This is a genomic window from Enterococcus lemanii (assembly GCF_016909125.1).
Lineage (GTDB): Bacteria > Bacillota > Bacilli > Lactobacillales > Enterococcaceae > Enterococcus_I > Enterococcus_I lemanii.
Map to the genome: position 1 here is coordinate 1 of NZ_JAFBFD010000001.1, position 57,671 is coordinate 57,671.

At 40.5% G+C, this 57,671-nt stretch carries 58 protein-coding genes and 1 pseudogene (1 of these 59 running past the window's edge); all 59 read right to left on the reverse strand.

The features are described from left to right. A partial coding sequence (locus tag JOD14_RS00005) for a UPF0236 family transposase-like protein (RefSeq protein ID WP_204652642.1) occupies window positions 1–551 on the reverse strand: 551 nt, incomplete at its 3' end. Window positions 552–817: 266 nt separating this feature from the next. Then, window positions 818–1,177 (reverse strand): annotated as a pseudogene (locus tag JOD14_RS13030) (reverse transcriptase domain-containing protein); the annotation flags it as partial. Between the two features lie 301 nt (window positions 1,178–1,478). Next, the gene (locus JOD14_RS13035) at window positions 1,479–1,901 is read right to left on the reverse strand and encodes a GNAT family N-acetyltransferase (RefSeq protein WP_204652644.1); all 423 of its coding nucleotides are present in this window, start codon (window positions 1,899–1,901) and stop codon (window positions 1,479–1,481) included. 242 nt (window positions 1,902–2,143) lie between these two features. Next, the gene (gene lnu(B), locus JOD14_RS00020) at window positions 2,144–2,947 is read right to left on the reverse strand and encodes a lincosamide nucleotidyltransferase Lnu(B) (RefSeq protein WP_204652645.1); all 804 of its coding nucleotides are present in this window, start codon (window positions 2,945–2,947) and stop codon (window positions 2,144–2,146) included. Between the two features lie 53 nt (window positions 2,948–3,000). Next, window positions 3,001–4,485, reverse strand: coding sequence for an ABC-F type ribosomal protection protein Lsa(E) (gene lsa(E), locus JOD14_RS00025; RefSeq protein ID WP_204652646.1), 1,485 nt, complete (start codon window positions 4,483–4,485; stop codon window positions 3,001–3,003). Window positions 4,486–5,010: 525 nt separating this feature from the next. Further along, the gene (locus JOD14_RS00030; RefSeq protein WP_417323474.1) at window positions 5,011–6,573 is read right to left on the reverse strand and encodes a recombinase family protein; all 1,563 of its coding nucleotides are present in this window, start codon (window positions 6,571–6,573) and stop codon (window positions 5,011–5,013) included. A 1-nt stretch (window position 6,574) separates the two neighbouring features. Next, complete coding sequence (locus JOD14_RS00035) at window positions 6,575–6,991, reverse strand: recombinase (RefSeq protein WP_204652647.1); 417 nt, start codon at window positions 6,989–6,991, stop codon at window positions 6,575–6,577. Continuing rightward, on the reverse strand, window positions 6,992–8,554 hold the full coding sequence (locus tag JOD14_RS00040) for a recombinase family protein (RefSeq protein ID WP_204652648.1): 1,563 nt from the start codon (window positions 8,552–8,554) through the stop codon (window positions 6,992–6,994). Window positions 8,555–8,615: 61 nt separating this feature from the next. Beyond that, window positions 8,616–8,831 (reverse strand): SHOCT domain-containing protein, encoded by a 216-nt coding sequence (locus JOD14_RS00045; protein ID WP_204652649.1) that lies wholly within the window; start codon window positions 8,829–8,831, stop codon window positions 8,616–8,618. 55 nt (window positions 8,832–8,886) lie between these two features. Beyond that, complete coding sequence (locus tag JOD14_RS00050; protein WP_204652650.1) at window positions 8,887–10,827, reverse strand: DNA polymerase; 1,941 nt, start codon at window positions 10,825–10,827, stop codon at window positions 8,887–8,889. 72 nt (window positions 10,828–10,899) lie between these two features. After that, a complete protein-coding gene (locus JOD14_RS00055; RefSeq protein ID WP_455317194.1) occupies window positions 10,900–11,442 on the reverse strand; it encodes a DUF2815 family protein in 543 nt (180 codons plus the stop codon). A 14-nt stretch (window positions 11,443–11,456) separates the two neighbouring features. Continuing rightward, on the reverse strand, window positions 11,457–12,593 hold the full coding sequence (locus tag JOD14_RS00060) for a DUF2800 domain-containing protein (RefSeq protein WP_104410839.1): 1,137 nt from the start codon (window positions 12,591–12,593) through the stop codon (window positions 11,457–11,459). Next, complete coding sequence (locus JOD14_RS00065; RefSeq protein WP_204652651.1) at window positions 12,586–12,903, reverse strand: rRNA biogenesis protein rrp5; 318 nt, start codon at window positions 12,901–12,903, stop codon at window positions 12,586–12,588. The genes JOD14_RS00060 and JOD14_RS00065 overlap by 8 nt, the downstream gene beginning before the upstream one ends. Window positions 12,904–13,235: 332 nt before the next feature. After that, window positions 13,236–14,174 (reverse strand): GH25 family lysozyme, encoded by a 939-nt coding sequence (locus JOD14_RS00070; RefSeq protein ID WP_204652652.1) that lies wholly within the window; start codon window positions 14,172–14,174, stop codon window positions 13,236–13,238. Between the two features lie 2 nt (window positions 14,175–14,176). After that, window positions 14,177–14,587 (reverse strand): phage holin family protein, encoded by a 411-nt coding sequence (locus JOD14_RS00075; RefSeq protein ID WP_204652653.1) that lies wholly within the window; start codon window positions 14,585–14,587, stop codon window positions 14,177–14,179. Window positions 14,588–14,647: 60 nt separating this feature from the next. Continuing rightward, window positions 14,648–17,116, reverse strand: coding sequence for a glycosyl hydrolase family 18 protein (locus tag JOD14_RS00080; RefSeq protein WP_204652654.1), 2,469 nt, complete (start codon window positions 17,114–17,116; stop codon window positions 14,648–14,650). After that, the gene (locus JOD14_RS00085) at window positions 17,116–17,700 is read right to left on the reverse strand and encodes a hypothetical protein (protein WP_204652655.1); all 585 of its coding nucleotides are present in this window, start codon (window positions 17,698–17,700) and stop codon (window positions 17,116–17,118) included. The genes JOD14_RS00080 and JOD14_RS00085 overlap by 1 nt, the downstream gene beginning before the upstream one ends. Next, on the reverse strand, window positions 17,693–17,890 hold the full coding sequence (locus JOD14_RS00090; protein ID WP_018659533.1) for a hypothetical protein: 198 nt from the start codon (window positions 17,888–17,890) through the stop codon (window positions 17,693–17,695). The genes JOD14_RS00085 and JOD14_RS00090 overlap by 8 nt, the downstream gene beginning before the upstream one ends. 12 nt (window positions 17,891–17,902) lie before the next feature. Then, window positions 17,903–20,428 carry a phage tail spike protein gene (locus tag JOD14_RS00095; protein WP_204652656.1) on the reverse strand — a complete coding sequence of 842 codons (2,526 nt, stop codon included), beginning with the start codon at window positions 20,426–20,428 and terminating at the stop codon, window positions 17,903–17,905. Window positions 20,429–20,432: 4 nt separating this feature from the next. Next, window positions 20,433–21,209 carry a distal tail protein Dit gene (locus JOD14_RS00100; protein ID WP_204652657.1) on the reverse strand — a complete coding sequence of 259 codons (777 nt, stop codon included), beginning with the start codon at window positions 21,207–21,209 and terminating at the stop codon, window positions 20,433–20,435. A gap of 12 nt (window positions 21,210–21,221) precedes the next feature. Continuing rightward, window positions 21,222–23,828, reverse strand: a complete 2,607-nt coding sequence (locus JOD14_RS00105; RefSeq protein WP_204652658.1) for a phage tail protein — start codon at window positions 23,826–23,828, stop codon at window positions 21,222–21,224. A 205-nt stretch (window positions 23,829–24,033) separates the two neighbouring features. After that, complete coding sequence (locus tag JOD14_RS00110; protein ID WP_067424221.1) at window positions 24,034–24,417, reverse strand: hypothetical protein; 384 nt, start codon at window positions 24,415–24,417, stop codon at window positions 24,034–24,036. 13 nt (window positions 24,418–24,430) lie between these two features. Then, entirely contained in the window at window positions 24,431–25,015 is a 585-nt protein-coding gene (locus JOD14_RS00115; protein WP_204652659.1) for a major tail protein, read from the reverse strand. Between the two features lie 2 nt (window positions 25,016–25,017). Further along, entirely contained in the window at window positions 25,018–25,362 is a 345-nt protein-coding gene (locus tag JOD14_RS00120) for a hypothetical protein (protein ID WP_204652660.1), read from the reverse strand. Continuing rightward, complete coding sequence (locus JOD14_RS00125) at window positions 25,359–25,790, reverse strand: HK97-gp10 family putative phage morphogenesis protein (protein WP_204652661.1); 432 nt, start codon at window positions 25,788–25,790, stop codon at window positions 25,359–25,361. Before JOD14_RS00125 ends, JOD14_RS00120 begins: the two co-directional genes overlap by 4 nt. Then, complete coding sequence (locus tag JOD14_RS00130) at window positions 25,777–26,118, reverse strand: head-tail adaptor protein (RefSeq protein ID WP_204652662.1); 342 nt, start codon at window positions 26,116–26,118, stop codon at window positions 25,777–25,779. The genes JOD14_RS00125 and JOD14_RS00130 overlap by 14 nt, the downstream gene beginning before the upstream one ends. Window positions 26,119–26,121: 3 nt before the next feature. Further along, window positions 26,122–26,430: a head-tail connector protein gene (locus tag JOD14_RS00135; RefSeq protein ID WP_122864850.1), complete on the reverse strand. Its 309-nt coding sequence runs from the start codon at window positions 26,428–26,430 to the stop codon at window positions 26,122–26,124. 22 nt (window positions 26,431–26,452) lie between these two features. Beyond that, entirely contained in the window at window positions 26,453–26,677 is a 225-nt protein-coding gene (locus JOD14_RS00140; protein WP_122864849.1) for a Head fiber protein, read from the reverse strand. Between the two features lie 12 nt (window positions 26,678–26,689). Next, window positions 26,690–27,886 carry a phage major capsid protein gene (locus tag JOD14_RS00145; protein ID WP_070210507.1) on the reverse strand — a complete coding sequence of 399 codons (1,197 nt, stop codon included), beginning with the start codon at window positions 27,884–27,886 and terminating at the stop codon, window positions 26,690–26,692. Between the two features lie 16 nt (window positions 27,887–27,902). Beyond that, window positions 27,903–28,634 (reverse strand): head maturation protease, ClpP-related, encoded by a 732-nt coding sequence (locus JOD14_RS00150; RefSeq protein WP_204652663.1) that lies wholly within the window; start codon window positions 28,632–28,634, stop codon window positions 27,903–27,905. Further along, a complete protein-coding gene (locus JOD14_RS00155; RefSeq protein WP_204652664.1) occupies window positions 28,570–29,892 on the reverse strand; it encodes a phage portal protein in 1,323 nt (440 codons plus the stop codon). The genes JOD14_RS00150 and JOD14_RS00155 overlap by 65 nt, the downstream gene beginning before the upstream one ends. Before the next feature lie 15 nt (window positions 29,893–29,907). Beyond that, window positions 29,908–31,509: a terminase TerL endonuclease subunit gene (locus JOD14_RS00160; protein ID WP_204652769.1), complete on the reverse strand. Its 1,602-nt coding sequence runs from the start codon at window positions 31,507–31,509 to the stop codon at window positions 29,908–29,910. Window positions 31,510–31,621: 112 nt separating this feature from the next. Further along, the gene (locus tag JOD14_RS00165) at window positions 31,622–31,846 is read right to left on the reverse strand and encodes a DUF7678 domain-containing protein (RefSeq protein ID WP_204652665.1); all 225 of its coding nucleotides are present in this window, start codon (window positions 31,844–31,846) and stop codon (window positions 31,622–31,624) included. Window positions 31,847–31,850: 4 nt separating this feature from the next. Next, window positions 31,851–32,030: a DUF5049 domain-containing protein gene (locus JOD14_RS00170; protein WP_077316369.1), complete on the reverse strand. Its 180-nt coding sequence runs from the start codon at window positions 32,028–32,030 to the stop codon at window positions 31,851–31,853. Next, window positions 32,020–32,250, reverse strand: coding sequence for a DUF4314 domain-containing protein (locus tag JOD14_RS00175; RefSeq protein ID WP_046391904.1), 231 nt, complete (start codon window positions 32,248–32,250; stop codon window positions 32,020–32,022). Before JOD14_RS00175 ends, JOD14_RS00170 begins: the two co-directional genes overlap by 11 nt. Beyond that, window positions 32,237–32,926 carry a virulence protein gene (locus JOD14_RS00180; RefSeq protein WP_204652666.1) on the reverse strand — a complete coding sequence of 230 codons (690 nt, stop codon included), beginning with the start codon at window positions 32,924–32,926 and terminating at the stop codon, window positions 32,237–32,239. Before JOD14_RS00180 ends, JOD14_RS00175 begins: the two co-directional genes overlap by 14 nt. A gap of 136 nt (window positions 32,927–33,062) precedes the next feature. Continuing rightward, a complete protein-coding gene (locus tag JOD14_RS00185) occupies window positions 33,063–34,301 on the reverse strand; it encodes a site-specific DNA-methyltransferase (protein WP_204652667.1) in 1,239 nt (412 codons plus the stop codon). Beyond that, window positions 34,291–35,454 (reverse strand): methionine adenosyltransferase, encoded by a 1,164-nt coding sequence (gene metK / locus JOD14_RS00190; RefSeq protein WP_204652668.1) that lies wholly within the window; start codon window positions 35,452–35,454, stop codon window positions 34,291–34,293. The genes JOD14_RS00185 and metK overlap by 11 nt, the downstream gene beginning before the upstream one ends. Before the next feature lies 1 nt (window position 35,455). Beyond that, on the reverse strand, window positions 35,456–35,995 hold the full coding sequence (locus tag JOD14_RS00195; protein WP_204652669.1) for a P27 family phage terminase small subunit: 540 nt from the start codon (window positions 35,993–35,995) through the stop codon (window positions 35,456–35,458). Between the two features lie 118 nt (window positions 35,996–36,113). Next, a complete protein-coding gene (locus tag JOD14_RS00200; protein ID WP_330583662.1) occupies window positions 36,114–36,497 on the reverse strand; it encodes an HNH endonuclease in 384 nt (127 codons plus the stop codon). A gap of 94 nt (window positions 36,498–36,591) precedes the next feature. Beyond that, on the reverse strand, window positions 36,592–37,044 hold the full coding sequence (locus tag JOD14_RS00205; protein WP_127722890.1) for a DUF1492 domain-containing protein: 453 nt from the start codon (window positions 37,042–37,044) through the stop codon (window positions 36,592–36,594). Next, window positions 37,044–37,265 carry a hypothetical protein gene (locus tag JOD14_RS00210; RefSeq protein ID WP_204652670.1) on the reverse strand — a complete coding sequence of 74 codons (222 nt, stop codon included), beginning with the start codon at window positions 37,263–37,265 and terminating at the stop codon, window positions 37,044–37,046. Before JOD14_RS00210 ends, JOD14_RS00205 begins: the two co-directional genes overlap by 1 nt. Next, the gene (locus tag JOD14_RS00215) at window positions 37,262–38,614 is read right to left on the reverse strand and encodes an SNF2-related protein (RefSeq protein WP_204652671.1); all 1,353 of its coding nucleotides are present in this window, start codon (window positions 38,612–38,614) and stop codon (window positions 37,262–37,264) included. The genes JOD14_RS00210 and JOD14_RS00215 overlap by 4 nt, the downstream gene beginning before the upstream one ends. Next, window positions 38,595–38,876: a VRR-NUC domain-containing protein gene (locus tag JOD14_RS00220; RefSeq protein ID WP_204652672.1), complete on the reverse strand. Its 282-nt coding sequence runs from the start codon at window positions 38,874–38,876 to the stop codon at window positions 38,595–38,597. The genes JOD14_RS00215 and JOD14_RS00220 overlap by 20 nt, the downstream gene beginning before the upstream one ends. Before the next feature lie 224 nt (window positions 38,877–39,100). Then, complete coding sequence (locus JOD14_RS00225) at window positions 39,101–41,458, reverse strand: virulence-associated E family protein (protein WP_204652673.1); 2,358 nt, start codon at window positions 41,456–41,458, stop codon at window positions 39,101–39,103. Continuing rightward, window positions 41,455–41,889, reverse strand: coding sequence for a DUF7768 domain-containing protein (locus JOD14_RS00230; protein WP_204652674.1), 435 nt, complete (start codon window positions 41,887–41,889; stop codon window positions 41,455–41,457). Before JOD14_RS00230 ends, JOD14_RS00225 begins: the two co-directional genes overlap by 4 nt. A gap of 1 nt (window position 41,890) precedes the next feature. Beyond that, window positions 41,891–42,670: a phage antirepressor KilAC domain-containing protein gene (locus tag JOD14_RS00235; protein ID WP_204652675.1), complete on the reverse strand. Its 780-nt coding sequence runs from the start codon at window positions 42,668–42,670 to the stop codon at window positions 41,891–41,893. A gap of 64 nt (window positions 42,671–42,734) precedes the next feature. Continuing rightward, window positions 42,735–43,277, reverse strand: coding sequence for an RNA polymerase sigma factor (locus JOD14_RS00240; protein ID WP_204652676.1), 543 nt, complete (start codon window positions 43,275–43,277; stop codon window positions 42,735–42,737). A gap of 493 nt (window positions 43,278–43,770) precedes the next feature. Continuing rightward, window positions 43,771–45,657, reverse strand: a complete 1,887-nt coding sequence (locus tag JOD14_RS00245) for an ImmA/IrrE family metallo-endopeptidase (protein ID WP_204652677.1) — start codon at window positions 45,655–45,657, stop codon at window positions 43,771–43,773. 73 nt (window positions 45,658–45,730) lie between these two features. Further along, complete coding sequence (locus JOD14_RS00250) at window positions 45,731–46,720, reverse strand: hypothetical protein (protein ID WP_204652678.1); 990 nt, start codon at window positions 46,718–46,720, stop codon at window positions 45,731–45,733. A gap of 21 nt (window positions 46,721–46,741) precedes the next feature. Beyond that, entirely contained in the window at window positions 46,742–47,776 is a 1,035-nt protein-coding gene (locus tag JOD14_RS00255) for an Eco57I restriction-modification methylase domain-containing protein (protein WP_204652679.1), read from the reverse strand. After that, complete coding sequence (locus JOD14_RS00260; protein WP_204652680.1) at window positions 47,776–51,030, reverse strand: DEAD/DEAH box helicase family protein; 3,255 nt, start codon at window positions 51,028–51,030, stop codon at window positions 47,776–47,778. The genes JOD14_RS00255 and JOD14_RS00260 overlap by 1 nt, the downstream gene beginning before the upstream one ends. 2 nt (window positions 51,031–51,032) lie before the next feature. Continuing rightward, window positions 51,033–51,980, reverse strand: coding sequence for a restriction endonuclease (locus JOD14_RS00265; RefSeq protein WP_239576008.1), 948 nt, complete (start codon window positions 51,978–51,980; stop codon window positions 51,033–51,035). A gap of 49 nt (window positions 51,981–52,029) precedes the next feature. Continuing rightward, a complete protein-coding gene (locus JOD14_RS13585; RefSeq protein ID WP_159443861.1) occupies window positions 52,030–52,176 on the reverse strand; it encodes a hypothetical protein in 147 nt (48 codons plus the stop codon). Window positions 52,177–52,193: 17 nt separating this feature from the next. Beyond that, window positions 52,194–52,787, reverse strand: coding sequence for a helix-turn-helix domain-containing protein (locus tag JOD14_RS00275; RefSeq protein WP_204652681.1), 594 nt, complete (start codon window positions 52,785–52,787; stop codon window positions 52,194–52,196). A 300-nt stretch (window positions 52,788–53,087) separates the two neighbouring features. Continuing rightward, entirely contained in the window at window positions 53,088–54,461 is a 1,374-nt protein-coding gene (rlmD, locus tag JOD14_RS00280; RefSeq protein WP_204652682.1) for a 23S rRNA (uracil(1939)-C(5))-methyltransferase RlmD, read from the reverse strand. A gap of 105 nt (window positions 54,462–54,566) precedes the next feature. After that, the gene (locus JOD14_RS00285; RefSeq protein ID WP_204652683.1) at window positions 54,567–55,577 is read right to left on the reverse strand and encodes a diacylglycerol kinase; all 1,011 of its coding nucleotides are present in this window, start codon (window positions 55,575–55,577) and stop codon (window positions 54,567–54,569) included. Window positions 55,578–55,586: 9 nt separating this feature from the next. Continuing rightward, the gene (gene gatB / locus JOD14_RS00290) at window positions 55,587–57,017 is read right to left on the reverse strand and encodes an Asp-tRNA(Asn)/Glu-tRNA(Gln) amidotransferase subunit GatB (RefSeq protein WP_204652684.1); all 1,431 of its coding nucleotides are present in this window, start codon (window positions 57,015–57,017) and stop codon (window positions 55,587–55,589) included. Next, window positions 57,017–57,671 carry the 3' portion of an Asp-tRNA(Asn)/Glu-tRNA(Gln) amidotransferase subunit GatA gene (gene gatA / locus JOD14_RS00295; RefSeq protein WP_204652685.1) on the reverse strand. The gene runs 815 nt beyond the window's last position, so the window shows 655 of its 1,470 coding nt (coding positions 816–1,470); the start codon falls outside the window, past its right edge; the stop codon is at window positions 57,017–57,019. Before gatA ends, gatB begins: the two co-directional genes overlap by 1 nt.

A 57,671-nucleotide genomic window follows, 5' to 3' on the forward strand; every position in this document is an offset into this window, starting at 1 on the left:
AAAACAAAGCCATCTCCTTCGATGTACAACACGTTAGGCTTACGTTTGGCTTGTTTCAATTCGATGTAGCGTTCATCAGACGTTTGTTGTTTTTTGAATTCTTGGCCGGCTTGTGTCACGAGCTGGTTCAACTTTTGATGACTAATCGTAAAAGGGGCAAAGAGTCGAATCGCTAATTCACCCGTTCGGTAGGAAACTTTCGTCGCAAACTCACTTAAATTGCGTACAAGAAGCAAACTGTACCGCCCATACTTTTGCCAGCCCATTGCTTCATCAAGAGGGTAAACGGGTGTGGCATCGGGCTTGATATAACGGCGTCGATTGGTCGAAACTTCCCCAAATGTGGTTACAATGGTGCGGGGAACTTTCTTTTCAATTTGGTAGCCTTTTTCTTTCATCGAATCAATCAAGGTATCGTCATAGGATTCAAAAACTTTTCCAACAACATTTTTGACGAATTCTCGAATAGAAGTGCCCAAACGTTTCTCTTTTGAAATATTGTCTGTATCACTCTTTAAAATCTCTACCAAATCATTTATAATTGTTTCCATGAAGACCATCCTCTTTTTGTTATTGGCCGCTAAACCTAACATTAAGAATAATGGTCTTCTTTCTTTTTTTCTAGTCCTACCGCAATATATTTTACACTTAGCGCTTCGATATTCATAAATGTGTAAAGGTAAACCAGAAACAGTTTCTACCAATACCCGAACACAAGCATAGATATCTGTCATCTGCATGGCTGATTGTTCTGTTACATTTTTATTTGATGTCGTTGCTCCTAATGAAAAACGATGGGGATTTCCCACCGTCTGATTTGTTGGTTTATCTCTTGACCGAAATACTTACGTATCAGTGAAATGATATCTCCATCCTTGATTGTTCTTGCGATTAAGTTCATTAATCTGTCGTGATTGACCGTATCAAAAAAGCGTTCCAAATCAATATCGACTATCCATTGGTAATCATTATTTATGTGGTTTAACGTTTCAAGAATGGCCATTTCTGCATAGCGACGAGGGCGAAAACCATAGCTATTTGGATGGAACTGCTTTTCATAGATTGGGCTAAGAATCTGTGCAATTGCTTGCTGGATAACTCGGTCGACAACCGTTGGGATTCCCAACAGCCGTTTTCCTCCATCCGGTTTTGGAATCGCTACTCGCAAAACAGGTTTCCATGTCACCACGGACACCCTTGCATTTGGCTGAGTGCTTTCCACTCCTTGGACGCACTCGGTACTTGAACCCGTTAGAGTTTGCCCATGCTGGGCAAACAAAAAAAGAGACTCCAGACCAAAATCTGAAATCTCTAAATTATGCAAACCACTTAATTATAATAATTTTTTTTGCTTCTTTTGTGTCAGCAATTTGACTATCTCCACACATGACGAGACAAATCCCTAGCTGTCAAAAATAAATCGCCTGAATATTTTTATGTAATCTGTTCTTTTAGAATAGATATCAATTGCTCAAAACTTATAGATACTTAAGGAATCTAATTTGTTCTTTTTCATTACTATAACCAAGCATTCTGTAAAAAATGTGAGCATCGTTTCTGCTTATTCCAGAATTAAGGCGAACTACGTTGACACCCATTTCTTTCGCCCATTGTTCAGCCGTCCTCATTAACGCTCGTCCATATCCTTTTTTCTGATATTCTTTTGCAATCGCTAATCCAAGAATATTGGCCATATCGCTAAAATAAAGTGTCCTGTATTTTTCTATATGAACAAAGCCTACAGCTTTATCATCAACAGTCGCTACAAACACTCGTTCTCGGTTTTTATCAATATTTTCAAGTCTAGATTTTATTAACTCCGGTTCGCAACTATAGCCTAAATCTTCTGCACAAATTTCGCATAATTCTAAAAAATCAGATATGTCGGCTTCTCTAACCACTGAATCCCCCTCTTTTTATACGCTTATTTATCTATTCGTTCTATCAACGCCACACACTCCACATGTTTCGAGAGGAGGGGATAGCTGTCAAAAATTAGGGACATGAACTTTATTGTCTTTGAGGGAACATATCCACTGAGGGCTTGCGTATGTGGGAACATATCCATAGACTTCGCTGTTTTTTGAAAACCGAGGTATACTGTTAATTCTTAGTAACCAATGCTCTAAATAACGTTACTCTTCTATTCACTAATGTAATTCAACAATCTTTCTAAAATATCATGTGTAACTTTTAAGTTGTATTGTTCAAGAAGGTGACTTCGCAAATCTATAACTAACAGTAAAGAATTTTTATAGGCTTCAAATAATTCTACCTTATCTAATCGAGCAGTGGTCTTTGCAAACTTTTTATAATTTTCAAGGCTAATTTCTTTTTCAAGGTTCTTACTCATATTTAGCCAATTATCCGCATTTTTTTCTACCATACGTATAAGTTGTAGTATATTTTTTTGAAGCTGTGATAAAAGTTCTAAAGAACGAGCATATTCTCCTCTTTTTAGAACATTGATTCCCATCAACCATAGATTAGAGAAATCACACAACAAGAAATTAGCATTTTCTTCAGTAAGTCTATTTGGTCTTGCACCACTTATCTCTAATAAATAATTTTCTAATTGCCCTGTTTCATCGTAAATAAGCATATCCTTCATATCAGGAATATAACCTGAATCTTTAAACGTGGGGATTATGTTCATATCTTTTTCAGAAAGGAAATGAAATTCCCCACGTATAAGATTATCAAAAATAACTACCTCTGTTCCATACTCATTTTTATAAAGCATCAAGTACGGAGCTACGTCAAACAACCAGTTGGATGAATCAAAGTTCGAGGTTATGCTATCTTTCAAAAATATATAGAACTCTATATCCGAGTATTGGTCACCTTCTCCTTTGGTAAAAGATCCATACATCATACAAGCTGTAATTCGTTCATCTGACTCAGTAAGATTCTTAACATTTGCAATTAATTCTTTTTGTTTTAACATTTCTTCACCCTTTCATCTAAATATCTTTTAGTTATTGTGGCAACTCAAAATCTCTATAGACATAAATTAATATTTTTCGTACAAATATTATTGCAAAAAGCATCATCATGCTCCACAAACAATAGTGTAGGACAATATTCTAAAATCATTTTTTCAATTTGGATACGTGAAAAAATATCAATATAGTTCAATGGCTCATCCCATATATACAAATGTGCGCTTTCACAAAGGCTTTTAGCAATTAGTACTTTCTTTTTCTGACCAGCACTAAAATCCTCCACGTTCTTATCAAACTGTTCTCTATTAAAATCCAGTTTACGAAGAATCGTTTTAAATAAAGTTTCGTCAATCTTATTATTATAGGCAAACTCAGATAGATTACCTTTTAAATATGAAGTATCTTGCGAAATATAAGAAATTTTTAGTCCACTTGCTAAAATAAAATTTCCGGTAAATTTAATATCATCTCCATTAATCAATTTTAGGATACTAGACTTACCACTCCCATTTTTTCCGATAATGGCAACTCTATCACCAATATTGATTCTGAAATTAAGATTACTGCATACTTCTTTATCTCCATAAGACAATGATAAATCATTCGCTTCTATTAGGCACTCTTTGTGAAATTCAAGTGGCGAAATTTTTAAGTCGTCATATTGTTCGATGTTGTGGAGCAGCTCTGATTTTTGTGAAACAGCTTCCTGATGTCTTGACTCAATATTTTTGGCACGTTTCATCGCTTTTGCAGCTTTATGTCCAACATAGCCCTTATCCAGTTTTGAGCCAGAATTTGTTGTTCCATATTTACTTTTTTCTACTTTATTTGACCAATTTGAACTACGTTTTGCTGCATAAGACAACCTTCCTATTTCTTTAAGGAGTTTCTTGTTTTCCGCCAGTTCAAAATTATCTTGTAACGCTTTGTTTTCCCACCAAGAAGTAAAGTTTCCTTTTTGGATTTCGATATTCGTTTTATTGATAGATAGTATATGGTCAACACATTGATCAAGTAGACTCCTATCATGAGATACCAAAATAAACCCCTTCTTGCGTTTCAAATAGTTTTGCACTACATTACGTGCATCGAGGTCAAGATGGTTTGTAGGTTCATCAATAAGCAGGAAACAACTCGTTGTAAGGAATAAAGATGCAAGAAGGACCTTTGTCTGCTCACCATTTGACAGTGTATTAAACGGACGATATAAAACATCTTCTTGAACATCAAGCAATGATATTTCACGAAAAATCTCCCAATCCATACATTCCGTACAAATACTCTTCATTACTTCAATTGTATATAGACTCTTATCTTCCACATCGTAAGGAAAGTACTCAAACTTAACTGTAGAACTTATATTGCCGGAATACGCATATTTGCCAAGCAATAAATTTAAGAAAGTAGTTTTTCCGCGTCCGTTTCTTCCAATAAAACCGAGTTTCCAATCTGTATCTATCTGAAAACTTACATTTTCAAAAATATTGTCATAACTTCCTTCATATGAAAAAGTTAGATTTGAAACATTTATTAAAGACATGTATTTCTTCCTCCTTTACATTATAAAAATTTTATAAGCAAAGTTGGTTTTCGGCATTAATTACTCTACAATGTTATCCAACTCTGCATGGATTTTGTCATGGATGGCATAGTGTTATTGTCTATCACATTTATCTTCCTTTCTTTTACAAATATTAAAAGCCGCAAGAAAGTAAATTCTTACGGCTCAAAAACAAATACTATTATTACCTTTTGTAATATATAAGGTTACTGTAATGTATTATTGAGTGTCGAATACTTAACTTTCTTGCAATTTGCACAACAAAACAAACGGTTCTATATCCGTTTCTTTAAATATCTTATTATGCATCATATAATTAGCAAGAAAAGTTATACATTCTTCCACCTCCAAGTCATTTCATTATATCATATTATCTTCAAAAATCCAATATAATTTTTCTGCTTTTGTGATTTTTCTGTTTTTTTCTAAAGATTACAACTCTATATCAATTCTGACTTTTGACTTGAATTTATCGTGAGTTTATCTTCATATATCACAACTTTTTCATATTTCCATTTCGATGCCTGATTTGAAGGCTATGATGAAGTTATCTTCGTAGACTGTAACGCTCTGGATTATCTTCCTTACAAGCTTATCATCGTACTCTAAGGTACGGAATTTGTTCTTGCGGATAAATTCAATCAGCTCATTGATTCTCTCGTTCTCGCCACTGAGGGAGGCATCTTCTACTAAAAGGAGCTGTCGCTTGTCTCTCAGCTCATCAATCTCATCTGCTAGATGTTCATAATCTTGACCCTTATTAGCCAGCTTGATGAGTTCTTTTTGTTTTTCCTCTAGTGAGTTGTTAATCTCTGATATTTGATATTCTGTTGTTTCTCCAATCACGGCATGAATGTTCTCTTCCAGGGTCTTTATCATGTTGTTGCCACCTGCAAGCAGTTTATTAATTGCGGTCATTACAGCACCATAGAGTTCATCTTCTTTTACGGTTCGGTTCTTACAGACCCCAGGACCCTGCTCGATTCTAGTCACACATCGCCAGACAAATTCTTTTCTGCCATGAATATTCCAATAGGTTCTCCTATAAATATCGCCACAATCTCCACAGAAGGTAATGGCACTTAAAGCGTACTTACTACTATAAATTCGTTTGTTCTTGCCTTCTCCTGTGTAGATATTGCTTCTTCGATGAATCTCTTCCTGCACCTGCAAAAATAACTCTTTAGGAATAATCGCCTCATGGCTATTTTCAACATAATATTGGGGAACATGCCCTTCATTTTTCACTCGTTTCTTGGTTAGAAAATCTAAAGTAACAGTCTTTTGTAAGAGGGCATCTCCAATGTATTTTTCGTTTTGAAGGATCTTCTTAACGGTTTCTGGTCGCCATCTTGGTTTTCCTGCTGCTGTTAAAATACCATCCTTTTCAAGACCTCGACCAATACCCACTAGACTCTGACCTTCAAGGTATTCTCGGTAGATGCGTTTGATAATCTCAGCTTCTTCGGGAACAATGATTAAATTTCCATCTTCATCTTTGGTGTAGCCCATAAATCGCTTATGGTTGACCTGCACCTTTCCTTGTTGATATCGGTACTGTAGCCCAAGCTTAACGTTTTGTGAAAGGCTCTGGCTTTCCTGTTGTGCCAAAGATGCCATAATAGTCAGCAAAACCTCACCCTTGGCATCCATGGTGTTGATATTCTCTTTTTCAAAGTAGACGGATATGTTCTTATCCTTGAGCTGTCTAATATATTGAAGGCAGTCTAGGGTGTTACGTGCAAATCGGCTGATGGATTTAGTAATAACCATGTCGATGTTACCATCCATACACTCTGCAATCATACGATTAAATTCGTCACGCTTTTTAGTGTTTGTACCGGAGATACCATCATCTGCAAAGATGCCAGCAAACTCCCATTCAGTATTCTTCTTTATAAACTCTGTATAGTGTGCGACCTGAACCTCATAGCTAGAATTTTGTTCTTCTGTTTCTGTAGAAACACGGCAATAGGCAGCAACACGAAGTTTCTTTATCTTTTCTTTTGCGGCTGTACTTCCTACTCTTTTACGAGCAGGAATAACCATTATATTTTTCTCTGTCACTTTATTCCTCGCTTTCTATCAGACTGTATAAGTATTCTGCTCGTTCAAAAGGATCCACTGGCATCTTATTATCTGCCTTTTTCATTTTGAATCGTTCTTTGGGAGGGGGAGAGGTGAAAGCGGCAAGCTCTACCACTCGACCTAAATCCTTTGCACGTTTCTCTCTAACTTCTTCAGCTTTATCAAATATCTCTTTATCAATAATTGCTGGATACGTATCATTTCCAAGGTAGTTGACGTTTTTCAAAATACGTCCCATCACAGAGTGTGTCTTATCAATACCTGCCTGTTCGCCAGCCACTGTAAGGGATAGTCCTGATATGTATTTCTCAAAGAATACCTTTACTTGAACTGCTGCCTTTTCATCGACAGTAACCACTCCGTCTTGAATTTTGTATCCATATGGAATATATGCCATCTATCTCACCACCTTTTCTTTCAGGGAGAGACCACATTTCAAATTGAATGTCAGCTCATCCCTGGAATTTACAATGATGTTCTCTACAAATTCTTCAAATAGTTCTTCCGTGTAGTCACCATTAAAATTATCTGCTGACACGTAATCAATGAGGTCCTTTATATCGTTTGCTCGTAAAACCCCACTCGTAAAGTTCGTTACCAGGTTTGTTTTTTCAGTTGTAAGATTTTTTATCTCACTATCCAAGACATTACGTTCCTGATTAAAAAGAGCTGGCTCAAGGAAACCTTTGGCCATCAGTGTAATAAGGGTGTTGCGTTCTTCCATGAGTTGCTCCATTCGCTTATCAATAGCATCCATTCTTTCACGGTCGCTTTCTTCATCGATTTGGCTAATTGATTTGAAAAGTGGCTCTAGGATTAGTTTGTTACTGAAAGCAAGCTTATTCATCATGGTTGTAAATGTGGCTTTGATTTCCCCATCTCGCAAGAACAACATGGAGCAACTCTCTTTGTCTTCGATATGACCGATGCAACTCCAAGCAATGTAACTCCTACCAACTGAGTAGTTTGTCTTTCTCCTAAAATTGCGACCACACTCTCCACAGACCATCTTGCCACTTAGAGCATATCGATTAAGATAAACGTTCTTTTTCACGCCCTTACACTTCATCTTGGCTCTTTCATCAATGAGATCTTGTGCCTTAGCAAAGTCTTCTCTACTAATAATTGCTTCATGATTGTCCTTGTAATAGTACTGGTCTTTTTCGCCTGTATTTGGATGGCGATTGTAGTTACTATCGGTGTAAGTCTTTTGCAGCAAAACATCACCCATATATTTTTCATTTCTAAGCATGTCAATCACCGTGCCTGCACTCCAGTGATTACCTCTACTTGCAGGGATTTTGTCTTTGTTCAAACCTCTTGCTATGGTACTGCTACCTTTTCCAGATAGGAATTCAGAAAAAATACGTTTGATGATTTCAGCTTCATCTGAAACTATAAACATCTTGCCATCCGCCTTGGAATATCCATACGGTGTAGTACCAACATAACTGCCATTTTGAAATCTCTTTTGAATGGACCATGTTGAGTTTTGTGAAATAGATGCAGACTCTTCTGCAGCAAATCCAGAAAGGATAGAAAGCATGAGTTCACTTTCCATATCACCCGTATTTAGATTCTCTTTTTCAAAATAAATATAAACACCGATATCAATCAGTTTTCTTACTAACTCTAGACAATCTACTGTATTACGAGCAAAGCGGCTGATTGATTTGGTGATAATAAAATCAATCCGACCTTGCTTACAATCTCGTATCATGCGGAGCAGTTCAGTCCGTTTCTCCATCTTGGTGCCGGAGATCCCTTCGTCATAATAAAGACCAGCAAACACCCATTCTGGATTAGACTTAATATATCGCTCATAGTGTTCACGCTGTGCTTTAAGGCTTTCAAGCTGTTCATCACTATCGGTTGATACCCTGGCATAAGCTGCAACTCTAAGTTTAGTGTTGGATGGTTGCATTTGGGGCAGTTCATCTATTTTTGTTATCTTTTTCATCATCTCACCTCGCTTTCGCCCATTACATACATCACTCTAAAAGCTATTAATAGCAAGCTTTTTAGGACATAATCTCGCCTAAACGGGGAGAGAATTTCTGCCTGTTCAAGGCTGATATTTTGTGTAATTCATCCGCTGTGATTTTGCCTTCTTTATATAGGTTTGCGACAATGCTCTCCGCTATGTGAAAGTCATATTCCTTTTGTAATTCTTCCTCTGTCATCTGATCGGTCTTACCCTTTAACGGACAACCATCTTTTACTTCATAAATGTTCATAGAAAAACACCTCCTACCTAGTAGCCATGGCAGGAGGTGAAATCTGATGATTTCTTTAATCTTTTTGATAAAAGTCACATTCATAGCCATCGGCGTCAAGAAGCAGCCCTTTTGCCCAAGGTGGCACTTGACTCATCTGTTTACATACTTCAGTAACCGCTATTTGAGGATTCGCTTCAATAATTACTTCATCATGGACATGAGCCACAATTCTGTAATGACGGAGAGACTTCATTGCGTGCATCAAAATATCACGGGAGATGGCTTGAACAATATTCTCTACAAACTTAGGACCGTAACTTTCAAGACGCTCCCATTTCTTTGTTCCACCTACTCCTTCATAGGTAACAGACTCACCACCAAACTGATTCTCACCAATTCGAGGTTTTACATAGGCAAGCCTTCTGCCAGAGGGAAGAACGATAAAAAGCATGCCACTAAAACAATGAAACTCGATGCCATGGGTTTCTTGTGATTTGTTTTCCTTCACGCATTGTTTAGCCGCCCGATCTACATCCCACCAGAACTGTGTGATGTTGGGATTAGACATTCTCCAGGCATTCACAAGCGGTTTTAATTCTTCCTCTTCAAGCCCCATCTCTAATGCACCCATGGCTTTTAGCGCACCAACAGAACCACCATATCCAAGTGCCAATTCAGCAATTTTACCCTTCTGTCTCAAGTGACCGTTCACGCCATGCTTTTCAACGGGAACACTGAACATCTGGGAGGCAGATGCACAGTAGATATCACCACCACTAGCAAATACCTTTGTTCGCCATGCTTCGCCTGCAAGCCATGAAAGCACACGAGCCTCAATGGCTGAGAAGTCAGCCACAATAAACTTATGACCCACTCTAGGTACAAAGGCTGTACGAATCAGTTGTGAGAGGGTATCGGGTATATCTTCATAGAGCAGTTCTAGTGTTTCAACATCACCATTTCTGACAATAGTTCGCGCCTCTTTTAAGTCTGGCATATGGTTTTGAGGGAGGTTTTGTAATTGCACAAGCCTTCCGGCAAAACGTCCGGTTCTGTTTGCTCCATAAAACTGAAACATACCTCTAGCTCTTGAATCACTACAAACTGCATTTTCCATTGCTGTATATTTCTTTACCGAGGATTTTGCCAGTTGCTGACGAAGTGAAAGAACTTCATTTAGTTCACCATCGGTTTCCTTAAGTTTCTCAGCGACAGCTTTTTTTCCGAGAGTCTCCATCTCTAGACCGTTTTCAGAAAGCCAGCTTTTCATCTGTTGTACAGAGTTTGGGTTATCGAGATTTGTTATCTGCTGCATGGCAGTTAGTAGTTTTTCATGAGATATGTCATCCATGGTAATGGCCTGCTTAACAAAATCCATATCCACCTTTATGCCTCGATCGTTGATTTCTTGATCGAGATGATACTCCTCCCAGATGTCCTCTGGTACTGGAAACTTAATCAAGCTTTGTTGTATCTGTATTTCTGCCTCCACATCACGTTTGTTATATACTTTAAACTGCTGCCATTTATCGATTTCATCAGTGGGTAGGTTACGGGTTCTACCACCATTTATTTTTGTTGGAGTACATGGAAGACAAAAATATCGTATCAGGTCTTTACCCTCCGTCAGCTTTTGCTTTTCAAGTCCTAGCACTGCACCTACACCTTCTAAAGAAAGAGGTAAACCCATATAGGCAGACCAAACCATGGAACATTTCCATGAGGAAGGATTTAGATAAGTCCCAGTGGGATAGCCCAAATAACGTGAAAGGCATACTCGCTCAAACTGAGCATTAAATGCCCACTTCGTAATGGTTTCATCGGTTAAGGCATCTAGGATTTCTTTTGGAATCTTTTCTCCATTCATCAAATCGATGACCTTAACTTCATCACCGTCAACCGCATAACCAAACAGCATCACCTCAAAATCATCTGCTTCTACGTAACGATAAACACCACTTTTTTGTAGATTGGTAGAAGAATAGGTTTCTATATCAATTTCTAAGTTTTTCATAGCTACCACCTTTCCTAAATGAAAAAGGTGGCAGAGGGAAGTCCTCCACCACCGTCAAGTTTATTGTTTCTATTAGGCAAGGAAGTCATCATCTACAAGAGTCGTAAAATCATCTACTGCAGAAGTCTTACCACCTAGAGGTTCTCCGTCTCTAATTTTTTGAATGTTACCAAGGCCACAAGCTACACCTTTATTACCATTTGAGTTGAAGGCATAGAAGTTAAGTGAAACCCTGCCATAACAACCGCTGTACACCTCACTGCGATCCATAATCGGCTTAACACTTTTATCTACAATCTGTGGCGCTGTCTTGCTATTCGCATTGATGAAGTAATGGCCTTTATAAGCCTCATCATCACGCTCTACATCACCATCACGCAGCGGTAGTTTAATGGCTGCCTTATTTGGTTTCTTACCACCAAACTTTGCGATACCTTCCTCAATGGCAGCATCAACTGCTGCATGGATAGCATTAATGGTTTCCTTGTCATCCTTTGGAATAAGGACGGATACGCTGTACTTTTCCGCACCACCATTAATGGATACAGGCTCCCAACCGTGGAAGTAAGAAAATCTTGAGTTTACACCTGTGATAACTTTTGTCTTGTTTTGCATATTTGCCATAATATTTAATCCTCCATAATTTCGTTAAATTCGTTTTTAGCATCTGCTACGTTCATTGCCGGTCTTTTATCTGAGTTTGGAACAAGAGTCGGCTTACCCGGTGGTTTGTAAATGAGGTCACCGAGGAGTTCCTCAAATTTGGATTTACCCATCAGTTTTTGCATCTCTGTCAGCGGAATAAGGCTCTTTCTGTAAATGTCCTTATATCCACCTGCCACGGCTTTTTCTGCAATGGCTCCTTCATCTTTGTACTTGCGAACCGAGCGACCTTCCACAACTTTAAAACCGTTCCACTCTTTACCGTGATTGACTGCTGCATCAGTGGCATAGGCTGTTATTTCATTCGCCCACTTGGTAAGGTCGGGAAGAATAAGTAAGATTTCTTCTATCTCAGCATCCGTCAGCAGAGGTGGCATCTTGAATTCTTTCTCTGCAAGTTTTAGCTTTTCTTCGGCTCTGGCCCGACATCTGTTTGCCGCTTTACAGAAGGTACACCATGGACCGGGGATGTATTCACCCTCACCGTTGAAGGCTTTGTCAGCTCTGGGCTTTAGTTCCTCTTCCGCCCAGCCTTTTAGTTCTTCCACCGGTATTGTCCAGGTGCTGACATTTTCTCTTCTAGGCTGAAAGATCGTCATGGACACTTCTTTAATGTCGTACAGGTGATCATAGATTCCAAGTGCTCCTAGGGCATAGAGCTTCATCTGTGGATTGTCCACTGCATCAACTAGCACACCCAGTCCATATTTAAAGTCTACGATGTGAAGTCTGTCATCTGAAATGATTACACAGTCTCCTGTCCCAAAACCATCTGGAACATAACAAGAGAAGTCAAGATGTTGTTCAATAAGAACGATAGGATCTGTGCAAGACTTTCTTGCAAGTTCCACCTGCTCCATAACGAAGTCCACGTAAGCATCTGTACATTCCTCCATCTCATCAGAGTTATACTCAGAGATAGGTCGCTGACTTCTCATATGAAGTGCCTTTTTTAGTTTGTGTTCACACAGGTCATGAGCCGCTGTGCCTTCTTTTGCTGCCTCACCACTTTGGTCTTCAAACTCCAGTTCAAGTCTTGCAGAGGGTAGGCAGTTGAGCCACCTGTGGGATGAGGATGCAGATAATATTGCATGATTACCCATTTCCAAGCTCCTCCGCATCTTTCAAGATGTCAGAATAATAAGCCTTATCAACAGCACTTAACTTGTCTGCACCATACTTCTGAATGAGTCCTCGCACTTCGGCGGTAAATCCAAGTTGGCTCTTTTCAGCAAGTACCATACGCACTTTTTCAAGCGGGATATCCGGCTCTTTTACTGGTTCTTGTTCCGTTGCAGCTTTTGCAAATGGAGCAGGATCTCCTTCTGTCATCGCATCGCAAACTGCCTGTATGCTGTCAGCAAGACTTCGCATATCATTGACCACTTCAAGCAGTAATTTTATTTTGCTCAAGGTCAGTTCCTCCTTTCGTCATTTCACAGATAGAGAGTTCCTCGATGCTATCTCCAGGGATCACAATCGTTACACGCTGTTTACTCCCTAAAAGAAAGCGAAGAATTCGTTCCCTTACGGACACATTACGGTAGGTAACAAGTCCGCCTGTCTGTGGTTTCTTAGAAACACTAATTTTGAGATTGTGTTTCATATCCATCACCTCTTTCCAAAGGGCGATTTATTTGTTGCCCTCTACCTAGTAGCCACGGGAGGTGATAGAATCTGACGGTTTAGAAAAAAAGAATGCCTACCAAAGAGAAATACTCCTTGATAGGCAATCTTACTAGTTCTTATTTCAAGAGTTCATTGACCCTTTTTTGTACCGAAATGTAGTCATAACCGGCATTTGTAAGTTTGTTTTTTCGATCTTGTCCGTTACCCCAATCGCCACGAATGACTTCCTTTGCGATGGCATCAATAGACTTTTTACTAGATAACATTTCATTGACCTTTGATTGCACTGCCACATAATCATAGCCTGCATCCGTTAAGCGTTTCTTTCGTTCTTCACCATTACCCCACAAGCCTTGAATGACTTCCTTGGCCAGCGTCTCGATCGATTTCTTTTCTGTAGGAGCAGGTATATTTTCTTCTTTACCAAGATGATTAAGCCCTGCACTTTGGATAATCGCTTTGTAATCTTTATAGGCATAGTTCATGTCTAAGTTTCCTGAGTAACCACTTAGTTTACCTTTGCTTGTGTACTGCCAGATACCATGACGAAGAGTCGGTTCTTTACTGGACCACTGAGCGACCCAGAAATCATAAGGTTCTAGACGATCCAGTTCTGTTAAATCTTGAAACCAAGAACTAGACGCATAGATGCCGGAATAGTAGCCAGCACTTTCTACGGTTGCACAAAAGCCTACTAAAGCATCGGTAATGGCTTTCTTGCCACTTGGCCGCTGGTGATAATTATCCTCTGTATCAATAAATACGGGATAAGAGATGGTCTTGCCTTTGATAATTTCTAGGCATTTCTTCGCTTCTGCTACGCCTTTGGCATTAGTATTCGCACAGCTGTACCAGTAAACACCGATAGGAATACCTCTCTCGTGAAAGGCTTTGTAGTGTTGTTCAAAGGCATCATCCTTGTGCAAACTTACTCCTGTACCGTGGCCCGTATATCCTGCTCGAAGGATGACAAAATCAACTTCTTTTGCAAGTTGGTCATAGTTTATCTGACTTGGTTTTTGCCACGTACTGATATCAATTCCTTTAGTTTTCATGATTATTCCTCCTTGTCGCTCTTGTTATGAAGCTGTTCTAATACATCTTTTAGTTTTTCTGGGATAGGTAGTCCAAGGTGAGCTGAATTTTCTAACAGCGAAATTCCCTCATTTGATAGATAGAAGAAAACAATCGCTGTTCTTAGTACGCTCCCATCACCAATCACATAAACGTCTAAAATATTGGCTACACCCACTAAAACAAAAATCAGCACTTTACGGCTGATTCCGATAAATCCCACTTCACTTGATAGGGTCTTATCAGCGATTGCACATAAGACACCTGTTAGATAGTCGATGACTACAAAGACTAGTAGCGCATATAAAAATCCGTCTGCTCCTCCTAAAAACCATCCGAAGAATCCACCGATTGCTGTTATCACAACTTGGATCCAGTTCCATATTTCTTTCATTTTAAATTCCTCCTTTTGATGAAATAAAAAGAACACCTACTTTTGCAGATGTTCCTTTGATTACTCTATTTGTTTTGGTAGCCACTCCCAGAGTCTTAAATCCTCCTGCCCTAGTGACCACATACACATGCCTCGAAGTTTCCACCGATAAGCTGCTTCATTTGCCCAGTACACAAGGCTATCCACATCCTGATAATAAAGAATGGAAAATCCGTCACCATCACCTAAGAAAATACGAGATATCCAGATGTTAATATCCCTTAGAATGATGGTGACACTGTAGTCATTTCCACACTGAATGGATGGCATCATATCTGAATGAAAAAAATCATAATCTAGGGAGATGCTTTCACTTCTTGTGGCTGATTCTTCAAGGTCTGCTGTTAAAGTAAACACTTGAAACTCATCATCCCAAGAACAGTTACTTCTTGATAGCCGACCATATGTTTTAAATGCCCCATCTGGCATAAGCACGTCAAAGCGTTCATAAGGCTCATAGGTCCAAGCATCGCCTAAGCGAAGCAACTGGCAATGGACTTTATTATCCGAACGAATACCTACATACCCTGTCACATCCGAGCAAGTGGCTGTAAAGCGCAGTGTATTGGATGCAGAGGAATAGACCCGCACTTGATTGCCACGCTTTCGAATTTCTAGAGTGTAAAAGCTTGGATTCGATCGAATGTTTGCGGCCGATGTTTTTGAAAAGCTGGTGGCATAACTACCTTTTAAAGTAGAACCTTCATACAGTTCAATACGCTGGTTATCATAATTAAAGCAACAATAAATCGTTCCAATAAAAACACCTGCCTTGCCACTAAAGGTCTCAGGAAAAATAATCTGCGCCCTTAAATGTATATCTGAAAAATTGTTGTAGTTCCATGCTAACTGACCCTTACCCTCCAGTTGGGAATAGGGTCTATTCATCGAACTGCTTGTATCTTGCCACACACTCCATTCCCCCGATAATGTTGTCCAGTAGCTTTGGGGGAGAGGGTTATCATCTCTAAAATCCTCATACCACACAAGGGCAGAATCTGCTTTTCTTCTAAGCATCTCAAGCGTCAACTTAAAACCAGTTGCAGGCCCTACCATATCACCATTTACATCTTTGAAATGTCTAGGAGCAAGGGTATATTCTGCTTCACCAACTGTTGGCTCCTCAGAAAATGAAGAACAGACTCTAAATCCATAAAACTGTGCACCCTTTGCCCCAAGCGAAATGGTGATGGTATGTGTTCCTTGAGAAAGGCTCACTCCTTTTTTCAGTACCGTCCAGAAAGTCGTTCTCCAATAAGGCCACCACAGTCTGTTTTCAGAAAAATCTACTTCATTTCCATCAAGGGAGATGTGAATACTATTCTTATCCCAAAAGGGAAAGCCTAGCTTTACTGCTACATCATAAGTTCCTGCCTGAGCAAGCGTGAAATGATAGGTTGCCGCACCTTCATCCCCCAGTGTTGTGACGCTATTAGAAACAGAAACAACACCAGAATAACTATCCGGCATGGCATCATGATCCACATAAACAGTTCCAAAGGCTAACTTTTGTTGTTTGCCATAGGCCGTCAGATACTGTCTGCCATTGTAGCTTGCAGATAAGAGTGGGTAGCTATAGCGAGTGGCATCTCTTCCTTCCATATAATCGTAGACATGCGGCAATGCCCAAGGCACTTTATTCTCATCATCCCAGTAAGCCACGATGGGAATAAACGGTTGAGGAGGCGCATCGTCTGTGAAATTATAGGCTCCTGTCATCCAGTATTTTGCCGCATAGTAGGTATGAGACGTTCCCCTATAGGCTTTACCTAGGTTTTCTGGTGTGTCATAGATTTGCCAGTTCCAGCCATAAGCAGGCATTCCAAAGAAAATCTTGTCGGGATTCATCACTGTAACGGCATAATCATAAATGCCTTCAAGCCAGCTTCTTGGAGATACAGGTCCCGGTGCAGAACCTGACCAAGCCATACCATAACTCATAATTGATGCGGTATCGCAATAAGGGTCTAAGTCTCCGTAAACGCACCAATTCTCACCACCTACTGAACCATTGACACTGGTCATACCGGGAAGGCAAATGTTCATCAGTTTACTTGAATCATAGGCTTTGATGGTGTTGTAAATATTTTTAAACATGGTCGTTGACTCAGCATGAGTGGAATAGTCATCGCCTCTTTCTAGGTCAATATCAATACCATCGCACCAAGGATACTTTTCCATAAGACGAATAAGCTCGGATAGAAACAGTTCCTGAGCGCCATTCGTGTTGTCTCTCAATGCTCTAAAAATACTATTTGCACCATCATTGGCAATGGTCAGTAGCCATTTGATGTGACGATAACGGTTAATGTAGGGGAGCATACTGCTGATGGTGACACCACTCTCAACAATCTCACCGGTAGTTCGTACCTTAAAAGAAAAAAGACCGATGGTATCAATCCGGTCTCCGTATTTCTCTAAAGCTTCATACATTCGTGCATTTCCCATAAAAGTCCACACCATGATTTTCTTGCCTTTTAGTCGTTCCATTAGAATGGCTCACCTCCGTCTTGCATTTCCTGCATGGTAAACAGCACCCTTGCAGATTTCCCTTTTTCAAGGGTCACTTTGTGCTTTGAGTCCCAAGCAGCACTGTATTGATAGAACCCCTCTTTGGGTTCGCTTACTCCGTTTTTGGTACACTCTCGTGTAGATGCTAGGAGCGCCAACTCAACATCTTTTCCAATGGTTCCAGGGAAGGAGACCTGTTGCCCTCCTATACCTTGGCTTAGTTTCACTGTTACCGCAGACATAGAAAGCTTTGGATAGATATGAATATCAAGTCCTGCAGAGGTTTCACCAACATTAAATAAAATAATGGTTTCCTCTGAACGGACCACACCGTTAAACCAAACAGGATTCTTGATACTGCCATCTTCCTTTAGTTTTTCTAACCTACTTTCTGTATGAGGCGCATAACCATTTAGAACAGGTCCTTCTTGTAACTGGATGTCCGTAAACCAAATCATGCCAGTGCAATCATAGAGGGTAGGTTTTATGCTTACACTCATGACACGCTTATCTTGTTTTTTATTTATCACTTCCGCTAACCTGATAAATTTAACCTTAACCATCTAACGTCCACCTTATTTCACAGGGATGACCTACCCATCCCGTGACCACTGAGCCTGCTTGTAAAAAGAGATCCGTAATATAAAAAGTGCCTGTGCAATTTGTGACACAGACACGGATGGTAATGGATTTTACTTTAGAAGAGTAGCTTTCTGGGAGTATCTTTTCTGATGTTCTTGAAAAATAAGCCACCAATCCACCTCCTTAATACAAATCAATAAATCTTGTTTCTGTCGTACCATCTTCATATTCAATAACCACTTCAATGCCAACCTGTGAGTCGCTACTCAGCTTGCCTAGGTTTTCAGATGCGATTTGTGCCGAGAGCGTGTAGCTAGAACGATTCGCTGGATAGATGGTCTGAGCCATACTCTTTGTCATATTGGCTACACCAATCGCCTTAAAGGATGTCGACCCACTTACACCGTTATCACCATCTACTTCAAAGCCTGAATTAACCCAGTAAGCCATGCCATCATCAGCACGAGAATTTCGCAGCAGATTAAAAGGCACCATTTCCCGGATATCATTGTTCGTCACCATACTGGTGCCTTCGAGAGAATCTGCAACGTTATCCCACTGGCTTGCAGAACTACCCAGATTTTTAAGGGCAGTAGATAGTTCTAATACTGTATTCCATGGTTCTTGTAAGTTATATTCTCTTCGTATAACACGAGTTGTCACCGACAGTCCTAAATCTTTATCTTCTACATGAACATAATCGCCAAGCGACCATGCTTCATGCTCATAACCTGTTAACACCGATAAATCCATTGCGTTTAAAACATAAGAGATGTTTGGTTTTGAATACTGAGCAAGCCGCATCTGTGTATATTCTTTCATTTGATAGGGATTGGTAAAGGAAGAACAATCAAGCGTTGATATCCGAATATCAGACGAATACGTATAATCCTCCACATATGCCTTTCCACCATTGATGTCTGCAAAGGTAAGACCATCGCTACCAATGGCATAGAGCCTTGTTACAAGACTTCTGGTATCAACGACTCTTTTAATGCTCTTCATATTTTTCTTATAGGCGAACAATGCACCACTATCCGTACCATAGACCGTTAAGAGATGGACCAGCCGATTGGGGCAATCAAAGACGAGATCACCTCCATGTAAGTCTGCCACGCTTCGGAGTATGGATAAAGCATTCTTTTCTGTACTGGTCCAGGTTCTCTTTGTTCTCACATTGACAGTGCCTACACTCCACTCCGTACCTTCTAGAGCGTAAGCCATAGCAGCCTCAGCAGTTTCCGCATCAAATTTATGTTCTTCTTTTCTCACTGAAAAGGTTAGGTCATAAAACTCTGCTTCGGCATACACTTCTGTCGCTAAATTCCCTTCGCTGTCTTTTGTATCTGTCAAAGTCCTTACTTTGTAGACGTCATCAACAATCTGGATTTTCTTTTCACTATCAATAAATCCCCGCTTGGTATCACGGTAGGGGATCATAAAGGAGAGCGTATCCTCGCCATTGATTTCACTGGTTACTACAATGTTATAAGCATTTTCTAACACAGCCTCCCAAGCCCCATTTGAATCCAGTACGACCGGTCTTGAAAAACCAATCCTCTCATAAGGTGACTTTGGAATGTCATAAAGCCTGATATCAATAATTCGCGGGGTCTTACTCGTATCTGTGGTAGTAAGCGTGACTCTAAAGCGAATGTATGCCTTATTCGGAGATATCAATTTTCCATCAAGTGCAATGGCTGTCCAATCACTCCAATGAACTAGGTCATCGCTTGTTGAGGTTTCTATTGGCCCAACTGCAGTTACCCCAGAAATATATTCACTGGTAACGGAAATCCGACCTGTGCCAGACAGATTACACGTTGCCGGAGCCGTATATAGTGTTCCTTCCGTAGGGTAAACACCTTCTGTTTCCCTTAAACTCACGACTCCCGGTACGCTAAGGGCATCAACAGCACCACCCATATCACCACCGTTAGTCAAAAGAGACCCATTGAAATAATCAATCAAATCATCCGTTGTAAGACAGGAATCCATATCGAAAAACCAGTCATCAAATCTTCCAGCATACCAATAGGCATCTGCCTGCATGCCCATAATGATGTCGGCCGTGCAAGAAGGATTTAGTGTGCCTGTAAAGGAATAGGTCGGGGATACCCAGCTCGTTCCACTCGTCTTATCTCCCAGTACAATCCATGCATTTTTATTGTTTGGTTCTATGACCGTGCAAATAAAATACACACCACCATTGATTAAAGAAAAAGGCGGTGTCGTTGTTTGGTCGAGTATAAGAGAACCACTAGCGTTATAAAGCATGATTCTAGGTCTGCCGGCAAAGAGCGACAGGTAAAAGATAGGCTGACCAGGACCATAGCGCGTATTTAATATAGGGCAATAGGTATTTCCAACCGAATAAGTAGTCGGTATCATCCATCCGCCAACAAGGATTCGTTCTCCCATCTCCGAAAAGAAAGTACCATCATTGGCCACTTTAAGGTAGGTTTTTTCTGTAGCGGGATTGTTGATGTTGATTCGGATGTGTCTCCCTTTTTGGCCGCTTTGAAGGCTTGCAGTTGTTCCTAGATAATTGACAAGTTCTATTTTTCTGTCTAACCCAGAAGAGTCTGCAAGATATCCATTTTCATCTACCGATACATCATTAAATCGCCACAGTCCAGATTTTGCATATTCGACTGGGAACTCTCCCGTAAAATCTGTCTGTTTATTTAAAATTGTTTTTAGTGCCACTGGATCACCTCCATCTACTGCGAGCCTTTATTTCAAGCGCTGTAAATACAGCATTATTTGTTGTAATTGCTAGGATATTCGTGCCTACATGAAGACTTGGAAACTGTATCTCCTTTAGGTATGGCAAAGCGTTTCTTAAAATTATCCCGTTTTCGTCTTCCACATAAGCCGTCATCTTATCTGTATCAATGACAAGGATTTCTTCCTTCAAAAGTACAGCATTCACTATTTTCATTTCCAAGCCATTGGTTGTAACAGAAATAGAATTGTTCACACCCGATGTGATAATTCCCTTCAAGCGATACATAGGATTGGATGCTACATTACCGGTCTGTCTTGTTATCGTGTGACTTCCTTCGCTTTCTATTAAATAATTTTCATCCGTAATGGCATAAGCAAAAGGGTCAGGACAGAAAAACTTCAAGTTAAAACTGCCTGAAAAACGAATGAGTCGTTCACAATCCACTTTCTCATTCAGCCTCGCCATGAAATACCTGTCTGGCACATCATCAAAAACGAGTTCTTTTAATCCTTGCATGGGATCAAGCCATGTTGACAGTTCGTCAAGGGTACTCACCAGAGCAGAAAAGCTGTGCTTGGGATAGATATTACAAGCTACATTGATTTCTCTGTAATCAAAATCAGCCCCAAAGTCTGTCACACCATACTTTCCAGGTACGGTGGTGGTAAAATTTCGCATCCCTCCACAGACCTGCCAGGAAGTGAGCCTGGCTTTTAGTCCCATGCTTTTTGAAGAAATATCGTCATATAAAAAACCCATTGGCACACCTCCTTATGTTGTAGAAAACCGACCCTGAGCACGAGAGCCTGTCTGAATTAAGTTATAAAGTTCTTGAGATACCCTTCTGATATCATCTTCACTTCGTACAATCATTTGCTGTACAGTAACCAGCGATCCACTGACACCACCTAGGGAAGAGGTCGCTGCATTTGAAATCACGCCACCTACAGAAGTATCCACTGAAAAGTCTGTAGGCAAGGATGTACTCATATCGCTGGCCAGACTAGTCATCACATCGTTGATATCCTCGCTCATCATTTCAGCCGCTTTTACAGCCTCATCACCATTATCTTGGATAGAACCTGCAAGACCTTTCACAAGCATTTCACCAACCCACCCCATCTGTTTCGATGGTGATTTGATACCGAAGAAATCCTTGATGCCCGTCCAAATGCCACTAATCCAACCACTCACTTTATTCCATAACCAAGAAGCAAGGGATTGAATACCCTGCCATAGTCCTTTTACAATGTTGCCACCCACCGTCACGATGGAACCCATGGAGTTTGTAAATGCTCTGACGATGCCGCCAATAATCTGAGGCACTGCTTTTACGATTTCTACCACAATGGTTGGTAAATTCTGAATGAGTGCTACAAATAGCTGAACCCCTGCCATAATGATCTTGTCGATGTTTCCAATCAAGGCATTTACGATACTTGAAATGATTTGAGGGATTGCCGCCACAATAGTGGTAATAATGGTCGGTAGATTTTGAATCAGTGCAACAAGTAAGTCGACACCCGCTTGTATGAGTTGTGGAATCGAACTTAAAATCCCATTTAGTATTCCATCAATAATCTGTGGAATCGCCTCAACAATTGCCGTAATAATTTCAGGCAAGGCTGTAACCAGCGATGTTAATAGCCGAATACCTGCATCTATAATCTGAGGAATTGCGCTTATAATAAAATCAACGATTGCCAAAATAATCGTAGGGAGAGCCTCAATTAGTTGCGGGATCGCTTCGAGTAGCCCCTGAGCCAAACCAAGTATTAACTGCAGTGCTGCATCGAGCAGCATGGGTAGATTATCCACCAAACCTTGCACAATCGTAGTAATTGCATTAACTGCCGCAGGAATCAGTTCTGGCATTGCTTGCCCAAGGCCATCTACTAAAGCCGCTATTAACTGAACGGCTGTATCCACTAGCAGTGGTAAGTTTTCAATCAACGCATTCACAATCGTGAGAATGGAATCAACTGCTACCGGTATTAGGGTAGGTAGTAGGTTCATCAGTGCGTTCAGTACCTGAGTAAATAAATCTGTCACGGTGGCAAGGAGTGTCGGTAACAAATCTGAGATGGCATCTAGCAATGCTTCAATGGCTATAGGTAGTGCTTTTACGATATTTTCAATCACTGGAGTAATGTTTTTCACCACCGACTGAAAGGCATCCACCATGTTTTTACTGAGTTGTTCCATATCTGCATCTGCATTCCCAAAACCAACTAAAAGATTTTGTAAAGCCGATTGGAAGGCATTCAAGGACCCTGAAATAGTCTCCTCTGCCTCAAGAGCAGTCGTACCAGCAATGCCCATGCTTTCTTGAATGACATGGATGGCAGAAACTACATCGGCATAAGAAGAAACATCGTACTCAATGCCAGAGATAGCCTCGGCATCAGCAAGGAGTCGCTCCATTTCACTTTTTGTACCGCCATAACCAAGTTTAAGGTTATCCAGCATGGTGTAATTTTGCTTGGCAAAACCCTGATAGGCATTTTGAATGGATTCCATGTCTGTACCCATTTTATTGGCATTGTCAGACATATCGGTAATCGCCATATCCGCATATTTAACGGCTTTTTCTGTATCTCCTCCAAGAGAAGAAATAAGGCTTGCAGAAAACGAAGTGACCGTTTCCATGTAGTCATTGGCAGAAAGACCTGCCGTCTTATAGGCATTCGATGCATAGTCTTGTAACTGCTGAGAGTTTTCTCTAAAAAGCGTATCCACACCACCGACTAATTGTTCGTAATCTGCATAAGCGGAAATGACTTCTTTACCCAGTTTGACAGCCACCGCACCTGCTGCAACAGCAACTGCTCCCATGGCAATGCCGATAGATTTTAGAGTTGTACCTAAGCCTTTAAACTTAGATTCAGACTTTTCAGCATAGTCAGCTGCCTCATCAATCTCTTTTCCCATATCATCTGCACTGTCGGTGACATCGTTCATTTCACGGTTCATGTCATCGAGAGCATCTTCAGCATCATCATAATTGGAGTTAGCTTCTTCAAGAGCAGCATTATTGCTACTTAACTCTCGCTCCATATTGTTGAGTGCTGCCTCAGCATTGTTTAGCTGAATCTGCCAGTTCTGTGTTCTTCTATCAGTTTCTCCAAAGGAGGTAGCTGCATTTTCTAGAGCCGACCTCAAGGTATCAATTTTGCTTTTTTGGGTTTCAATCTCTTTGTTAAGGACTGAATTTCTGGCGGAAAGAGCCTGGACAGACTTATCGTTTTTATCAAATTCTGAGGCTACCAGTTTCATTTCAGAGCCAAGGACCTTAAAGGAACGATTGATATCGGTTAATGCCTTTTTAAATTCTTTCTCGCCTTCAAGACCGATTTTTAAGCCAAAATTATCTGCCATGCTTTCCACCTCCTTTGTCAGATTCCATCAGGGATAATGTCATCGATAAATATCTCTCTTTTTGGTTTTGCCAGCCCCTGATACTGTTTGTGGCACTCCCACAAGTCTAGTAGCAAACCAAACGGCATCAGCCAAAATTCATCCATGGTCAGATGTAATAGACTGATGCCGTAATATAAAAGCCTCGTAAATAACTCTTCGTCACTTACGGGGCTACTGCGTTTTTTGGGCTTTCCTCACTGAGTACATTTCTTTTTGCACCCTTGTAAAGGGCATTCATTATTGCCTCTTTGTACTCTGCCAAATCAATCGGGCTTGTGAGAATTTCCACCTCATCTTCTGTTAGTAATTCCTTCGGTGCATCCTTGTGCTTGATGTTATAGACAAGGGTACTTTGATTGGCCAGTAAGGTAATCAGCCACACAATCTCTGAAAGTGCCATCTCGACATTCTCAGACTTCATTAGCTTATCGCCTAGGTTTTCAAGACCGCCATAGCGTCCTGCGATTTCCTTTGTTGCCTTTGTAGTAAGTAGTAGCACATATTCATCGCCACCAATACGAATGCTTGCTGTTCGTTCGTTATCCATGAATTATCCCTCCTTATACTGTGTAATCCGGTTCATAGACTTCTGTATACCAACTGCTGATAACCGATGCCGGTACATCCTTATCGCCTTCGGTCACTTCCGCTTTCCACGGATGTTTACCGCTTGTATCCGGCTTGTTTCTTCGGAGAACCGTACCTTCAATTGTTGGTGTTGAGAATGTAATACTGTCACCTTTTGTTGCTAGGTTTGTCGCAGGAATACCGAATTTCACTCGATAGAGCCAATAGTATTTATACTTGCCATTGGATTTCTTTGCTCTAAAACCAACAGCCACAGGATCCCCGCCATCTTCACTGTTAGAAACCACAACGTTGTTTTTATCAACCGTGACACCGGTTAAGGCGGCTGCAGTAGTCGAGCCAATATCATCTACTCCAAGAGAGATAGTGCCATTCTTAAATTCTTTGACGATTTCTGCCGCACCATCATCTGCATAGAGGGTTGCCTCTGCCAGTTCAACAGATAGCTCTGCTGAGATTGCTTTTGCCAGCTGAGTGGGTGTGCCATAGATTTCTTCGCCATTTTCATCATCTGTGATGGTCACATAATAAAGTTTATCCAGACCAATTGTTGCCATTTTTAATTACCTCCTATTTCATAATGTTTGGCTACATCCACGTTGTAGTGGTAATAGCCCGTATCATCTTCAAAGCCGATGTAGCTCCGTGCGGTTATGGTGAAACTGGAAGCCAACAATAACTGCACCACTTGATTTTTTAACGCTGTATAACTGCCTTTGCTATAAATTGAAATCCGTGCCTCTTGAACATCGATGCATGGTAGATTATCCGAATGAAGGTCAAAGCTATCGCTCATCGGAACAATCACCATGTACTTACCAGGGGCAGTATCCGAAAACACACCTGTTTCTATTGGTACATCTAGTGATTCTAAAGCGACTTGTAAGTCTGCTAGAATGCTCATATCTTTTTGACCTCCTCTTCAAAAGTGCTTTTCATTGTCGAGATACACTCAGACTTTGATGCACTTTTAGCTGGTTTCAAAAAAGGTTTTGCAGGCTGACCGTGTTTGCCGTATTCAAGGATATTTGCTAGTTTTGCATTACTCTCTCCATCAGACCTTGGTTCAGAAAAACCTATTTTAATATTGTGGTTTCCGTTCCTATCTAGCCTGACTGAAGTGACACCGAGTGCCTTTTCTAATTCACCCGTTGATCGTGATTCATGCTTTGTACCTTTACCGATTACAGCAGAAAGATTGCTCTTCGTTCGTTTGAAAACGACTTCGCCACCTGCTTTTAGCACCTTTTCGGCAACAGGGTCAAAGTCAGAGCCAAGATTTGAAATCTTGAGCAAAAAATCATCGGGCATCTTAATATCAACTTTTGCCAATACTGCTCACCACCTTCTTTGCCAAAACTTCTGTATACATACCTCGACCTTTTACGTTTTCTACCGAGGTAATATCAAAAAATTCTCCCTCACACTCAATAAAGTGTTCTGTAGTTACCACCACTCCAGGAATGGCACGAAATCTAAAGAGATCCGTAGCTTCAGAAAAAGCAGAGAGATTTGCCCATTTCTCACTGCCATGACGCCCTTCTCGATAAACTCGAACTGAGGCAAGCATGGTCTGTGATGTAGTGGCAAATCCCTCACTATCTTTCGTTGTTGTAATTGCTTTAATATCAGCAAATTTATTCATTTTTCCAAAACTCATCTCTTACACCTTCCAATCCCGATCGAGTCTTAATAGTAGGTTGACCGTTTTCCAAACCTGCTGACCCGCCTGCACATTATCTGCAAAGAAGCCACCTGTACTGCCATCTCTGCTTTCATAAAAATGAGAGGAAAGCATAATAATGGCTTGCTCAGTAGTCGGTGGCATGGGGTGATCGGTGTAGTACTTTTCTGGTACATGCTGATAACTCTCGGCATAACTGACAGCAGCGGCGATGAACATCTCTAAGAGTTCGTCATCAGCTTCATGCTCTAAAATCAAATTTGCCTTTACCTTTTGAATCAGTGTCATACCGCTACTATCCTTTCTCTTTTTAATCAGCTTCTATGAGTCCGGCTGTTTTTAGCTTTGAAAGCAATGCATTAAAATCAGCAACTAAACTCGTAATATCTTCTGCCACACTAGGTGCTTGGTTTTCTGCAGGAGTAAAAGAAGAAGGGAGACCTGTTACTGTTGCTCCCTCCTTAATCTCTAGCGTTCCACCGATAACGGTTTTGTCACCGCCTTGTTCGGTATAGTTTTTAGCTGAATAACTCATCGTGCCACCTCACTAGGCTTTCTGCTGAAGAACCTTGATTGCTTCAGGTAGTACTAACTTGCCATCCACACGTTCTTTAGCTACAAAACCGACCATGCCATTACCTGCAAACAGCTCACGAAGTTCTGCAAAGGAACGAGAACCACGATCTCCAATGTTGTAGTAAGACAAATCGCCAAAGATAATGGTCTTAGCACCTGCCTCAATGGTAGGCATATAAGCAGATGTATAAACAGGATAGCCAAGTAGTTTATCTGGTTCACCTGCAACAAGAGCTGCTTGCCACATATAGGCTCCGTTCCCGTCCTTTAGTTTTCTAAGTGCCGCTATGGTCTGGTCATTTAAAATGAACACGGCATTTTTACGATAAGGACGCTTCAAGGAATACACAAGGTTAATCACTTCGTCAGCAGTAATCGCCGTTGCAGATGCTGCTGTTACACCGACTTCAGCACCACCACTTGCAGCCAGAATACCCAGTGGTTTCCCTGTACCATTACCATTAATAAAGGCATCTTCCTCGGCATTAGCCAGAGCCTTATAAAACTCCTCAATGATGTAGTTCTCCAGTTGGAAGGCATTGTCATAGAGCAGTTCCTCGGTAACCTTTACAGCTACATGAAGTTTGTGAGCATCCAGATTAATTTGAGAGAAGGTTGCATCACTAAAGGTCAGTGCCTCTCCCTCATCAATCCATGCAGCCGCAGGTTTTGTGGCCGCTATATTGATTTTTCGCTCACCAGATGTCGTAATGGTATGGCCTAACTTACGGATGATATTTTCGTCTTTCAGCCCATCAATCAGTCTCGTGTCATACTCTTCTGGAACCAGATATCCACCATCAGCATCAACACCTTCTTGCAGGACATTGGATACATTACGGAAGTTTGAACGAAGAGCTGAAAGCATTGCTGTCTTATAAGAATCAGCTGCTCGGCCAGTTTTAATTTCACTGTTATCCAGTCGACCATTCATCGGATTTTCAATGATTGGCTTGCTGACAGGTTTTTCAAGTTCAGCCTCGATTGCTTCACGTCTTTCCATGCGATGGATTTCATTCGTGAGTTCAGTGATCTCATCTTCCATGGTTTTGTAGGTTTTATCATCTTCTGCGGATAATGTGCCATTCTTGGTTTTATGAGTGTCCAAGAACCCATCCATCGTTTCAATAAGCTTTTTGCGTTTATTACGCATTTCTGTAATCGTCATAGTAAAATTCCTCCATTTACATATATTTTTTGATAATTAAAAGACGCTCCTTGAGTTCATCAATTGAGCGCCCTTGGGGTTTGGCAGATTCCTCCGCCTGAATTGGTTTATTCTTTTCTGCCATTTTGTTAAGTAGGTTAGTTGCCACTGCTTTTCTAGAAAACGCATAGGCAGAAAAAGTGGGTTCGGATTGTTTCTCATCCTTTAGCACATCGTCTGCAAAGCCAAGTTCTATGGCTTTGTTGGCATTCATCCAGGTTTCAGCATCCATCAGATGAGATAGTTTGATGCGAGATACTCCAGTCTTAATCTCATAGGCATTAATAATGCTTTCTTTCACCTCATCTAACATCTCAATCGCTCGTTTCATGTCTTCATGATCGCCCATCGTGATGGTTGCCGGGTTATGAATCATCATGAGTGCTGTCGGAGCCATCAATACCTTTGTTCCTGCCATGGCAATGACAGAAGCGGCTGATGCTGCAATCCCATCAATCTTGACGGTTACCTCATCTGGATAATCCATCAACATGGTATAAATCTGACTTGCGGCAATGCAATCTCCACCCGGTGAGTTAATCCATAAGGTGATGGGTCCTTTTCCGCTAAAGAGTTCATTTCTAAACATCTGCGGGGTCACATCATCATCAAACCAGCTTTCTTCAGCGATTGTTCCATAAAGCTCAAGAACTCGTTCTTCTTGTTCGCTTGCTTGGTTCTTCCATCGCCAAAATATCTTGTTCTTCATCCAAGTCTTCCTCCTTTCCATCCTCGTTTGTATTTGCGAATGCACCTGCCTTTGTAAGAGGGAGCATATTCCCGTTGACAAGGTACATGTCACCGCCGTCCTCTGCAGGAATACGGTCTAGGTTTTCAAGTTCCCTAATATCATTTGCACTCATCCAACCGTTCTGCCTTGCTGTGGCATACCCGCTCATGCGACTAACATAATCCCCTCTAAGCAGACCTTCTACATTGAATCTAAAGAAGTATTTTTTCTTTTCTTCCGGTGTAAAAAGGGTGCGTGCTAGGGTTTGCTCCCAACGCACTACCCACGGGTCTAAGGTGTATTTCACAAACTCAAGGGATTGTTGCTCAATATTTGAAAAGCTCGATTTTTCAAGGTCGCCTACCATGTGGGGAGGGACTCTAAAAATCCGAGCAATTTCATTTATTTGAAATTTCCTTGTTTCAAGGAATTGTGCTTGTTCTGGTGAGATAGAAATCGGTGTATATTTCATCCCTTCTTCAAGCACAGCTATTTTATTGGAATTGGCACTGCCACCAAATTGTGACTGCCAAGCCTCTCTGACTTTCCCAGGTTCTTTAATCGTTCCCGGATGCTCCAACACACCACTTGGAGCCGCACCGTTAGCAAAGAACTTGGCTCCATATTCCTCTGTTGCAATGGCTAGACCAATCGCATTTTTAGCCATCGCAATCGGGGAGTAGCCAACCAGTCCATCAAACCCGAGTCCGGGAATATGAAGTATATCGGAGGTACTAAGTTTTACTGTCATTCCCTTCGTACTGTTCACATCATCTGCACCTCTGGTATATAAGTAATAGAGCTGCCCACTCTCATCTCGGTGGACGGACATCCGATTTGGCATCAAGGGGTAGAGTCCTACAACTTCACCTTTGCCATTGCGAATAATCTGCGCATAACAATTCCCCCATAATAAAAGATGAGTCATCATTGTTTCTCGAAACACAAAAGAACTCATCTCAGGATTTGGTTCATCATGCAAAAGTTTATACAAGGAATGGTCAATTGCTTTTTCCTTGCCACCATCATCTGTATAACGATAAAGGTGCAGTGGAAGCCCTGCTACTGCTTCAGCTAATATCCGAACACAAGAGTATACGGCCGTCATTTGAAGTGCCGACCGCTCGGTCACTGTTTTACCTGCTGTGCTTGAACCCATTAAAAAGGTATAGTTGGAACTCACAGCTCTGTCAGTAGGCTTATCTCTTGCCTTGAAAATGGATGATAAAAATCCCAAAACCAATCACCTCCCTCATATAAAGAGAATGCCTCGGTTGTCATAAACCGAAGCACTCGTATCATTGCCACAACGAATCGCTCGATCAAGAGCCATAATCGTTGCCACTGCACCATCAATCTTTTCTGATGATTTTTCCTTGTCCGGCTTGATGTTGCCTGCCGGGTCTGTTCGAACAAAAATGTTATCCATCATCCAACGAAGCACAGGATGCCCGCCATGAGCAACCTTTTCTTCTAGCGTTAGTTTCATCAGTTCTTTAGTCGGTGGACTCATATCCTTAAATCCTTGACCAAAGGGGACTACAGTAAAACCCATGCCTTCGAGGTTTTGCACCATCTGCACGGCTCCCCAACGGTCAAAGGCAATTTCACGAATGTTGTACTTCTCGCCTAGTTCTTCGATGAACTTCTCAATAAAACCGTAATGGACTACATTGCCTTCGGTTGTTTTAAGGTGATCCTGCTTTTCCCAGACATCATAGGGAACATGGTCACGGTTGACCCTGGCACTTAGAGTTTCTTCTGGCAGCCAAAAGTAGGGAAGAATGATGTATTTATCATCCTCATCTAGGGGAGGAAACACCAATACAAAGGCAGTAATATCAATGGAGCTAGAAAGGTCTAGTCCGCCATAGCATACCCTTCCAAGTAAATCCTCTTCATTTACAGCAAAGGCGCATTTATCCCATTTATCCATTGGCATCCAGAGAACCGCTTGTTTGACCCACTGATTAAGCCTTAGCTGTCTAAAGGCATTCTCTTCTGCAGGGTTTTGCTTGGCTGATTCACAAGCGGCTTTTACCTTATCAATCCCTACCGTTATGCCAAGGCTTGGATTCGCTTTTTTCCACACCTTCGGATCTGTCCAATCATCTGACTCATCTGCTCCATAAATAACCGGATAAAAAGTAGGGTCAATCTTTCTTTTCTCCATGAGGTCTTTGGCTTTCTGATGGGTTTCATAGCAGATTGATTTTGTATCAGATCCTGCCGTGGTGATCAGAAAATAAAGAGGCTGCGTTCTGGCATCACCAGAACCTTTGGTCATGACATCAAAGAGTTTTCTGTTGGGCTGCGTATGCAACTCATCAAAAACAACACCATGAATATTAAAACCATGCTTTGAATAAGCCTCTGCTGAAAGCACTTGATAAAAACTATTAGTCGGTTGGAAAATAATCCGCTTTGTTGCCGATAAGATTTTAACTCGTTTACTTAGAGCCGGGCTCATACGTACCATATCAGCAGCCACTTCAAATACGATGGACGCCTGTTGCCTGTCTGCAGCGCATCCATAAACCTCGGCTCGCTCTTCACCATCACCACATGTAAGTAACAAGGCTACGGCAGCAGCTAATTCTGATTTTCCCATTTTCTTTGGAATCTCAATATAAGCCGTATTAAATTGCCTGTAGCCATCTGGTTTCAGTGTTCCAAACAAATCCCTGATAATCTGCTCTTGCCAATCAATCAGTTCAAAGGGCTTTCCTGACCATTTCCCCTTGGTATGACTTAAGCATTCGATAAAGTTGACCGCATAATCTGCAGCATCTTTATCGTAAATAGAGTCCTTTGCCATAAAAGGAGTCGGTTTATATTTCTTAAATTTTCTGATTGCGGTCACCCCTCTTCAAAATGAGCATAAAAATAGACCCGCATCAAGCAAGCCTTATTACTCTTTCTATACGAGAAACAGAGCCAATGTTGGCACTGTCCTCTGTTGCTATTTAGTTGTGTTCTAATAATAAGATTGCAAGCGCAATTTCTGTATCCTCATCCACAGGTTCAATGTCCCAGCCTCGGTCATAATTTGCAATAAACTCTTCTTTGCGCTTAAGCATCAGCTTTGAGATGCGCCCCTTGTCAATGCCAAATTCCGAACTTTTCTCATAGCACTTTACCCAATAATGGATGATGCTGTCATGAACTTTAATGCTACCTTCTTTCCACACGGTTTTATTCCTCCTTGCCTGTCAGAATGAATCTGGAATAGGCCCCCACGTTATCTGCAAGGTAAACAAGTAGCTCGTCATATCCTTCCCTCAGAGCGATTTCCTGTACTTTTCGCACATCAAACATATTGGTTTCACCGGTATCTCGAATGGCAAGAATCTGCTCTTTTATCTTACTTGTCATCTTCAACCCTCCTGCAAAGGTCTTCTCCAAAGACTACGGATAAATTGGAGCCTGTATCCCAAGACACCATTATGGAGCCGATGTCATCAACACCTATGACTGTTCCTTTTGTGCCAATCATTGGAGCTTGAATATCATCCATTCTTAGTAATTCTACTCGGCAGCCTACAGGGTACTTCTCACGAAGATTTTGTAACCGTTCTTTACTAATTATCCTCATTTTTTGCTCCTCCTTTAAATGCCGATGAACCTGTCAGGTTTCTAAGCAGTATTTTTCGCTCATCTTTATAGTCTTTTCCAATAAAGCCAAGGCGGAGTAAAAAGCATCTGAAGGCGTATTTTTCATTTTCTACTTCTTTCTCTTTCACCGTGATGCGTTTCTGATTTATCGCCATCTCTGATAAGGCTGAAATGAAGTGGGTATATGCTTTAATCTCTTCTGGTGTTGGTAACTCTTCAAACCAAGGAAATGAAACTTCATCTTCAGAAATTTCAATCGGCAATTCTTCTACATCAAGTGCATGACGAATTAGTTCTCCTTTTGCCTCAACAAGTGCTTGTAAGTTTTCAAGTGCGCCTTCAGAAAAGTTGCTCCTTGGCATGGAAACTGTAAGGCCAAACTCCTCGCTGTCTGCCGTTTGTCTGCCCTCTGTGGCGCTTATCTCTTCCTCAGCAATAAAACCCTCGCTGGCTAAATGTCCTGCCACACGTTCGATTTCTTCGCTGTTTACCTTGTCACTGAGTTCAAGGTTTCCATTCTTGTCGATGGTAAAGTCACCTACCTCATATGCCATACTAGGCATTCCTAGGTACTTTGCTTTAACTCCTATGAGATTACTAAGGGCTGCGACTAGCCTTTTTCTTTCTGCTCCTGTTACGTTATAGTTAATGACCATGTACAAAACCTCCTTTTGTTTTGGTATGTACATATATCACTCTAAAGCACTGATATAGCAAGCTTTTTCTCGATTATTTGGTGTAGAAAGAAGCCCTAAGTATTTCCCTCTAATTGTGTAAACCAAACAGCGCCGACTACTCATCTGCAGCTAAATCCAATTCATCAAAACCATAGCTAAGCCCGTCTCTTTGAACACTGACTTCTTTGGAAGTCCCAACCTGTTCAATGTAGCGTTTAATAATGACATCGCAAAACTTCTCATCTAGTTCTGCCGTGTAGCAAATGCGTTCTGATTGCTCACAGGCAATTAGAGTACTACCACTTCCGCCAAATGGGTCAAGCACAATGGTGTTACTCATAGAGGAGTTCAAAATTGGATAGGCGAGAAGAGGAATAGGCTTCATCGTAGGATGGTCACCGTTTCTCTTTGGCTTATCAAATTCCCAGATGGTGGTTTCTTTCCTACCTGTATACCACTGATGCTTGCCTTTCTTCTTCCAGCCAAACAGCACAGGTTCGTGCTGCCATTGATAAGGAGAACGCCCCAGTACAAGCGAGTCCTTTTTCCAGATACAACAGCCAGACAAATAAAAACCGGCATCCGAGAAAGCTTTTCTAAAATTAAACCCTTCGGTGTCGGCATGAAATACATAGATGGAGGCATCGTCTGCCAGCACTTCTTCGATATTGATAAAGGCGTCTAAAAGGAATTGATAAAAGGCATCATTTCCCATATGGTCATTTTTAATCTTTCCTGCAGTGCCTTCATAATTCACATTGTAGGGAGGATCTGTTACACACAAGTTTGCCTTCTTTTTATTCATCAGCACATCATAGGTTTCTTCCTTGGTGGAGTCACCACAGATAAGCCTGTGTCTGCCAAGCGTCCAGATGTCACCAAGCTTGCTGATTGCTGGCTTTTTTAATTCTTCCTCCACATCAAAGTCATCATCGTGGATCCCCTCTTTCAGCGTGTCTTTAAATAAGTCATCCAGTTCTTTAGGGTCAAATCCAGTTAGGGAAACATCAAAATCTACACCTTGTAAATCTGAAATTAAAAGGGCCAATTTATCCTTATCCCAATCACCGCTGATTTTATTGAGTGCGATGTTGAGTGCTTTTTCTTTTTCTTCGTCCATTTCAATGATGACACACTCAACTTCTGTGATGCCCATATCCATGAGAACCTTCAGTCTTTGATGCCCACCAACAACATGGCCGGTCACCTTATTCCAGATAACCGGCTCTACATAACCAAATTGTTCAATGGATCGTTTTAATTTATCGTATTCTGCATCTCCTGGTTTCAAATCTTTACGAGGATTGTATGTTGCAGGGATGAGGTCTTTTGTGTTCTTCTTTTCAATCAACATATTTGTTTACCGCCTCCCTTAGTTCTGTATAGCAATCTAGAAATTCCCACGAGCTTAATCCATATCTGAAATGGCCGTAAGTAGCTGTATCTGCATAAATAACATCCGTCAGCTTTAGCTTTTCGATAATGGCTGCAGGTCTTAAATTGAATACATCTAACACAGCACGGCAAAGGATACTTTCTTCCACCGTGCCTGTTCCAAAGGTATCAATCTCAAGAGCAACAGGATCTGCTTTTCCAATTGCATAGGAAATCGCTACCTGGCATCGCTTAGCAAAGCCACATCGAACAATATTCTTTGCAATCGCCCTTGCCATATAGGCACCACTACGGTCAACTTTTGTCGGGTCTTTGCCTGAAAACGCACCGCCACCATGAGCAGCTAATCCGCCATAGGTATCAACCATGATTTTTCTTCCCGTAAGACCGGTATCAGCTGCTGGTCCTCCTTCAACAAATCGTCCACTAGGATTAATGAGGATCTCAGTCTCATCGTCAAAGGGGTATTTTTCAAAGACAGGCCAAAGCACCTGTGAGATGACTTCATTTCTTAAAACATCTAGATCTTTATCTGCACCGTGTTGAACGGAGACAACGATGGTCTTAATTCGTTTTGGTTTGTCACCTTCATATTCCACCGTCACTTGAGCCTTACCATCTGGGCCAATGTCTTTGATTACACCATTCTTCATCACCTTATCCAGCTTTTCGCAAATGGCATGGGATAAGACTAAGGGGAGAGGTAGTTTCTCACTAGTTTCATTGGTGGCATAGCCATAAACGGTGCCTTGGTCACCCGCTCCTAACATGGAATACCATGACGTATCACCCTCACGAGATTCCAAGGCTTGATCCACACCACCTGCGATATCTTTACTTTGTTGATGGACGTAGACAAAGACTAAAAACTTTCTAGGATTGTAGCCCACATCCGTCAGAACACTGCGAACAACACCCCTGATATCAATTCTCTTTGAGCAGGTGATCTCACCAGCAACAATGATGTGACCTTTGGTAGCTATCACCTCGCAAGCAACACGAGAAGATTTATCTTTTCTTAAACACGCATCTAAAATGCTATCTGAAATAAGGTCACATAGTTTATCGGGATGACCTTTACATACACTTTCACACGTTCTATATTTTTTCATTTTATTTTCCTTTCCGAGCAGATAATAAGCGCTCCATCAAATCATCTTGTGGACTTCTTCCACCGAACTCCACAGAGCAGTTTTCTTTTACAATTTGGTAAATCTGATACCAACACTGGTTGACCTGTTTCATGTATTCACGGCTCATCGCAACATAAGGTGATGCGATGGCAGCTGAAGTGGTTGGATGCTTGGCAAGAAATCCATATTCTGAAATACACTCTTCGCACTGAATCCAACGAGAAACACTCATGGCATACTGCTCGATTAGCTGGTTGTTTACTAACATTTCGCAGCTACGATCTTTCAGCCACTTGTAAGTTTCGATATAAATATCTTCTGCACAGAGGTCTTTACCGTTTTTCTGAGCCGCCTTTAAATAATCTTTTACTGGAGGAACATCCGTGCCTTCCATTTCTGCTGGCTCCGGCAGTACTTGAACCCCGTTTAATCTGCCATCAGCAATTTTGTCGGTTAGAGCCTTTGATTTTCTTCCTGCACCAACACGCTGACCGCCTCTTGATGTACCGTCTTTCGCCATGTTTTCACCCCACTTTCCTAAAAATCTTTAATACCCCCTTTGATTTCTGATTTTTACACACGAAGCCCCAGGCCGTTGTCCGCCATAAGAGGTCTAGAGATTTGACCTCCCCCTTGGCTCAGCTACGAATCTGTCGATCACCGAGTTCTAAATGAATCTTGTTGTGACAGGATTTACATAAGGACATCAAATTACTTCTATCGTGTGTACCACCTTGAGAGACAGGGAGGATGTGATGCACTTCATCAGTGGGAGTTAGTCTTCCATCCTCTTTACACATCTCACACAGGGGATGTTCTCGTGCATATCTGTCACGGATTCTTTTCCAGGCTCTGCCATACTTTTTATTAACATCACTTGACCGTTGGTACTTGTCATAGCGCCTACGCTCTTCTACTCGATGGTCTTCACAGTACTGGCCATCGGTTAAGTTGGGACAGCCTGGTGTACTGCATGGTCGTTTTGGTTTTCTTGGCATCATATCACCTCGCTTTCTGGGCATAGAAAAAGCCCTGCAGGGCGCATCCCACAAGGCTTGGTAAGTATTCTATCTTGCTGATTATAATGTAACACGAAGATGAGGTGCTTATCTCTGCTCAAAAGTGCTCATTGCTGTTCAACATTTGAATAACAATTGGATTCTCAGGTACGACAACATGATTTAAGGCATTGCCATGCCATCTGCGAATGGTACTCTTATCAGCATTCAGCTCATCACCGATTTGCTCCCAGGTAAAGTTATGAACATAGCGGTAACGTAACACCATGCGTTCATCGATATCCGTTACTTTATTAATCACATCTCGAATCTCTGCTTTAAGTGCTACAAGATGATCCACCTCATCATTAATCTTGATTTGAAGTTCTTCAATTCGCTCCAGGTATCTGACAAACAAAGCATCGGTATGCCGCCCCTTCTGTATTCTCTCACCCCAACTGGGGGAGGAAACACTGGTCGATAACTCTCTTAGCCTTTCCATTTCCTCAATGTTGGATTGAATTCTTTTATCTAGCCTGTAGGCTTGATGTAAATATTCTTTTGCTTTCATTACTCGCTCACCTCCGCTTGTAGCTTTTTGATTAGGATTTCTCCATCAACAGAGGTAAGTTCTCTATACCAATCAGAGCGGAAGAACCTCTCCACCTCGTTTTTCAAATCTTGTGCCGGTCCATAACGTGGACGTTTCTTTAGTTTCTTTAAGGCATCTCTATAATCCTTAACAGCCATCAAAATAATGGCATTGGCTAAATCTTGATAAGGTTCTGTCATCGCATCACCTCTAAATTCGCCTTTACCGCATCAATCAAGGCATCTTGAGTTTTCTCCTTTTTTGTGAGTGCAAGCAGTACGTCTTCATCGATGGTGTCTTTGGTGATGATGTGGTGAACAATAACTGTATTCTTTTGACCCTGCCTATAAAGTCTTGCATTGGTTTGCTGATACAGCTCTAGTGACCAGGTCAGACCAAACCAGATAAGCGTTGAACCGCCGCTTTGAAGATTAAGACCATGACCTGCACTGGCTGGATGAATAACCGCAATGGGTATCTTGCCATCATTCCAACCCTCAATATCCTTTGATGACTGAATTTGCCTTACCGGAAATCGCTCTTTAATCCGTTCTAAATCATGCTTATACCAATAAGCAACAAGGATCGGTTTCCCATTTGCTCCTTCGATTAAATCTTCCAAGGCATCTAGCTTTTTGTCATGAATCACATGAGCTTTATTTTCGCTATCGTATACTGCACCATTTGCCATCTGTAGCAGTTTTCCAGAAAGGACTGCCGCATTAACAGCATCAATTTCTTCATCACCTAAGTTAGCCACCATGTCTTCCTTAAAATCTGAATAGACTTTCCATTCTTTTTCACTTAAAGTGACAAACACTTCATTACTGACATATTCAGGCATCTTGAGATAATCAGTAGATTTCATAGAAATGGTGATGTCCGATATTTGTTTGTAGATTTCCTCTTCCGCACCTGGCAGTGGTTTATAAGAAAATACAATCTGTGCGTTTCGCTTATCTGGCTTAAAATAGGTATTTCGGTAATGGCTAATGTAGCGTCCGAGCCTTTGACCCAAATCAAGAATTCGAAATTCAGCCCATAAATCCATTAATCCATTACTGGAAGGAGTACCGGTAAGACCGACTATTCTTTTTACAGAGGGTCTTACTTTGAGGAGACTCTTAAACCGCTTTGCGCCATAAGACTTAAAGGATGACAATTCATCAATGACCACCATATCAAATTGAAAAGGAATACCACTTTTGTGAACCAACCAATCCACGTTCTCACGGTTGATAATGTATAGCGTGGATTGTTTCTTGAGAGCATCGATTCTTTCTTTTTCCGTTCCCACTGCCACCGAGTAAGAGAGCCCTTTTAAATGATCCCACTTATTGATTTCTGCTGGCCATGTGTCCCTTGCTACTCTTAAAGGCGCAATCACTAACACCTTACATACTAGAAAGCTATCTAAACACAAATCAAAGATGGCAGATAAGGTAATCACACTTTTACCTAAACCCATTTCAAGAAATACAGCCGATATGGGATGGGATAGAATGAATTCAGTGGCATAGCTTTGGTATTCATGTGGCTTGTATTTCACTAAGTATCCCTCCAATCTGTTCTACATCATCAAGGCAATAGACTAGAAAACCTAATGCCTCTAATTGCTTCTTTCTTTTTTTCTGTAAAGGTCGCATCTTTTTTCCTGTCGCCTTACATTCGACAAAGGCGATTCTTCCCATGGGAAGTAACACAATACGGTCGGGCATGCCATCTATTCCAGGACTCACAAATTTCGGGGCAATACCTCCCATGCTTTTTACTGTCGCTACCAGTTTTTGTTCTATATATTTTTCTTGCATAAATGACCTCCATAAATTCATCAGGAACAACAAGCACAACTTTTAACGTTTTTTCCTATACGCGCGCATACATACGCTCACGATGCTTTACTACTACTATTTATTAATTTATTACTAAGTAGTAAAACTCTTGTTCTACTCATTCCAGTAAAGCCAGAACATCGGTAATGACTGGGTTTTTAAGAGAACAAGCATAAGGAACAACTAAAGAACAAGGAACGACCTTACTCATTCTTCTCGTAACAACGTTGCCTACCATAAATGGGGAAATTACTTGTTCCATTCTTGTTCCCTTGGTACTTGTTCCACCCATTAATCTTTTTCATAATGCCTGCAATGGCATAGGAGTCCGCAGGCTTCATGGCGGAGGCATCCCTTCCAAAGCATTCACACCAAATTTCCATATTGCAAACAATCGTACGTTCTACCGTGCCAACACGGGATTCCCCACCAAACTCACTACCGTTTAGGTAATTTCTTCGCTCGTATAAGGACATGTCATTCCAATCATCGGGTAACAGCGTATCGAGATAGCTGCGAACAAGGCCTTCTCGCTCATCACTTTCCATGGCATCTGCCTGCTCATTCGTTGCCAACTCTACATCACTGCCCTCTAAATAGAGCTTTTCACCTTTGGCATAAAGTACCAAAGTTTCTGCCCAAATCTGCTCTACATCGTATACGGACATCTGCCATGCTTTTCTTTTACCATCACCACTAATACGCACTGGCCAGAATCTTCGGTTACCCGTGATGTCTCGCAAAAATCCACTTTCTGCATTGGTAGAGCCGACAATGATACATTGACGTGGGTGGCTTTCAACATTCACCCCATAACTGGCACGGTATTTATCATCGGATCTTGAAATAAAGGATTTCACAACCTCCACATCGGTTTTTCGCATGCCAGCTAGTTCGCCCAGTTCTAAGATCCAGTACCCTTGAAGTTTTTCAGGGCCTGCTTTGTCTTTCATATCGGTGAGGGTTAAACTATCGGAAAACCAATCACCTGCAAGTTTTGCAAAGAAGGTAGACTTACCGATGCCTTGTGGTCCATTCAGAATTAAAACGCTGTCAAATTTCGTACCAGGATGAAGAATTCTAGCTACTGCTGCCACCATCATTTTTCTAGTAACGGCTCTGGTATAGGAATTATCTGTTGCATTAAAATAATCAATCAGTAAGGTCTCAACGCGATCGGTTCCATCCCAATCTGGTAGATGATCCAGGTATTCTTTTATAGGATGATAGGATCGCTCTGCTGCGACTGCTAGTATGGCGTCCTTTGTTTTGGTTGGGGAGTAGATGCCGTATTTATTAGATAGATAAACTTTAAGAGCCGCATTATCCGAATCATTCCAGCCGCCCTTCATCTGTTCCCAAGGCAGTCCGTCTCTAGCATCGATTCCATCACGGTGCTTATTAAAAGCAATGGATTCCAGTTCTGAATCGTTACGGATGATGAGAACAATATTATCCAAGGTATCCTTAATTTTTCCTTGCTTATCCAGTTCAAGGGCTGTCTGCCAATTATCCTCCGTAAAATCGATTGATGCCTGTTCCATCCGCTCTTTCGTAAACTGTGCTTTTACTTCATCGTCTTGGATGGCAAATTCGCACATGTTGATAAAGGATGGGAGTTTGCTTGGAGGTGTGCTTTCTGTTGCCCTATCATCTAAATGACCAAATCGATGGATGCGAACAAGGTCAAAAGCATTAAGAAGCCGCCCACTTGCAGGATCTGTTGCGTGGTGGGAATAAGCAAATTTATCATCATAGAGTATGACACCGGCACTGGAATCAGCCGGGATATAATCATAGCGACCAATCATTGCTGAAGGCTCGTATATATCCTTTAAGAACGTATCGATCGCTCGGCTAACTGAGTAGGTGCGGCAAAAAGTACCGATAACACCTTCCTTGGAAAGCGGATCGGCTTGTTCTTTTAATGAGCGGTCAAGGACTTCTGATTGCCTGGAGGATACGGGCCAAGTACTGGTGTCTCGCCAATCATCGTATTTACTTAGAAATACATCAGGATCAAGGAGAGAACCATCTTTTTCCTCATACACAAAAATGCCATTTCTAGAAGTAGACGGCCAATACATTAATCGTTCTGGTTCATAGGTTGTGTCATCAAAAAGGTCTATGCCGATTTCTTTTGCGACCATGCGACTAACGGCTGCATACTCCTCTTCTCCCACATCACGAAAGAGTGGAATGATCAGCCTTAATCTTGGATGTTCTGGAGTATGCTTATGAGTAGAATAAATACAACACTGATAAGGGAAGAAGGTAGAGATTTCTTCCCAGATAGTACTTGTGCCATAATCCATATCAAGGGTGAGCATGGAGCGTGATAGAACATTCCCTTTTTTACGTCTACCATCTTTTAAGTGACCGCCGACAAACCCCCCGACATCTTTAATGGAATCCTGACCACCTTTTCTCATTTTTCGATATTCTTCTACGGTTTCAGTGGTACGCTGTGTGTTCTTAACCCGGGAGCAGAAGTCCTCCCAGCTGATGTCTGTGTTTTTCCACTTTTTATCCATTCGGCTGTTGCCGTATGCTATCTTCATAGAGACTCTACCTCCTCAAAATCTTTATTAAAGTATCTAACCGGCTGTCTGCGTTTCTTTGCTTTTTCAATTTCAATACTCATGCCCCTTGAAATCACATCACCTAGAACCCAGACCTCTTGGCATTTGCCCATCAGGATAATATCCATGAAAATAGCAAGGTCACGTTCCTGTTCATTGCTGTCATCCATGAACTGAGGAAATAGAAGGTGAGGAGCAAGCGGGATATTGCCCTTATCTAAAGCAAAACGGCAAAATGCTCGTGTGCGCTTATTGTTGTTTTCAATATCGCCACTAAAAGGAGAGCAAATATAGACAAGGGGCTTAAAGGCAGCTTTTGCTGCTGCCTTTTCCTCACGGGTGATATTGCTAAGTGCTTCATGGGGAGTTGGGTCATGATACCCCTCTGCATTGAATTTATTGATTCCCATATCACACCTCCATCTCAATCTGCGGATAAATACCGTCCGCTTTCAACTGTTCATAGATAAAGAGTCTGCCTTTTTGCGTCCACTTGGTATGCACTTTCGTATGTTGGATACCTTTGCTATCTTCATAAATGTGAGTGTTGGTTTTTGTGTATCCATTTGGAGCATATTTCTGATAAAGAAGCCAAATATCACCTTGCTTAAACTGAATCCCTTTTTCATGAAGGTGTTCGTTCATGCGCATGGCACTCCAGCCGTAATCTTTAGCAATCACAGAAATATTGACTGCATCCCTGCATTTAAGAACCACATCATAGTAAGTAGCCTTGGGTTTCATCTCGGCAATCTGCTGCTGACCAATCGCAACGGCTGCCATCAATTCCTTGTTCTTTTCTCGTTCCTCTTTCAGTGCAGTAAAAGCAGCAATGGCAAGGTCTGGATTTGCGATTAAATCGTCTGTTGCATAAAGTCCATGTTTGCGAATAGCAGGGAGGACTTCATTGGTGACCCATCGCTTAAACTTCTTAGCATTTGGCATTTTGCTTGAGAGTATGAGGCTATAAAGACCGGATTCATTGATAATAATCAAATCCTGTTTTCCACCAAGGGTGTCACATTTCGTTACCCCCTTATCCTCTTCATCAACATGGTCAATTAATGCTTTTCGGGTATTTGTATAACCGAGAATGCTTGCTACATCCTTACCTACAAAATATGGTTGGCCGCCAATCGTTGTAGTACGCACAGAACCGAACTCTGCATTTTTGTAAACTTGTAATTCCATTCGAATTACCTCCTTATTTTTTTTTGGAGGTCTTGACCTCCTACCTAGTAGCCTTGGGAGAAGGTCAAATCTGACGGTTTTCATATTCTTCTTGTAATTTCTTTGTGGCTCGCTTTAATTTCTGAGTAATGTTGTTTTCACTTACACCGATGGAACTGGCATATTCTCGAATCGACATACCTTCCATACGAACTGCGATAAACATATCTGCCCAATCTTGCTTTTTACCAAGAACGGTGCGTATCCATTGGCAGACAGATTCGTACTCATCTTGGTGATTGCGTTCTATCTCCTGGGAGTTATCAGCGAAAGTATCCATGACATCAATTTCAACTTCATCATCTTTTCGATAAGGTGTCTTAGGATTACCAAGGTGCCTATGGTAGCGGCGCCAATGGTTATATTCCTTGTTGTTCATGAGGTCGAACATTTCCTGTAGAGTCTCGCAGCGTTTCACCTCTGCTTTCTTTTCCGGCTTTGCTTCTGCAAGACGTTGCTCATAGTCGATATCCAGCATGACGCTGTAATCTCCATCTGGAATTTCAATTGTGGTGTAGTTCTTGTGACTGTTTTTGATGTTGTCTTCATATAAAACTCGAATCTTCATAAAGTATTCCTTTCCGTCCGGGCATTGACGGCGGAATACAAAAAGAGCCTGCGGCGAAGATGACCACAGACTCCACTCGTCCAAAATTGGGCGCAGGAAATCACGGTGGGTGCATCTTCATTCCAAACACAGTCTTTATCACTGTGTTCTGAACTCTTATGCATCCCGCCGTCCTAATGCGCATCTCGGACATTGAGATATTATTTAGAAAGCACTATTGCTTATCTATTTAAAATGTATCATGAATATTTTTTTGAAAATGGACACGCTATGTCCTCTAAATTTATGCAACAAAAAAAACGCCGAAGTTATCTATTTCTGCCTCTTAAAGGCTTCTTAGATAACTCCGGCGTTTTTCTCCCCTGTTGATAATAGGGCTGTTTCCGTCAGTTTTCTTTATTAAACATATGAAAAACAGACCCTATTTGTTAACAGGTCTGTTTATTTTTCTATAGAATGGACACGTCATGTCCGATTTTTGGATAAAAAAATTTTAAATTACTACCCCGTAGGGCTCAAGATACTCGCGGACAGCCCATATCGGCTCTGGGTATTTCATGTATAATGCCTCATTTATCCATTGGTGATCCGGATATTTCATAGGATTTAACTTACAGTCTAATACCTCCATCAGCTTCATACTAATAATTGGTGGTAGGTTTAGTCCAAAACATATTAGTGCTGCTGTCTCGACCTTTGGTTTTGTATCCCCCTTTACCGTTCTACTTATGGTTTTGGGGTCTCTATCTATTTCAAGACCTAAATCAGTATAATTCATTTTTCGCCATCCAAGAAGAAGATCCATACACTGTTCAGGGTCATCTGTCATCTGTTTGCGAATGTCTAGTTCTTCAGCTTGAATTTTCTTTCGCATTTGAATTTGGCGTTCTTGAGGTGCATTTTCAAATCCATTGTGAAACTTTATACCAAATGTGATATCACTTGGCTCACGGTTCAAGAAACAAGTGGTATGATAAATATTATCAACTTTACTTGTGATCCTCATATCAAATACTAGACAACATTCATCCATATGAGAACGGGCATATCCAGTTAAATCTAATCTTCCATTTTTATCACGCTCTACATAAAGTGGAGAATTGTACACAAAATGGTTGTCTACAAAAAGATAATCTCCATCATCAGTTAGTTCACGAAGTTTAGGATTGATAAAACGCTCTACAGCTGCGTCCTGAGCACTTAAAGAAAATGTCTGACTTATCTTGATTGAGCCTTTGCGAAAACCATGCGGCTTTACATAATGCCCATCAAGATATGTGTATGTACCTATCGCTTCTTCAAATCCTAGTTCTACAAGACGGATCTTTGCTGCTTGCCTTGATACCCCAAAACTAACTTCTAATGCAGTAATGACCTTCTCCATCACATCAACTACGTGCCTAGCATTCGATTCTTGCATAAATTTAGCAACATACTGTTTTGCCTTAATTCTAAAAGGTTCTGCTGGCATTTGAATTCTAGGTGTCAGTTGGTTGGCTTGCTTCTCCATCCATTCAGTAGACTTTCTTGAAAGAGTCGAGATAGCTCCGCCAGTCACTTCACAACTAATATGCGAAGCTGAAGTATTATATAGCCTTTCCAGTTCAAATACCTTTCGGTGTTTTACCCAATGAACACATTCATGTATGATTGTATTATTCACCGAACCAAGATTTCTAAGCAAATATATCTTAGGATCAACAATAATAGTTTTTCCATCAATATGCATACTCATATCGCTTTCAGTTTTTGAATCGTACATCTCTGCTTCAGTATCAACAAAATAGATTTGACCAAATACCGAAGCATCTTCTCTTATACGTTGAGTCTTTAAAGTTAAGCCAAGCCTTTCTATAAGAATTTCAGGATTAACCCAAACTGGATCCTGTTTACTTTGAGTGATTTTAAGGGCTTCCGGGTAGTATCCTTCAAGAAATGATGTAGCCACTTCATCGAGTTTTTCATATTGAATATAGGGAACAAGTGAATCATCTAATGGATTTTTAGCACGGTTTTTCCCAGTGTAATCGGAAACTTCAAAAATCTCGAAATCATCTAGATTACAACTAAGATCTCCGCGACAACGAACCATAAGCCATATTCTCTTTTCTTCAGAACCATCATAATGATAATCAGCCTCTGGAATTTCAAACGTAACGGATATAGCCACATCAAATTGTATTCTCATTTCTGGCAAATCTTCAACCCATACATGTTCCACCAGTACGTCAATAATTTCTGGTTCACCAGCCTTATGCACTTTAAACAGCTTCATATCTAGGGGATTGATATTCTCACGCAGATATTCGTCAGCTATTGCCCAAAATTGATTATCGAATGTATTTCTTACATAGTCTGTAAATGAACGACTACCTGCCATAGACAAATCTCCCCCCTTTCTTGAAACGGCTACATATAATTTTAATTCAGTTTTTAAGCTCAACTATTATTTTCTATTCTACAGTGCTGCCAGACTCCTTTTGCGCCATATACTCTTCACGAATCTGAGACAGAGTTTTACCAGTTTCTTTATGTACAGCAAAAACATAAGTCTGAACGCTAGACCAGCCATAAATTTCTTTCAACCACGCTTGCATGGACTTTTCTTCACCATTGACCATTACATTGCCATTGGATAGAAGCCTTCCTTCATCTTCTCTACCTTTAGCAACAATGATGTCGCCTTCTTTAACCACACCCCATTCAAGCATTAAGTCAATTTTAGGCAGTGATCTTCGTGTGATTTTCTTATCTCCAGTTACTGTTGTGACAGCCGACTTGTCCATCAAGTTCACATAATAATCATCGTAATTGGTAACCGGAAGTAGCTTTTCTACATAGAAAAATATATCTTCATTCAGCTTGTACGGAGTTAATCTATAGCAACTCATATCAACATTATTGCTATTAAGCCACGCAACTGCCGACAATGTCTGCTCATCAAAATCAGACGCCACCAAGATGATCCTTTGCTTTTCATTGAAGTTCTTCTGTGCATCATTCACCCGAAGGAACTCATTTAACTTACGAATACCAAGTTCAAATGAGGTTAACTCTCCCGGTTCAAACTCACTTCTATATTTTTCAATGTATGGAGCGTAAACTTTTTTCACTAAATCATCGATTTTATCTATTGTTGCATAACTAGCTGCATATCTTATTGCTTGAAATTCAAAAGCTTCTTTGCGATGTTCAATATCTTTTCGGTCCCTCTTAATTTCAATTAGTACAATATTTCCGTTGTTATCGACTGCGGTCAAATCACTTCTTCCATTCTTCTCATTTCTAACTTGTCTACCGACAATGAGCATAGATTCTTCTTCATCACAGATCATATCAATACTGTTTCTTAAAACTTCCTCTATATCATTTTCAGTCATATTCAGTTCTGAAAAAGTGACCGGTTCAATCCTTGCAGCTTGTTTCCCTTTAATGCTGTACATAATCTACACCCCCAACATATCTTAATCCATCGCTTTCACTTTACTCTCAATAAAGTTAATTTCATTTTGGTCCAGACCATATTTTTTATATAACTGTTGGTCGATTTCTGGAATTGATTTTGTCCAATCAATATCAGATTTCGCCGTAAAATCCTCTAAAGGAACATATTCCCAGGTTTCAGATTTATTCCCTTGTGTTACTTTCAGGATACCTAATAAAACACGACAGAACTTGCTCTTGATATACTTCAATAATGACACTCCCTCGTTTTCGGTATTTAATGAACCAAACCCAATAAATGTTTGAGTCATACCATCACCCGGATATCCTAGTACTGGTTTACTAATAAGTCGAGCTGCTTCTTTTCCTAAAGCGCCTGACGCCCCATTAGAAAATGGAACAAAAACCTTATATTTATCAATCCAATTTGTCCACTCTACATACTTTCTTGGAATATATCTATAACTTCTTTCTTTGCTTATTAACCCTAAAATTCTTAAATCATCTTCATTCTGACGAGTTTCAGTAAAGACGTCCAAACGCTCCATAATAATTTGTCTGAACCGCTTGTCTCTTCCTTCGCTACCAATTAATTCCTTATACTCTGAATAGTCAGAATAAAGTGAATCTAAATCAAATTTGTTTTGAGTATAGATTATTTCACGGATACTTGACTCCGCCTTTTCCCATACTTTTCCCTTTATGGTTTTCAGTTCTGAAAAACTTACAAACGTGCCTATCTTTCCAAAATTCTTTGACTCATCTCGATATATTACAGATATTCCGCCCGGTATAGAAGTTCCAGAAAAGACATTATTACTATCTTGTTCATAGAAAACTACGCTTAAATGCTCATCCTGCAACATTTTTTGATTCCATGCTGACGGTGTTTTACCGGCATTGAACAAAAATCGTGCAGGAGAAATTAAACAATATTTAGGCGCATTTTTTTCTGCGAAGTCATAAAATAAGTTATAAATTGGATCTTCACTTGAACTTGTTCCCTTCGCCTCCTCTTGATACGGAGGATTTCCCACTACTACGTCAAATTTCATTATTTATTACCTCCAAACAATTCATCACATTTAGCTTCAAAATCACCTTCACCACGAGCAAAAGCCGTTGTATCTAGATATACTATGTGGGAATCATCAATACTTTTCGCATTTTCATCGAATCCAAAAATAAAATTCCGCGCGATATTATAGATGATTTCACTTGGTGCAAATCCATAGACTTGGTTTTCTAGAATGTGCTTCAAGCGAGAATCTTTATCAGGAATTTGATTCTCTAAGCCGACATATAAACGTTTCACGATTTCTGTTAAATACAAACCCGATTTGATGTATAAATCAACAAATGTCTTATCTGGGTTCCTGAAATCTTCTGGGCTTTCTTCCTGCAACTTATCCACCATCATCTTTACTACTTTTTTCGGTGTAAAGATTTGGTTGGTTTGTTGCGGTGGGATGTAATCGAAAATATCCTCTTCTTGACTTTCATCAAAGTAGTTAGCCAATTCTTGACGTTTATGCAAGAACTCCTGACATGACTCATCAAATACGATTGGGTCAAAGAAATTATAAGTATCACGCAAAGCACGGAATTGATCTAAGGTGATACCGGTCACTTCTTTGAAAACTGAATCTGTGATAGTCGTGTCAAAGTTAGCAAGCGTTGTTGTAGGCTCACCATAAGCCATCAAGAATGATGGAATTGTACGAGCAAAGCCACGCAAGCGCGCTCGAACATCCTCTTCAACTGTGTTCTTCTTCTTCTCTTCCGCTTTTTGAAGCACTTTTTCAGTTGCTTTTTGCGTCAATTCCTTAGTCTTGGTTTCAACAGTCGCAACAACTTCTTTCTTGAAGTTTTTTTCGATTTCTTGTTTCTTGGCTTCGTAATTTGCTTTCGCTTCTGCTATCTTGATTGAGTCATTATGCGATTCAGCAACCACTGCCTTGTATTCCGCTTCAGCTTCATTATGTTTAATTTCAGCTTGCTTTTGAACAGTTTCAACTTCACGTGCGATGACATTAGCACTTTGTTGCACAACTTGTTCTGCTGCTTTAGCGGTTAATCCGTTTTCTTTTGCCAGTTCTTTCACAGCATCTTGTGTGCTTTGTTTGAAGCTAGTTGCAACCATATTTGATAAGTTGTTAGCGGCGTCATCTGCTGCTTTTTCAACTGTTGCTTTGATATCTGCATAGATCTTTTCGCCAAAATGAGCTTCTGTTGTCGCTATTACTATATCTTGTTCAACAATTACTTCACCAATGTCATCAACTTTTACATCCTTGGCATCAATCGGATCATCCGTCTTACGTGGCACAGTTTTCCCTTGATCAACCGGATTTAATTGCTCTAGGATTTCACGTGCCCCAGCTGAAGCAAATATTCCCGAAATATTTTGGAATAGCAAGTTAGACATGAATCCACGACGAACGACCTCTTGTGCCTTAATTGCCTTTGGAATAGTTAAGACTTGATTCACATCAAGCTCGACCATTTTCCCTTCATTATCTTCTGCAATGACTGGGAAAAAATTTAATAAGGTTCTAATATTGTCTCTACGGTCGTCGGTTGTCCCACCACCGTTTGTCGTCTTACGGGATAGGTTATTTGCAAACTCATCATAAATAGTAAGTGTACGTTCAGGTGCAAAGTCGAAAACATAAGCATTTTCTTTTTGATGCATTTCACCATTCACTTCATACTCCCATGGATTTTGAGCACGAAATGCCGCTTGCATATACAGACTTGGTGATTTCATATTTGATAGCATGAGTACTGCTGTCCACTCAGGCACCGTTACACCAGTCGTTAATTGACCAACTGATAATGTTATAGTTCGATCATTTTCTGCAATTGCATCTCTAACACGATCTAGTGACTTTTGATTGATGATTTGGTCATCAGTTGTTCTACCATCACCTGCAGCAAGAATGATTTCGTAGCTATCAAAAACGGGATGATTCTTAAGTAATTTCTCAAGAGCCTTCGCGCTAGCTACGCGATTTAATAACCAAAATGTGTGTTTTAATTCAGCGCGTAGTTCTTTTGTAGAAAACGGGTACTTCTCATTATGAGACAGAGAATCCAACCATTTCTTTATATCTGCTTCGTGGATAAACTTCCCTGCATCATTGGTTTCAAAAAATTCATTTAGATCAAAGGCATAGTCAATGTTCTCGCCGTCAATTTTTGCACCTTTATTTACTTCATCAGTGATCATTTGACTCATCTGATAAGAAAACAAGCTTAAACGAGGCATTTTGTCGTATGGATTATTTTCTTCAGACTCTATGGCCCAATCGGCTTTTGCCTCTTGTTCATCAGCATATGTCCAGTTATAAATTTGATCATCTGAAAACTTACCTGATGCAACTGCTTTAAAAGGCGTCCCCGATAAATGTAATGTGAAATTACGATTGATATTTTCAAACGCGATATCAGTTTTAAAAGTGTCAACCCCTTCATGTGATTCATCGATAACAAGTAAATCCCATTCTAAGTCTTTCACCCATTTTAGTTTGTCGTGGCTTCCGCCAAATGAAATGGCTCCTTTTAAATCTTGAAGCGAAATAAAGGCCAGCATTTTATTCTTACCATCCATCATCTGTGCAGTAAACTCATCTCGATCCATTACTGGACGATCTTTCAAGGAATCACTAGTAGAAACAAATGCATAGTCCGTTTGCCATGCAATGAATTTTTCAAAATCATCAAACCAAGAATTTGCAATAGCCGGTCGGTTGGTTACGATTAAAACTTTAGACGCATCAAGTTTTCTTATGAAATCATACGTTGTGAGTGTTTTACCAAATCTTGGTTTAGCATTCCACAAGAATTCGCCACCTTTATATTTTTTTGCATAATCAAGCGTCATATTAACAGCATCTCCTTGCTCATTTCGCAAGGTATACTGCAATTTTTCCTTTACCTGACTTCTCTCATTATTACGAAAATCATTAAAATCAGCATGGGATTTTTCTGGTGTCCCATTATAGAAAAACCACTCAGTATTAGTGCGCTGTTCAATATTTTTGTACCTACGCAAATAAGTATGCAGTTGTTTGTCCTTAAACCAATCATCAGAAGTATTGAACTTTGCTGGTTCAGACCACAATTTGTCATAAGCTAAGTTAATAGCCGCCGTTTTTGTTTGCTCCTTAATGCGTTCATCAACATTTTTACGTTCAGTATAGCCGATTTTTACCCACCCATTATAGTCTTGGATAGTTGGCAACGTATAAGCGTAAATTTGTGGATAAATGATTTTAGTCGTTTTGATAACCGTATTATGACTCATATCTACCTAACTCCTTTGTCAAAGAATTCCATTTTATTCGTTTCCCAGTTCATGATTTTTACGCGTTTTCCTGACTTTATCCTCCATTGTTCCTCTGGCTCTTCATAATCAAAAAGTGACATTTGTACTTCAAGAATCTTTTCGCGTTTTTCCGTTAATGGGATGATATACTTCAAACCATCCATCTGAAAAAGATTGTAACTGATAATTTTCGCTATATTTGCAAACAAGCCATAAGTTGGTTCTTCGAGCCATTTTTGAAAATAATAATCTCTGTATGTGTAAAGAAGATTTTCCCTAGCAAGTAAAAGTGAGTCACCACTCCACTCAAAACCATAGCTTGATTTATACGCTTCAACCACTAAACGTTGCCATTCTGCTTTATCGTCAACTTCTGCATTGATACGTTTAAGTTTCCTATCGACAAAGCCAACCCGTTTAGTAAGTGGCACTATTTCACCAGTTTCCATATCATAACGAGTCGCCATATAGGGCGCTTCACCAGCTGTAATCTCTAACCAAGTCCGCTTCACGTACGTTTCCAAATCATCGTTTATATAATCTTTTTCAATCTCATCATTTTGCTTCTTCACAATCCAGGTAGGTGTGAACACCTCTGCTTTTGATTTGGTTCGTTCTTTTTGCATCTCCTTAGATTTGAGAGCACGCGGTTTAATGATATTTCCCATTCGCCCTGTAACTAATTCAGGTAACATCTGAGCAGTTGCCGCATAAGCTTTTGAGCCGAACTTCACATAATTTTCGTTTGCCCATATAATATTTTTTTTCTTCTTCGAAGTTGATGTCGTTCGATCAATTAACAAAATATCCAATATGCCAGGCATTTGTTCACGTATTGTATTTTCAAGAATATCGGTCGAGCTAATCGAAACGATATTTCTATTTTTATTTTCTTCAATTGAATTAATCATAGTATCTCCTACAAACAAATAATCGCCTCCTCTCGCCATGGTTTAATCATCTCAACTACAGTCTTAATTATGATAGTAGATGTCCAAAATTCTCCACCAGCTTTTCCTTCAAAGCTGGCAAACTATTCGCTTCTTTAGGAACCCAGATGATATTCTCTGCTTCGTATTCATCTCGGTCTTCTTCAAATCCTATGTTTCCTGTTTTCTCGGTCATCTTTTTCCTTCAAATGTTTAATAGTTATGATCTTCAAAGACTTCGAATATTTCACCTTCAAAGCCTTCTTGTTCTGGTTCGCTGCTTACCCAATCAGGTAAGACTTCGTAATAGTGTGCCAACGCTTCAATCGTTTTATGGAGAACGGATTCATGCTGGACTTTTTCAAGTAGTTCTACCATAAGCTTATACGTCTCCATATATGGGTTGTTTTCCACCACATTCATTGCAGCCTTAAACCTTGATATGAGTTTTGCTTTTTCAATATCTCGTTCGATGGCATTCATTTCTTCTTTATCGTAAATGGGAACTTCAACAAGATCATTAATCTCTCCCAAAGAAAACTGCTGCTCATGCTTCTTGATTACAGGCTTCAGATCTCTTTTCAGCTTTTCCTTCTGGATTTCCAACTGATCAATTTCTGTAAGCTCACGTCCAAAGTAAGACACATCAATTCCAAAAAGTTCTTCTAAAATCGGTAGATACTTTTTTGGAATGTTCTGTCGCCCTTTCACCCACATGTTTATATTTTGTTTTTTAATACCAAGTTTTTCTGCAAGTTCTATATGTTGAAGGTTATAGAGGTTTAAAATATATTCTAATCCAATCAAGTTCTCACCTCCTGGTGCAGAGCTATAATTCCACTTAATATTCATTATACTTCATTTTATTGACTCAGTCAATATTAAGTGTAAATATTTTCTGACTTTTTGACAGCAATTCTATCAACTCACCATTGTTTTGCCAATCATCTTATCAACTCACCACATCAACAATTATTTCGGCTGATATTTTTTTATTTCACCAATCTTGGATAACTTCCCTCATAGTAAAAATCCGCGATTATCCTTCCGGCTTAGAACCAGATCTCAAATCACGGAAAGCCTTTATTTACTTATCTTATTACACGCTTACTTATCCACCCTTGACATCAATACTACCGTCTCAACGTGATGCGTCTGCGGGAACAAGTCAACCGGCTGTACCACTTTCGCTTCATAGCCACGTTCTTTAAATAAGACTAAGTCGCGGGCCATTGTAGCTGGATTGCATGAAATATAAACAACTTTTTCTGGTTGCATATCGCAAGTCGCTTCAATAAAGCTTGCGTCTAAGCCTTTTCTTGGTGGATCCACAAAGACTACATCTGGTTCAATGCCGACTTTTTGCCATTGGGCCATCATTTTTTCGGCTTTACCGACTAAGTAGGTCGCGTTTTCAATGCCGTTTAATTTGGCATTTTCGTTGGCATCGCTGACGGCTTCTGCAACAATTTCCATTCCATAGACGTGTTTGACTTGATTGGTAATGCTTAAGCCAATTGTACCAATACCAGCGTATGCATCAATCACGGTATCCGTTGGTTTTAATGCTGCGAACTCGAAAGCTTTTTTGTAAAGATTTTCGGTTTGAACAGTATTGACTTGGTAGAATGATTTAGCTGAAATACGGTACGTTTTGCCAAGTAATTGGTCTTCGATGTATGCTTGGCCGTAAAGTACGTTTTCGATTGGGCCTAAGATGACGTTAGTTTTTTCTTCGTTCACGTTTTGAATCACTGAAACGACTTCCGGAATTTGTTCTTTAATCACAGCCGCAATTTCTCGGCCTTTAAAGAATTTGGCACGACGGGTCACTAAAACAATCATCATTTGGTGTGAGTAGTGGCCGCGACGGACAACAATATGGCGCATAAAGCCTTCATTCATTTCTTCGTTATAAGCCGTAATGCCAAAGCGTGATAAAATATCGCGAACTTTGATAATCGCTGCATCAATCGCTGGGTCTTGAATATAAAAGTCTTCGACTGGAATGATTTGATGGCTATTTTTACGGTAAAAGCCGGTGACAAGTTCGCCCTCTTTTTTGCGCACTGGGATTTGGGCTTTATTGCGGTATTGGATAGGATTTTCCATCCCTAAAGTTGGTAAAACTTCAACTTCAGGCATTTTAGCAATTTTGGTCATGACTTTTTCAACTTGTGTTTGTTTAAACAGTAATTGTTGTTCGTAGCTTAAATGGCTAAGTGGCGCAATGCCTGTTCTTAACAAGTTTTCGTTAATAACTTCTTGACGATCAGGGCTAGTTTGGATGCGTTCAATAACTCTTGCATAACCAAACTTGGTACCGACTTTCATAATTTTAGCTTGAATGATCTCACCTGGTAAGGCATTTTCTATAAAAAGCGGATAGGTATCGACTTTAGCAACCCCCAAGCCTTCATGTGACAAGTCAATAATTTCAACTTCTAATTCTTGGTTCTTTTTTAGATTGATTGGATTCATTTTGGTGCTCCTTTATGTTTTTATTACTTGTATTTTAACAAAAAGACGGCAAGAAAGGAAATAAGAGCCAAACAAAAGTGTTTCTCTCTTATTTCCTTCTTACAACTATTCAGTTTGTTTTTCGTAATTACTTTCTTTTAAACGTTCGACTTCTTCTAAGAATTCTTTGCTGACTTCTTCGTATTCGCCTAGAATCGCCTCGTCTGGAATGGCATCTAAATCGGCATAAAATTCAATATGGTTATGTAAATTCTCAAATGTCATCGGCGCATCACCACCATATTCGCCGTCTAAGTTAATCATTAAACGCTTGTCTGGTTCGGATAAATTGACTTCAAGTTTCGATGTTTTCGTATATAATACGCGCCGGTCGTTGATATGTTTGCCACCATTAATCATTAAAGCAACGAGATGCATAATTTCAAAAACGTTGGCTGTTTTGACAATGATTAAAGAGAATTTCCCATCATCGAGTTTGGCATCTGGAACAATTTGCTCAAACCCTCCAACTGAATTGGTTAAACCAAGGAAGAACATCGAGGCATTGCCATCATACTCCCCATCATCATACTTTAAATGCATTTTGATTGGTTTGATCCGAGGCAACAACTCAGCTCCTTTCGCTAAGTAAGCCAAATAACCAAAAATACTTTTCAGCTCTGAAGGTACTTCATAGGTGAGTTCGGTTAAGTGACCACCCGCGGCAATATTGATAAAATATTTTTTATCGGTTTTGCCAATATCCATTTTGACGGTCTGATTTTTCAAAATCACTTCGGCGGCTGCACGAATATTGTCACGAGGAATTTTTAAGGCACGTGCGTAGTCATTGGTTGTCCCCCCTGGAATAATGGCCATTTGTGGGCGTTTTTCTAGGGGGGCGATGCCATTGACGACTTCATTAATCGTGCCATCGCCGCCAGCTGCTACGATTAAATCAAATCCGGCTTCAGCGGCTCTTTTGGCTTCTTTTTTTGCTGAATCTGGTTCAGGAGTTGTCGCAAAAGCACTCGTTTCAAATCCAGCTTGTTCTAACACATCTAAAATATCAGGCAAACTTTTTTTTACCAATTCTTTCCCTGAGGTTGGATTATAAATGACCCGAGCTTTTTTCATGGGATACTCCTATCTTTTCGCTAATTCTTCTTGAAGTAACTTATTCACGATACCTGGGTTGGCTTGTCCTTTTGTCGCTTTCATAATTTGCCCAACTAAGAAGCCGACTGCACGGTCTTTTCCGTTTTTGAAGTCTTCAATTGATTTTTCATTGTTATCTAAAATTTCATTAATGATTGGCAATAATTGACTTGGATCAGAAAGTTGAATTAAGCCTTTTTCCTTTACCACTTTTTCTGCATCGCCGCCGTTAATAATTAGCTCACGGAAGACTTTTTTCGCGATTTTTGAGCTAATTGTACCATCAGCAATCAAGCGAATCATGCCAGCTAAGTTTTCAGGCGTTAATTTTGTTTCGTGTAATTCTAATTTTTCACTGTTTAAATAAGCAGAGACTTCACCCATTAACCAGTTTGATGCTTGTTTGGCATCGGCGCCTGCTGTAATTGTCGCATCAAAGAAGTCCGACATTTCTTTGGTTAATGTTAAGACCATGGCATCGTATTCTGGTAAGTCTAGTTCTTCAATATAGCGTATGCGACGAGCTTGCGGCATTTCTGGTAAGGTCGCACGGATGCTTTCAATCCACTCATCACTAATTTCAAAACGTGGGACGTCTGGTTCTGGGAAGTAACGGTAATCAGAAGAACCTTCTTTGACACGCATAAGTGACGTTTGACCCGTTGCTTCTTCGTAACGACGGGTTTCTTGTTGAATTTCCCCACCAGATAAAAGAACTTTTGCTTGGCGTTTTTCTTCAAAAATCAACCCTCTTTTAACAAAGTTTAGTGAGTTTAAGTTTTTTATTTCTGCTTTGGTTCCAAATTCTTCTTGGCCGTAAGGGCGTAAAGAGATGTTGGCATCACAACGCATCGAACCTTCTTCCATTTTCACGTCTGATACACCGGTAAATTGGATAATTGAACGTAATGCTTCTAAATACGCATAGGCTTCTTCCGGTGAACGCATGTCTGCTTCCGAAACGATTTCAATCAGTGGTGTTCCTTGACGGTTTAAGTCAACGTGTGAATACCCACCCATGCCGTGCATATTTTTCCCTGCATCTTCTTCTAAATGCACGCGTTCAATGCGAATGATTTTCTTTTTGCCTTCGACTTCAATTTCAATCCAACCATCGTGGCCGATTGGTTGATCAAATTGTGAAATTTGGTACGCTTTTGGATTATCTGGGTAAAAGTAGTTTTTACGGTCAAAATGCGTATCTTTTGAAATTTCGCAATTTAATGCTAACGCGGCTTTCATCCCAAATTCTAAAGCTGTTTTATTCATAACTGGTAAAACGCCTGGATATCCCCAGTCAATCACGTGGGTATTGCTGTTTGGTTCCGCACCAAAATGAGCTGGTGCCGGCGAGAAAATTTTAGAGTTCGTTTTTAATTCAACGTGGACTTCTAGCCCAATGACTGTTTCGAAGTTCATTATTTATCTCCTCCTAAAATCACTGGTTTTTTCGTGTGGAAATCAGTTGCTTGTTCAAAAGCATAAGCCGCTTGGTACATGGTTGCTTCATCAAAATGTTTTCCAATGATTTGTAAACCGATTGGTAAGCCTTCAGAAAAACCAGCTGGAATGGACATACCTGGTAGACCAGCTAAGTTAACTGGGATGGTTAATAAATCGCTTAAGTACATCGCCACTGGATCATTGATATTTTCACCAATACCGTAAGCAACGTTTGGTGCCGATGGGCCAATAATTAAATCATAGTCGTTAAAGACTTGATCGAAATCTTGTTTAATTAATGTTCGAACTTGACCGGCTTTTTTAAAGTGCGCATCATAATAACCAGAACTTAAAGAGAAACTTCCTAACATAATGCGACGTTTTACTTCGGTACCGAAACCTTCGCTACGAGAGTTGACATAAACGTCTTCTAAGGTTTCGATGTTTTCTGAACGGTAACCATAGCGAATCCCGTCAAAACGTTGTAAGTTTGAACTTGCTTCAGAAGAGGCAATAATATAGTAAACCGCAACCCCATATTTTGAATGTGGTAAGCTGACTTCTTCAACCGTTGCACCTAATTCGCGGAACGTATCGGCTGCTTTTAAAATAGCCGCCTTAATATCTGGC

Coding starts and splice junctions, on each gene's coding strand:
- JOD14_RS00035 (WP_204652647.1), bottom strand. CDS start 6,991: ATGGCATATATTCCATATGGATACAAAATTCAAGACGGAGTGGTTACT.
- JOD14_RS00040 (WP_204652648.1), bottom strand. CDS start 8,554: ATGAAAAAGATAACAAAAATAGATGAACTGCCCCAAATGCAACCATCC.
- JOD14_RS00045 (WP_204652649.1), bottom strand. CDS start 8,831: ATGAACATTTATGAAGTAAAAGATGGTTGTCCGTTAAAGGGTAAGACC.
- JOD14_RS00050 (WP_204652650.1), bottom strand. CDS start 10,827: ATGAAAAACTTAGAAATTGATATAGAAACCTATTCTTCTACCAATCTA.
- JOD14_RS00055 (WP_455317194.1), bottom strand. CDS start 11,442: ATGCAAAACAAGACAAAAGTTATCACAGGTGTAAACTCAAGATTTTCT.
- JOD14_RS00060 (WP_104410839.1), bottom strand. CDS start 12,593: ATGGGTAATCATGCAATATTATCTGCATCCTCATCCCACAGGTGGCTC.
- JOD14_RS00070 (WP_204652652.1), bottom strand. CDS start 14,174: ATGAAAACTAAAGGAATTGATATCAGTACGTGGCAAAAACCAAGTCAG.
- JOD14_RS00075 (WP_204652653.1), bottom strand. CDS start 14,587: ATGAAAGAAATATGGAACTGGATCCAAGTTGTGATAACAGCAATCGGT.
- JOD14_RS00080 (WP_204652654.1), bottom strand. CDS start 17,116: ATGGAACGACTAAAAGGCAAGAAAATCATGGTGTGGACTTTTATGGGA.
- JOD14_RS00085 (WP_204652655.1), bottom strand. CDS start 17,700: ATGGTTAAGGTTAAATTTATCAGGTTAGCGGAAGTGATAAATAAAAAA.
- JOD14_RS00100 (WP_204652657.1), bottom strand. CDS start 21,209: ATGGGTTTTTTATATGACGATATTTCTTCAAAAAGCATGGGACTAAAA.
- JOD14_RS00105 (WP_204652658.1), bottom strand. CDS start 23,828: ATGGCAGATAATTTTGGCTTAAAAATCGGTCTTGAAGGCGAGAAAGAA.
- JOD14_RS00110 (WP_067424221.1), bottom strand. CDS start 24,417: ATGGATAACGAACGAACAGCAAGCATTCGTATTGGTGGCGATGAATAT.
- JOD14_RS00115 (WP_204652659.1), bottom strand. CDS start 25,015: ATGGCAACAATTGGTCTGGATAAACTTTATTATGTGACCATCACAGAT.
- JOD14_RS00120 (WP_204652660.1), bottom strand. CDS start 25,362: ATGAGCATTCTAGCAGACTTACAAGTCGCTTTAGAATCACTAGATGTA.
- JOD14_RS00130 (WP_204652662.1), bottom strand. CDS start 26,118: ATGAGTTTTGGAAAAATGAATAAATTTGCTGATATTAAAGCAATTACA.
- JOD14_RS00135 (WP_122864850.1), bottom strand. CDS start 26,430: ATGACACTGATTCAAAAGGTAAAGGCAAATTTGATTTTAGAGCATGAA.
- JOD14_RS00140 (WP_122864849.1), bottom strand. CDS start 26,677: ATGAGTTATTCAGCTAAAAACTATACCGAACAAGGCGGTGACAAAACC.
- JOD14_RS00145 (WP_070210507.1), bottom strand. CDS start 27,886: ATGACGATTACAGAAATGCGTAATAAACGCAAAAAGCTTATTGAAACG.
- JOD14_RS00150 (WP_204652663.1), bottom strand. CDS start 28,634: ATGAAGAACAAGATATTTTGGCGATGGAAGAACCAAGCAAGCGAACAA.
- JOD14_RS00170 (WP_077316369.1), bottom strand. CDS start 32,030: ATGACAAGTAAGATAAAAGAGCAGATTCTTGCCATTCGAGATACCGGT.
- JOD14_RS00175 (WP_046391904.1), bottom strand. CDS start 32,250: ATGAGGATAATTAGTAAAGAACGGTTACAAAATCTTCGTGAGAAGTAC.
- JOD14_RS00180 (WP_204652666.1), bottom strand. CDS start 32,926: ATGGTCATTAACTATAACGTAACAGGAGCAGAAAGAAAAAGGCTAGTC.
- JOD14_RS00185 (WP_204652667.1), bottom strand. CDS start 34,301: ATGTTGATTGAAAAGAAGAACACAAAAGACCTCATCCCTGCAACATAC.
- metK (WP_204652668.1), bottom strand. CDS start 35,454: ATGAAAAAATATAGAACGTGTGAAAGTGTATGTAAAGGTCATCCCGAT.
- JOD14_RS00195 (WP_204652669.1), bottom strand. CDS start 35,995: ATGGCGAAAGACGGTACATCAAGAGGCGGTCAGCGTGTTGGTGCAGGA.
- JOD14_RS00200 (WP_330583662.1), bottom strand. CDS start 36,497: ATGCCCAGAAAGCGAGGTGATATGATGCCAAGAAAACCAAAACGACCA.
- JOD14_RS00205 (WP_127722890.1), bottom strand. CDS start 37,044: ATGAAAGCAAAAGAATATTTACATCAAGCCTACAGGCTAGATAAAAGA.
- JOD14_RS00210 (WP_204652670.1), bottom strand. CDS start 37,265: ATGACAGAACCTTATCAAGATTTAGCCAATGCCATTATTTTGATGGCT.
- JOD14_RS00220 (WP_204652672.1), bottom strand. CDS start 38,876: ATGCAAGAAAAATATATAGAACAAAAACTGGTAGCGACAGTAAAAAGC.
- JOD14_RS00225 (WP_204652673.1), bottom strand. CDS start 41,458: ATGAAGATAGCATACGGCAACAGCCGAATGGATAAAAAGTGGAAAAAC.
- JOD14_RS00230 (WP_204652674.1), bottom strand. CDS start 41,889: ATGGGAATCAATAAATTCAATGCAGAGGGGTATCATGACCCAACTCCC.
- JOD14_RS00235 (WP_204652675.1), bottom strand. CDS start 42,670: ATGGAATTACAAGTTTACAAAAATGCAGAGTTCGGTTCTGTGCGTACT.
- JOD14_RS00240 (WP_204652676.1), bottom strand. CDS start 43,277: ATGAAGATTCGAGTTTTATATGAAGACAACATCAAAAACAGTCACAAG.
- JOD14_RS00245 (WP_204652677.1), bottom strand. CDS start 45,657: ATGGCAGGTAGTCGTTCATTTACAGACTATGTAAGAAATACATTCGAT.
- JOD14_RS00250 (WP_204652678.1), bottom strand. CDS start 46,720: ATGTACAGCATTAAAGGGAAACAAGCTGCAAGGATTGAACCGGTCACT.
- JOD14_RS00255 (WP_204652679.1), bottom strand. CDS start 47,776: ATGAAATTTGACGTAGTAGTGGGAAATCCTCCGTATCAAGAGGAGGCG.
- JOD14_RS00260 (WP_204652680.1), bottom strand. CDS start 51,030: ATGAGTCATAATACGGTTATCAAAACGACTAAAATCATTTATCCACAA.
- JOD14_RS13585 (WP_159443861.1), bottom strand. CDS start 52,176: ATGACCGAGAAAACAGGAAACATAGGATTTGAAGAAGACCGAGATGAA.
- rlmD (WP_204652682.1), bottom strand. CDS start 54,461: ATGAATCCAATCAATCTAAAAAAGAACCAAGAATTAGAAGTTGAAATT.
- JOD14_RS00285 (WP_204652683.1), bottom strand. CDS start 55,577: ATGAAAAAAGCTCGGGTCATTTATAATCCAACCTCAGGGAAAGAATTG.
- gatB (WP_204652684.1), bottom strand. CDS start 57,017: ATGAACTTCGAAACAGTCATTGGGCTAGAAGTCCACGTTGAATTAAAA.